This is a genomic window from Streptomyces sp. NPDC026500 (genome assembly GCF_055567635.1).
On record NZ_JBVHQB010000023.1, the window covers coordinates 1 to 57188 of the forward strand.

At 70.6% G+C, this 57188-nt stretch carries 51 protein-coding genes and 2 riboswitches (1 of these 53 running past the window's edge); of the genes, 12 read left to right on the forward strand and 39 right to left on the reverse strand.

Features of this window, described 5'->3' with window-relative positions; all coding sequences use genetic code 11:
• The 3 genes from ACZ4N5_RS33135 to ACZ4N5_RS33145 all read right to left on the reverse strand — a co-directional run.
• The coding region (locus ACZ4N5_RS33135; RefSeq protein ID WP_467760719.1) for a thiamine pyrophosphate-binding protein at positions 1-227 on the reverse strand (227 nt) is incomplete at its 3' end.
• A 232-nt stretch (positions 228-459) separates the two neighbouring features.
• A complete protein-coding gene (locus ACZ4N5_RS33140) occupies positions 460-3744 on the reverse strand; it encodes a putative bifunctional diguanylate cyclase/phosphodiesterase (protein WP_467760720.1) in 3285 nt (1094 codons plus the stop codon).
• Positions 3745-3963: 219 nt separating this feature from the next.
• Positions 3964-4905 (reverse strand): 2-hydroxyacid dehydrogenase, encoded by a 942-nt coding sequence (locus tag ACZ4N5_RS33145; RefSeq protein ID WP_467760721.1) that lies wholly within the window; start codon positions 4903-4905, stop codon positions 3964-3966.
• A gap of 76 nt (positions 4906-4981) precedes the next feature.
• Here ACZ4N5_RS33145 and ACZ4N5_RS33150 point away from each other — a divergent pair, with 76 nt between their 5' ends.
• Positions 4982-5986 carry an aldo/keto reductase gene (locus ACZ4N5_RS33150; protein ID WP_467760722.1) on the forward strand — a complete coding sequence of 335 codons (1005 nt, stop codon included), beginning with the start codon at positions 4982-4984 and terminating at the stop codon, positions 5984-5986.
• A gap of 103 nt (positions 5987-6089) precedes the next feature.
• Entirely contained in the window at positions 6090-7259 is a 1170-nt protein-coding gene (locus ACZ4N5_RS33155) for a PQQ-dependent sugar dehydrogenase (RefSeq protein WP_467760723.1), read from the forward strand.
• Positions 7260-7272: 13 nt separating this feature from the next.
• Here ACZ4N5_RS33155 and ACZ4N5_RS33160 read toward each other — a convergent pair whose 3' ends face one another.
• The 16 genes from ACZ4N5_RS33160 to ACZ4N5_RS33235 all read right to left on the reverse strand — a co-directional run bounded on the left by ACZ4N5_RS33160 (position 7273) and on the right by ACZ4N5_RS33235 (position 26872).
• Complete coding sequence (locus ACZ4N5_RS33160; protein ID WP_467760833.1) at positions 7273-7788, reverse strand: DUF6191 domain-containing protein; 516 nt, start codon at positions 7786-7788, stop codon at positions 7273-7275.
• A 47-nt stretch (positions 7789-7835) separates the two neighbouring features.
• A complete protein-coding gene (locus tag ACZ4N5_RS33165) occupies positions 7836-10892 on the reverse strand; it encodes a helix-turn-helix transcriptional regulator (protein WP_467760724.1) in 3057 nt (1018 codons plus the stop codon).
• A gap of 164 nt (positions 10893-11056) precedes the next feature.
• On the reverse strand, positions 11057-11254 hold the full coding sequence (locus tag ACZ4N5_RS33170) for a hypothetical protein (protein WP_467760725.1): 198 nt from the start codon (positions 11252-11254) through the stop codon (positions 11057-11059).
• A 175-nt stretch (positions 11255-11429) separates the two neighbouring features.
• Positions 11430-12059: a hypothetical protein gene (locus ACZ4N5_RS33175; RefSeq protein WP_467760726.1), complete on the reverse strand. Its 630-nt coding sequence runs from the start codon at positions 12057-12059 to the stop codon at positions 11430-11432.
• A 35-nt stretch (positions 12060-12094) separates the two neighbouring features.
• Positions 12095-12670: a GNAT family N-acetyltransferase gene (locus ACZ4N5_RS33180; protein WP_467760727.1), complete on the reverse strand. Its 576-nt coding sequence runs from the start codon at positions 12668-12670 to the stop codon at positions 12095-12097.
• A complete protein-coding gene (locus ACZ4N5_RS33185; RefSeq protein WP_467760728.1) occupies positions 12648-14948 on the reverse strand; it encodes an MMPL family transporter in 2301 nt (766 codons plus the stop codon). Before ACZ4N5_RS33185 ends, ACZ4N5_RS33180 begins: the two co-directional genes overlap by 23 nt.
• A 184-nt stretch (positions 14949-15132) precedes the next feature.
• Positions 15133-15372 carry a hypothetical protein gene (locus tag ACZ4N5_RS33190; protein WP_467760834.1) on the reverse strand — a complete coding sequence of 80 codons (240 nt, stop codon included), beginning with the start codon at positions 15370-15372 and terminating at the stop codon, positions 15133-15135.
• 423 nt (positions 15373-15795) lie between these two features.
• Complete coding sequence (gene gatB / locus ACZ4N5_RS33195) at positions 15796-17310, reverse strand: Asp-tRNA(Asn)/Glu-tRNA(Gln) amidotransferase subunit GatB (RefSeq protein WP_467760729.1); 1515 nt, start codon at positions 17308-17310, stop codon at positions 15796-15798.
• A gap of 16 nt (positions 17311-17326) precedes the next feature.
• Positions 17327-17557: a hypothetical protein gene (locus ACZ4N5_RS33200; protein ID WP_389086236.1), complete on the reverse strand. Its 231-nt coding sequence runs from the start codon at positions 17555-17557 to the stop codon at positions 17327-17329.
• 8 nt (positions 17558-17565) lie between these two features.
• Positions 17566-19071, reverse strand: coding sequence for an Asp-tRNA(Asn)/Glu-tRNA(Gln) amidotransferase subunit GatA (gatA, locus tag ACZ4N5_RS33205; protein WP_467760730.1), 1506 nt, complete (start codon positions 19069-19071; stop codon positions 17566-17568).
• Between the two features lie 5 nt (positions 19072-19076).
• Complete coding sequence (gatC, locus tag ACZ4N5_RS33210) at positions 19077-19373, reverse strand: Asp-tRNA(Asn)/Glu-tRNA(Gln) amidotransferase subunit GatC (RefSeq protein WP_261705575.1); 297 nt, start codon at positions 19371-19373, stop codon at positions 19077-19079.
• Positions 19374-19805: 432 nt separating this feature from the next.
• Positions 19806-22046 (reverse strand): putative bifunctional diguanylate cyclase/phosphodiesterase, encoded by a 2241-nt coding sequence (locus ACZ4N5_RS33215; protein ID WP_467760731.1) that lies wholly within the window; start codon positions 22044-22046, stop codon positions 19806-19808.
• Positions 22047-22306: 260 nt separating this feature from the next.
• Positions 22307-24502 carry an NAD-dependent DNA ligase LigA gene (gene ligA, locus ACZ4N5_RS33220; protein WP_467760732.1) on the reverse strand — a complete coding sequence of 732 codons (2196 nt, stop codon included), beginning with the start codon at positions 24500-24502 and terminating at the stop codon, positions 22307-22309.
• A gap of 15 nt (positions 24503-24517) precedes the next feature.
• Entirely contained in the window at positions 24518-25525 is a 1008-nt protein-coding gene (locus ACZ4N5_RS33225; protein ID WP_467760733.1) for a methionine synthase, read from the reverse strand.
• Positions 25526-25555: 30 nt separating this feature from the next.
• On the reverse strand, positions 25556-26254 hold the full coding sequence (locus ACZ4N5_RS33230; RefSeq protein WP_467760734.1) for an SDR family oxidoreductase: 699 nt from the start codon (positions 26252-26254) through the stop codon (positions 25556-25558).
• Positions 26255-26332: 78 nt separating this feature from the next.
• Positions 26333-26872, reverse strand: a complete 540-nt coding sequence (locus ACZ4N5_RS33235; protein ID WP_467760735.1) for an LOG family protein — start codon at positions 26870-26872, stop codon at positions 26333-26335.
• A gap of 50 nt (positions 26873-26922) precedes the next feature.
• Here ACZ4N5_RS33235 and ACZ4N5_RS33240 point away from each other — a divergent pair, with 50 nt between their 5' ends.
• Both ACZ4N5_RS33240 and ACZ4N5_RS33245 read left to right on the forward strand, forming a co-directional pair.
• Positions 26923-27246 carry a DUF427 domain-containing protein gene (locus ACZ4N5_RS33240; protein ID WP_467760736.1) on the forward strand — a complete coding sequence of 108 codons (324 nt, stop codon included), beginning with the start codon at positions 26923-26925 and terminating at the stop codon, positions 27244-27246.
• 74 nt (positions 27247-27320) lie between these two features.
• On the forward strand, positions 27321-28106 hold the full coding sequence (locus ACZ4N5_RS33245) for an alpha/beta fold hydrolase (protein ID WP_467760737.1): 786 nt from the start codon (positions 27321-27323) through the stop codon (positions 28104-28106).
• Positions 28107-28144: 38 nt separating this feature from the next.
• Here ACZ4N5_RS33245 and mnmA read toward each other — a convergent pair whose 3' ends face one another.
• Positions 28145-29266 carry a tRNA 2-thiouridine(34) synthase MnmA gene (gene mnmA, locus ACZ4N5_RS33250; RefSeq protein ID WP_467760738.1) on the reverse strand — a complete coding sequence of 374 codons (1122 nt, stop codon included), beginning with the start codon at positions 29264-29266 and terminating at the stop codon, positions 28145-28147.
• Positions 29267-29326: 60 nt separating this feature from the next.
• On the opposite strand from mnmA, the gene ACZ4N5_RS33255 reads away from it, so the two are divergent.
• Positions 29327-30031 carry an N-acetylmuramoyl-L-alanine amidase gene (locus ACZ4N5_RS33255; RefSeq protein WP_467760739.1) on the forward strand — a complete coding sequence of 235 codons (705 nt, stop codon included), beginning with the start codon at positions 29327-29329 and terminating at the stop codon, positions 30029-30031.
• 326 nt (positions 30032-30357) lie between these two features.
• On the opposite strand, the gene ACZ4N5_RS33260 is transcribed toward ACZ4N5_RS33255, so the two are convergent.
• The 3 genes from ACZ4N5_RS33260 to ACZ4N5_RS33270 all read right to left on the reverse strand — a co-directional run bounded on the left by ACZ4N5_RS33260 (position 30358) and on the right by ACZ4N5_RS33270 (position 32351).
• Positions 30358-31527 (reverse strand): cysteine desulfurase family protein, encoded by a 1170-nt coding sequence (locus ACZ4N5_RS33260; protein WP_467760740.1) that lies wholly within the window; start codon positions 31525-31527, stop codon positions 30358-30360.
• Positions 31528-31721: 194 nt separating this feature from the next.
• Positions 31722-31934 carry a DUF4190 domain-containing protein gene (locus ACZ4N5_RS33265; RefSeq protein WP_355852469.1) on the reverse strand — a complete coding sequence of 71 codons (213 nt, stop codon included), beginning with the start codon at positions 31932-31934 and terminating at the stop codon, positions 31722-31724.
• A gap of 249 nt (positions 31935-32183) precedes the next feature.
• Entirely contained in the window at positions 32184-32351 is a 168-nt protein-coding gene (locus ACZ4N5_RS33270) for a hypothetical protein (protein ID WP_467760741.1), read from the reverse strand.
• 185 nt (positions 32352-32536) lie between these two features.
• On the opposite strand from ACZ4N5_RS33270, the gene ACZ4N5_RS33275 reads away from it, so the two are divergent.
• Positions 32537-33163, forward strand: coding sequence for a TetR family transcriptional regulator (locus ACZ4N5_RS33275; RefSeq protein WP_467760742.1), 627 nt, complete (start codon positions 32537-32539; stop codon positions 33161-33163).
• A gap of 286 nt (positions 33164-33449) precedes the next feature.
• On the opposite strand, the gene ACZ4N5_RS33280 is transcribed toward ACZ4N5_RS33275, so the two are convergent.
• Both ACZ4N5_RS33280 and ACZ4N5_RS33285 read right to left on the reverse strand, forming a co-directional pair.
• Positions 33450-33839: a hypothetical protein gene (locus ACZ4N5_RS33280; RefSeq protein ID WP_467760743.1), complete on the reverse strand. Its 390-nt coding sequence runs from the start codon at positions 33837-33839 to the stop codon at positions 33450-33452.
• A 135-nt stretch (positions 33840-33974) separates the two neighbouring features.
• Positions 33975-34937: a helix-turn-helix transcriptional regulator gene (locus tag ACZ4N5_RS33285; RefSeq protein WP_467760744.1), complete on the reverse strand. Its 963-nt coding sequence runs from the start codon at positions 34935-34937 to the stop codon at positions 33975-33977.
• Between the two features lie 103 nt (positions 34938-35040).
• Between ACZ4N5_RS33285 and ACZ4N5_RS33290 the strand changes: the two genes are divergently transcribed.
• Complete coding sequence (locus ACZ4N5_RS33290; protein ID WP_467760745.1) at positions 35041-35631, forward strand: TIGR03086 family metal-binding protein; 591 nt, start codon at positions 35041-35043, stop codon at positions 35629-35631.
• A 373-nt stretch (positions 35632-36004) separates the two neighbouring features.
• Here ACZ4N5_RS33290 and ACZ4N5_RS33295 read toward each other — a convergent pair whose 3' ends face one another.
• A complete protein-coding gene (locus ACZ4N5_RS33295; protein WP_467760746.1) occupies positions 36005-36865 on the reverse strand; it encodes a thioesterase family protein in 861 nt (286 codons plus the stop codon).
• A 159-nt stretch (positions 36866-37024) separates the two neighbouring features.
• Here ACZ4N5_RS33295 and ACZ4N5_RS33300 point away from each other — a divergent pair, with 159 nt between their 5' ends.
• On the forward strand, positions 37025-38356 hold the full coding sequence (locus ACZ4N5_RS33300) for an alpha/beta hydrolase (RefSeq protein WP_467760747.1): 1332 nt from the start codon (positions 37025-37027) through the stop codon (positions 38354-38356).
• Here ACZ4N5_RS33300 and ACZ4N5_RS33305 read toward each other — a convergent pair.
• The 10 genes from ACZ4N5_RS33305 to ACZ4N5_RS33350 form a co-directional block, all read right to left on the reverse strand.
• Complete coding sequence (locus tag ACZ4N5_RS33305; protein ID WP_467760748.1) at positions 38256-38921, reverse strand: trimeric intracellular cation channel family protein; 666 nt, start codon at positions 38919-38921, stop codon at positions 38256-38258. The two genes, ACZ4N5_RS33300 and ACZ4N5_RS33305, sit on opposite strands and share 101 nt — an antisense overlap.
• Positions 38922-38968: 47 nt before the next feature.
• Entirely contained in the window at positions 38969-40360 is a 1392-nt protein-coding gene (locus ACZ4N5_RS33310) for a M1 family metallopeptidase (protein ID WP_467760749.1), read from the reverse strand.
• A gap of 106 nt (positions 40361-40466) precedes the next feature.
• On the reverse strand, positions 40467-41726 hold the full coding sequence (locus tag ACZ4N5_RS33315; RefSeq protein WP_467760750.1) for an ABC transporter ATP-binding protein: 1260 nt from the start codon (positions 41724-41726) through the stop codon (positions 40467-40469).
• The gene (locus ACZ4N5_RS33320; RefSeq protein WP_467760751.1) at positions 41723-42820 is read right to left on the reverse strand and encodes an ABC transporter ATP-binding protein; all 1098 of its coding nucleotides are present in this window, start codon (positions 42818-42820) and stop codon (positions 41723-41725) included. The genes ACZ4N5_RS33315 and ACZ4N5_RS33320 overlap by 4 nt, the downstream gene beginning before the upstream one ends.
• Positions 42817-43824, reverse strand: a complete 1008-nt coding sequence (locus ACZ4N5_RS33325; protein ID WP_467760752.1) for an ABC transporter permease — start codon at positions 43822-43824, stop codon at positions 42817-42819. Before ACZ4N5_RS33325 ends, ACZ4N5_RS33320 begins: the two co-directional genes overlap by 4 nt.
• A gap of 72 nt (positions 43825-43896) precedes the next feature.
• Complete coding sequence (locus ACZ4N5_RS33330) at positions 43897-45648, reverse strand: ABC transporter substrate-binding protein (RefSeq protein ID WP_467760753.1); 1752 nt, start codon at positions 45646-45648, stop codon at positions 43897-43899.
• A 59-nt stretch (positions 45649-45707) separates the two neighbouring features.
• On the reverse strand, positions 45708-46706 hold the full coding sequence (locus ACZ4N5_RS33335) for an ABC transporter permease (RefSeq protein ID WP_467760754.1): 999 nt from the start codon (positions 46704-46706) through the stop codon (positions 45708-45710).
• A 475-nt stretch (positions 46707-47181) separates the two neighbouring features.
• Entirely contained in the window at positions 47182-47982 is an 801-nt protein-coding gene (locus ACZ4N5_RS33340; protein ID WP_467760755.1) for an enhanced serine sensitivity protein SseB C-terminal domain-containing protein, read from the reverse strand.
• A gap of 228 nt (positions 47983-48210) precedes the next feature.
• On the reverse strand, positions 48211-48987 hold the full coding sequence (locus tag ACZ4N5_RS33345; RefSeq protein WP_467760756.1) for an enhanced serine sensitivity protein SseB: 777 nt from the start codon (positions 48985-48987) through the stop codon (positions 48211-48213).
• Between the two features lie 63 nt (positions 48988-49050).
• Positions 49051-49719 (reverse strand): AAA family ATPase, encoded by a 669-nt coding sequence (locus ACZ4N5_RS33350; RefSeq protein ID WP_467760757.1) that lies wholly within the window; start codon positions 49717-49719, stop codon positions 49051-49053.
• Between the two features lie 204 nt (positions 49720-49923).
• Positions 49924-50020: riboswitch (glycine riboswitch) on the forward strand.
• Positions 50021-50133, forward strand: a riboswitch (glycine riboswitch).
• Between the two features lie 34 nt (positions 50134-50167).
• Between ACZ4N5_RS33350 and gcvT the strand changes: the two genes are divergently transcribed.
• From gcvT to ACZ4N5_RS33370, 4 genes are all read left to right on the forward strand, one after another.
• Positions 50168-51286, forward strand: coding sequence for a glycine cleavage system aminomethyltransferase GcvT (gene gcvT / locus ACZ4N5_RS33355; RefSeq protein ID WP_467760758.1), 1119 nt, complete (start codon positions 50168-50170; stop codon positions 51284-51286).
• Between the two features lie 181 nt (positions 51287-51467).
• Positions 51468-51845: a glycine cleavage system protein GcvH gene (gene gcvH, locus ACZ4N5_RS33360; protein ID WP_467760759.1), complete on the forward strand. Its 378-nt coding sequence runs from the start codon at positions 51468-51470 to the stop codon at positions 51843-51845.
• A gap of 11 nt (positions 51846-51856) precedes the next feature.
• The gene (glyA, locus tag ACZ4N5_RS33365) at positions 51857-53119 is read left to right on the forward strand and encodes a serine hydroxymethyltransferase (RefSeq protein WP_453280749.1); all 1263 of its coding nucleotides are present in this window, start codon (positions 51857-51859) and stop codon (positions 53117-53119) included.
• Positions 53120-53281: 162 nt separating this feature from the next.
• On the forward strand, positions 53282-54649 hold the full coding sequence (locus ACZ4N5_RS33370; protein WP_467760760.1) for an L-serine ammonia-lyase: 1368 nt from the start codon (positions 53282-53284) through the stop codon (positions 54647-54649).
• Between the two features lie 216 nt (positions 54650-54865).
• Here ACZ4N5_RS33370 and ACZ4N5_RS33375 read toward each other — a convergent pair whose 3' ends face one another.
• From ACZ4N5_RS33375 to ACZ4N5_RS33385, 3 genes are all read right to left on the reverse strand, one after another.
• On the reverse strand, positions 54866-55066 hold the full coding sequence (locus tag ACZ4N5_RS33375) for an acyl-CoA carboxylase epsilon subunit (protein ID WP_467760761.1): 201 nt from the start codon (positions 55064-55066) through the stop codon (positions 54866-54868).
• 20 nt (positions 55067-55086) lie between these two features.
• Entirely contained in the window at positions 55087-56628 is a 1542-nt protein-coding gene (locus tag ACZ4N5_RS33380; protein WP_467760762.1) for an acyl-CoA carboxylase subunit beta, read from the reverse strand.
• A gap of 221 nt (positions 56629-56849) precedes the next feature.
• Positions 56850-57188 carry the 3' portion of an NAD(P)H-dependent oxidoreductase gene (locus tag ACZ4N5_RS33385; RefSeq protein WP_467760763.1) on the reverse strand. It continues 216 nt past the right edge of the window, so only the last 339 of its 555 coding nucleotides appear in the window; the start codon falls outside the window, past its right edge — the gene reads right to left on this strand; the stop codon is at positions 56850-56852.

Sequence of the window (57188 nt, forward strand, 5' to 3'; positions counted from 1 at the left end):
CCCTGCTCGTGGCGCACGAGCACATGACGCACCCGGCGGGAGTCCATCAACGGGTCGTAGGCCGGGAGGATCGCACCACCGGGAATACCGAATACGGTCTCGGCCCCCACCTCCTCGAGCGAGCGGATGAGGGACTGCGCACCCGTGACGTGCTCGGGGGCGGACTGCTGTCCTCCGGAACGGGGCCGCGGCTGCGGATGGTGGGCCCCGGTGGCCTGCTCGGTCATCGGCATTCTCTTCTCGATGCTGAGGGTTTTTGCGTCTTTTGTGCGATGTACGACTGGTGCCTGTGCAACAAAAAACCCCTCGTGCCGTGAGGCAAGCGAGGGGAGCGCGCCGGGTGCGGTCGCTGGGTGTTCCGGACATTTCCGGTGACCACCTAGCTTCAGCCGACGCGCTTTCCAAGTACGAGAATTCGGGTGCGCATGGCATTGACCCTCCCCCGGCACGCACCGACTGTCAAGTGGGTGGGACGGGAGTCTCATTATGTGAGCGGAGGGCCGTTCCACCCCCCAGAACAACGGGCACTCCACTCGTATACACCCCGGCGCCGCCGCCGGCGAACACCGGCTCGGCCGGTCCGTTGGGCACCGGATAGTGGCCGGAAGAAAGCGCTCTGCGCAGCCGGTACTCGTCCAGTGGCCCGGAGAACGCCATGCCCTGTCCATGGGTGCAGCCCATCGCGCGCAGGGCGACGACCTGCTCCGGAAGGTCCACCCCGTCGGCCACGGACTGCAGCCCCAGATCGGTGGCGATCCGCAGCAGCCCACTGGTGATCTTGTGCAGCCGGGCGGACTCGACGACTCCCTCGACAAGACTCCTGTCGAGTCGCAGTACGTCGACGGGGAGCCGCCTCAGCGCCGTGATCGCCGCGTAGCCGCTGCCGAAGCCGTCCAGGGCGATCCGCACACCCAGACGCCTGAGCGCGTTCAGCCGGCGCTCCAGCTCGTCCAGGGGGACCCGCGGATCGGCGTCGGACAGCTCGATGATCAGGCCGCCCGAGGCGAGCCCGTGCCGGGTGAGCAGGGACTCCACGGAGCCCAGCGGCATCGAGCGGTCCAGCAGGCGCCGGGCGGTCATCCGGACCGCGACCGGCACCGCGACGCCCGCGGCGGTGCGCTCGGCCGCCTGCTCGACGGCCTCGTCGAGCATCCAGCGGCCCAGCTCCGCGGTCCGTTCGCCGTCCTCGGCGACGCGCAGGAACTCGGCGGGCGTGAAGAGCACCCCCTGGGAGGAACGCCAGCGCGCCTGTGCGGTGACCGACGCGATCCGGCCGTTCTCCAGCGACACCACGGGCTGGTGCAGCAGGGCGAACTCACCGTCCTGGAGGGCGGAGCGCAGCCGGGTCGCCAGCTCCGCCTTGCGGACCACGTCCTGCTGCATCTGGGGCGCGTACAGCTCGACGCGGCCCTTTCCGGCCGCCTTCGCGCGGTACATGGCGAGGTCGGCGTTGCGCAGCAGCTCCCCGGCGCCCAGGCCGGGTTCGGCGAAGCCGACGCCGATGGAGGCGGCGACCCGGACATCGTTGCCGTCGATACAGTAGGGCTGGGAGAGCCTGATCCGCAGACGGTCGGCGAGCTCCAGTATCTGCTGCTCACGGGCGGTGCGGTCGCGGCCTCCGTCACCGACGATGAGGGCCGCGAACTCGTCCCCGCCGAGCCGGGCGGCGGTGTCGCCGTGCCGGACGGAGTCCTGGAGCCTGCGGGCGGCCTGGACGAGCAGCTCGTCGCCCGCCTGGTGTCCGATCGTGTCGTTGACGGCCTTGAAGCCGTCGAGGTCGATGAAGAGGACCGCGGTGCCCCGGTCGGAGGAGCGGCGCCCGGACAGTGCCTGCTGGACCCGCCGGGTGAACAGCGCGCGGTTGGGCAGGTCGGTGAGCGGGTCGTGCTCGGCGTTGTGCTGCAACTGCGCCTGGAGCCGCACGCGTTCGGTCACATCACGGCTGTTGAAGATGAGGCCGCCGTGGTGCCGGTTGACGGTGGACTCCACGTTGAGCCAGCCGCCGTCGCCGGACCGGAACCGGCACTCGATGCGAGTGGTGGGTTCCTCGGCATGGCTGGCCGCGAGGAAGCGCCGTACTTCGTGGACCACGCAGCCGAGGTCCTCGGGGTGGATGAGCGAGGCGAGCTCGGAGCCGACGAGCTCCTCGGCGTCGCGGCCGTAGACCCCGGCGGCGGCCGGGCTGACGTATCTCAGGATGCCGTTCGGTGCGGCGATCATGATGACGTCGCTGGAGCCCTGCACCAGGGAGCGGAAGTGGTTCTCCTTCTGGGCCAGCTCCTGGGTGAGGGTGATGTTGTCGAGCAGCATGATGCCCTGGCGCACGACGAGGGCGAGCACGACGAGGCCGGCGGTGACGAGCACCACGCGGTCCACATTGCGTCCGTTCAGAATGTTGTAGAGGATCCCCAACGTGCAGACGGCGGCGGCCAGATAGGGCGTCAGCGCGGCCAGCGATCCGGTGATCGGACGCGTCGCCGGGTAGCGGCCCTGTCCGGGGCCCTGCGGGTTCGCGTGCGCGTGTCCGCCCCGCTGTCGCTCGTACCGGCGCTCCGGCTCCCCGTGCTGTCCTTGGGGTTCGTCGGCCCCGGGGCCCTCCGGCGAGGCCCCAGCCGATCCGTACGGCGTGTGGCTTCCGGGGGGCCCGTGCTGTCCTTCCCGGCGCTGTCCCGGGATGCGCTCGTGCACCACGCGCGCGTGCTCCTCCGAGCCTTGCCCGTCCGGGCCGTACTCGTCGAGGTCGTGCTCGTCGGTGTCCCGCCCGTCGGTGTCGTGCCCGTGCCGGGTGACGACCCAGGGGGCGTACGCGAGGAGCAGCGAGCCGGCGAACCAGCCCGCGTCGAGGAGCTGACCCGAGTGGTAGCTGTTGTGCAGGAGGGGCGAGGTGAACAGTGCGTCGCACATCACCGTCAGGGCGAGCGCCCCGATCGCGGTGTTCACCGCCGACCTGTTCACCGACGAGCGCCTGAAGTGGAGCGCGAGAACCATGCTGACCAGCGCGATGTCCAGCAGCGGGTACGCGAGCGACAGGGCGGTGTGCGCGACGCTCGGCCCGTCGAACTTCGCGGCCTGGGCCAGCGCCAGACTCCAGGACAGAGTGAGCAGCGATCCGCCGATGAGCCAGGCGTCCAGCGCGAGACACACCCAGCCCGCCTTGGTGACGGGCCGCTTGGCCAGCACCAGCAGCCCGACGATCGCGGGCGGCGCGAAGCAGAGGAAGAAGAGATCGGCGTAACTCGGGGTGGGAACGGGACGGTCGAGGACGACCTCGTACCACCCCCAGACCAGGTTCCCGAGCGAGGCCATGGCCGAGGAGAGCGCGAACAGCAGCCACGCGGGTCGAAAACGACTCCGACGGCTACGGGCGTAGAGGAAGCAGGAGACCGCCGCGGTGCCGGCCGCGACGCTCAGCCCGAAGTCGCCCATGACCAACGCGAGACTCGTGGAGCCCCAGCCGAGCGCGGAACCGACGGCGTATCCCGCGCACACCAGGGCCAGCACGAGTTGCGAGAACAGGCCCGTCCCGCCGTCGAAGACCGTCCGACGGGTCAGCAGCGCCCCTGGGGAGCTCACCGGGCCCACCCGGTCCGTGCCCCGGGGTCCCGCTGGTCCCGATGTGCCGGGTGCGCGTGCCTCCGGCGGCAGCCGTGCCTGCGGTGGTGATGGCCGCCGTGGCCGCGGCTGTGCGTGGCCGCGCGCCAGGGTCGTCGGCGGCGGCCCCGCCGCGTCGGATCGTTGGTCCATAGGCCGTGCATCGCCCGTCGCCCCCCTCGCAGTCTCAATGTCCGTCCCCGGCGCCGAACGGTGCGCGGCGCAGCCCCTGTCGGGACGATACACCAGTCTCGTCACTCAGGGACATAGTTCCTCTACGCTCCGTAACGACCAGGGGCTATGTCGGCACTGCCCGCATTCGGGGAACTGCGGAGGGTGCCCGGAGTGGACTCGGAGCGAACGGGACGTTGCTCAGGTGCCGGTGGTGAGGACCACGTTGCGCAGCGGCTCCCGGTTCACGAAAAGGGTCAGCTGATCCGCCAGCAGCCGCTTGGCGCGCGGCCAGAACGCCGAGGTGGGCCCGCCGACATGGGGGCTGATGAGCACACCGGGCGCATGCCACAACGGGTGCCCCGGGGGCAGCGGTTCGGGGTCGGTGACGTCGAGGGCCGCGGTGATGCGCCCGCGCTCCAGCTCGGTGAGCAGCGCCGAGGTGTCGACGACGGGGCCGCGGGCCACGTTCACCAGGAGCGCGCCGTCCCTCATCCGGGACAGGAAGTCGGCGTTCACCAGGCCACGAGTGGCGTCCGTGAGAGGTGTGGACAGCACGACGATGTCGGATTCGGGGAGCAGGGAGGGCAGTTCGGTGAGGGGGCGCACGGGACCGCGCTCCGTGGCACGGGCGGAGCGTGCGACGCGCGCAACCCGCGCGAGCTCGAACGGCGCGAGCCTGTCCTCGATGGCGGACCCGATCGACCCGTACCCCACGATCAGGACGGACTTGTCGGCCAGCGAGGAACGGAAGCCCGAGCGCCACTCCTCCTTGTCCTGGCCCCGCACGAAGTCGGGGATGCCGCGCAGCGAGGCGAGGATCAGGGCGAGGGTGAGCTCGGCCGTGCTCGCCTCGTGCACCCCGCGGGCGTTGCACAGCACCACGCCGGGCGGAAGGGACTTGAGGCTCGGCAGGACGTGGTCGACGCCGGCGGAGAGTGTCTGCACGACCCGGACCGACGTCATTTCGGACATGGGCCGCTGCGAGACGGCGTGCGGCTTCATGTAGGGCACGACATAGAACACACAGTCGGCCGGATCCGCGGGAAACTCCTGGCCGCCGTCCCAGAAGCGGTAGTCGGGGCCCTCGGGGAGTCCGTCGATCTCGTCGGCGTGAAAGGGAAGCCAGACATCGGAAGTCATGGTCAGGAGGTTATGCCAGGCGCCCATGCGCGCAGAGGTTAGGTTGGGGGGCCAACCGAGGGAGGATCACGGCCAGGTGGAGCGCAGAACGATCGGGGCCGCGGCGCTCGATGTGGGGGCGGTCGGGCTCGGATGCATGCCGATGAGCTGGGCCTACACCGGGTCGCAACAGCGCGGCGAGGAGTCGCTGCGCGCGGTGAACGCGGCACTCGACCAGGGTTCGACCCTTCTCGACACGGCCGACATGTACGGCCCCTTCACCAATGAACTGCTCGTCGGGCGGGTGCTCAAGGAGCGGCGCTCCGAGGCCTTCGTGTCGACCAAGGTCGGTCTGCTGGTGGGCGATCAGCACATCGTGGCCAACGGCCGCCCCGGCTATGTGAAGCGGGCGTGCGACGCGTCGCTGCGCCGCCTCCAGACGGACGTGATCGATCTCTATCAACTGCACCGCGCGGACCCGGAAGTGCCGGTCGAGGAGACCTGGGGCGCGATGGCCGAGCTCGTCTCGGCCGGAAAGGTGCGCTCGCTCGGGCTGTGCGCGGTGGGTGCCCGGTCCGCCCGCCGAGCGGGGGCACGTTTGCACGACGGAACGATCCGGCAGCTGGAACGGGTGCAGCAGGTCTTCCCGGTGAGTACCGTGCAGGCCGAGCTGTCCGTGTGGTCGACGGAGGCGCTGGACGCGCTGCTGCCGTGGTGTGCGGCGCGCGGGGTCGGGTTCCTCGCCGCGATGCCGCTCGGCAACGGCTTCCTGACCGGCACGCTGACCCCCGGCGAGGGCTTCGAGCCCGACGACGTGCGGGCCCGCCATCCGCGCTTCACCGCCGAGATGATGGCCGCGAACCAGCCCATCGTGGTCGGTCTGCGACGCGTCGCGCGGCGGCACGGCGGCGGCCCTCCGGTCACGCCCGCGCAGGTGGCGCTGGCGTGGGTCCTGGCGCAGGGTCCGCACGTGGTCCCCGTTCCGGGAGCCAAGCGTGAGCGCTGGGTGACCGAGAACGCGGGGGCGGCCGGGCTGCGGCTGACCGCGGAGGATCTCGCCGAGGTGGCGGGGCTTCCGGGGGCGCTGGGATCCTGGGACTGAGCGGCGTTTCCGGATCCCGGTGCGGATTGCCCGTCCGTGATCGGGAACCCCTGGAACGCGAGCGGTGTATGAACAGGAGGACCGCCGCGTCGAAGGGACACTGATGGTGCAAGTTCGAGCAGTGACAGTCGTGTTGGCCACGGCCACGCTTCTGGGGACCGCCGGCTGCTCCTCCGGCGGAGGGGGCTCGGCGGGTCCGAGCACGCTCCCGGGCATCCGGAGTACGGCGCCGCACTCGCCGTCCTCCCCGAGCGCCGCCCCCGAGGCGACACCGCCCGCGAAGGGCTCGGTGAAGGTCCTGCGCACCGTGACCGAGGATCTCGACACTCCCTGGGGCCTCGCGCCGCTGCCCGGGGGCGGTCTGCTGGTGTCCTCGCGGGACAAGGGGACGATCACCCGGATCGACGAGAAGACCGGGAAGAAGACCGTCCTGGGTGAGATCCCCGGGGTGGCCCCGGCCGGCGAGGGCGGCCTCCTGGGCATCGCGCTCTCCCCCGACTACGCCTCCGACCACGAGATCTACGCGTACCTGACCACGGCCTCCGACAACCGCATCGTCCGCGTGCTGTACGACGAGCGGAAGCCGTCCGACGAACAGCTGGGCGCGCCGGACACGATCTTCAAGGGCATCCCCAAGGGCGTGATCCACAACGGCGGACGGATCGCGTTCGGTCCGGACAGGATGCTGTACGCGGGCGCGGGCGAGACGGGTGACCGGGGCCTGGCCCAGGACAAGAAGTCGCTCGGCGGGAAGATCCTCCGGATGACGCCGGAGGGTGAGCCCGCGCCGGGCAATCCGTTCCCCGACTCGGTCGTGTACTCGTACGGGCACCGCAATGTCCAGGGCCTCGCCTGGGACGACAAACAGCGGCTGTGGGCCTCGGAATTCGGCCAGGACACCTGGGACGAGCTGAACCAGATCAAGCCGGGCGACAACTACGGCTGGCCGGTGGTGGAAGGCATCGGCGACAACACTAAGTACCACAACCCGATCGTCCAGTGGCACACCGACGAGGCCTCCCCGAGCGGGATCGCCTACGCCGGGGGTTCCATATGGATGGCGGCCCTCAAGGGCCAACGCCTGTGGCGCATCCCGTTGAACGGCACCAAGGCGTCCGCGGCACCCGAGGCCTTCCTGAAGGGCACGTACGGCCGCCTCCGCACGGTCGTCTCCGCCGGCGGCGACAAACTCTGGCTGACCACGAGCGAGACCGACGGCCGCGGCACCCCCGTGAAGGGCGACGACCGGCTTCTGGAGCTGGAGGTGAAGTAGGAGGGCGGGAGGGCTACGGGGCCCGCGTGGAACCGGGGGCGGATGAGGGCCCCTGCCGAGACTCCGGACCAGGCTCGGTTACGGACTCGGGCTCGGGCTCCGGGTCCGGCTCGGGCTCCGGCTCCGGGTCCGACACGGGGTCGAGTTCCGAGTCCGGCTCAGACACGGGGTCGAGTTCCGAGTCCGGCTCAGACACGGGGTCGAGTTCCGAGTCCGGCTCAGACACGGGATCGCCCTCCGCGTCCGGTTCCGGCCCCGATACGGGGTCGAGCTCCGGGTCCAGTTCCGATACGGGATCGCGCTCCGGGTCCGGCTCAGACACCGGATCGCGCTCCGGGTCCGGCTGAAGCTCCGGCCGGTCCGCCGGCCGATGCTCCTGCCCCGGCACCCGTACGACCACCTTGCCCGAGGTGAGGTCTATCGGGCCGCGGCCCGGGTCGCCGTCGTTGAGGTCGACGCGGGTCAGTTCCAGCCGCTTGCGTTCGTCGTCGGTGTGCTTGCGCCCTGGTGCGAAGAGCTCCTCGAACATGTTGAACACGGCGCCTCCCTCGGCCCGGATCCCTCGCAGCGTAGCCCTCAGCCGACCGCTCGGGCGGCCGGGGTCTCCGGGGGGAACAGCCGCAGCCTGTGGGCCAGTGCCGCCGCCTCCCCCCGTCCTGAGACGTCCAGCTTGGCCAGAATGTTCGAGACGTGGACGCTGGCCGTCTTCGGGGAGATGAAGAGTTCCTCGGCGATCTGGCGGTTGCTGCGGCCGACCGCGACAAGGCGCAGGACGTCGCGCTCGCGGCTGGTGAGGCCGAGTGCGGCCGCGGGGTCGGCGGGAGGAGCCGTCCGGGACCGTTCGGGGGCGTGCTCCAGGGTGAGGCGGGCGCGCTGGGCGAGCAGGGCGACGGCGTCGGCGAGCGGGCGGGCGCCGAGGTGGTCGGCGGTGGCGCGGGCCAGCCGGAGGAGTTCCGTGGCGCGGGCGCGCTCGTCGTCGTCCGCGCCCGTGAGCAGCAGGGCCTCGGCGAGGCGGAGGCGGACCCGGGCGAGGTCGTAGGGGCGTTCCAGGGGTTCGAGGGCCCCGACCACCTCGGACCACTGGTCCGGGGTGCTCACGCCGTCGGCCCGCCGGATTTCGGCGCGGACCCATTCGGCGTGGGCGTGCCAGACGGGGGCTCCGGTGGGCAGGGTCCTCGCGACCGTACGGATGCGTTCCAGGGTCGGGGCGCGGCCGGGTTCGGCGACGGGCAGACCGCGGGCGTCGGCCTCCGCGGTGATGGCGGCCAGCAGCAGCGGCCAGGCATAGCGCTGGGTCCCGGGCGGGAAGCCCGCGTCCAGGGCCTGCTCCAGGGCGGCGCGGGCGTCGAGGAAGCGGCCCTCGCCGGCGGCGATGCCGATGGTGGCGCACAGCAGCGGCAGGGAATGCTGGGGCATCGGGTCGTGGGTGCCGAAGTGGCCGCGGGCAGCGGCCAGTTGGCGTCCCGCCTCGATGAGGTCACCACGGGCCAGGGCGACGGGCGCGAGACGGGACGCGCCCACGCCGGAGGCCTTGCCGCCGAGTCCGATGGCCAGGGCGTTGCGCGCGGCTTCGGCGGCCTCGTCCCACCGGCCGAGTGCGTACAGCGATTCGGAGAGGTTGCCCCAGACCCAGGCCTGGGTGTCCAACAGGCCGTTCCGACAGGCGAGTTCGATGCCCTCGGTCAGGATCGTGACGGCCTCGCGGGAGCGGCCGACCGATTCCAGATGGGAGGGCAGGTTGATGTGCAGACGGCCCACGACATAGGCGGCGCCCTGCCGGTTCGCCCGCTCCCTGACCCGGTACATCTCCGCGAGCCCGGCCTCGATGTCCCCCGCGTCGACCATCAGGCCGCCGAGGGTGAGCCGGGCGTTCAGCTCCGTGTCCCGGGCACCCACCATGTGCGCGTACTCCACGGCGCGTTCGGCCGCGGACAGGGCGCCGTGGCCGGGTTGGTGCACCATGCACCAGGCGGCGACCATGGACAGGACCTCGGCGTGCACCTCGGAGGGCGGCAGGCCGCGCACCAGGTCCTGGGCGGTTGCGAGTTCCTTCCAGCCGTCGCCGCGGACCTGTGCCTGGACGAGCCGCGAGCGCTGGATCCAGAACCACGCGGCGCGCAGCGGGTCGCCTTCGTCCTCCAGGAGGTGCAGTGCCCGCTTGGTCGTCTTCAGGGCACGCTCGCGCTCCCCGCACAGTCGTCCGGCGACGGCGGCCTCGGCCATCAGGTCGAGGTAGCGCAGGGGTGTGGTCGCGGGATCGCAGCCGCAGGGTGGATAGGCCTCCACGTAGTCGATGGGGCGCAGTTCGGCCCGTACGGCGTCGGGGACCACCTCCCACAGTTCCATCGCCCGCTCCAGGAGGCGCAGTTGCTCGGAGTGGGCGTGCCGGCGGCGGGCTTCGACCGAGGCGTCGAGAACGGCGGGCAGGGCCTTGGCCGCGTCATGGGCGTGGTACCAGTAGCTGGCCAGGCGGGTGACGCGCTCGTCGGCCGGTACGAGTGCCGGGTCGGCCTCCAGGGCCTCGGCGTAGCGGCGGTTGAAGCGGGAGCGCTCGCCGGGCAGCAGGTCGTCGCTGACGGCCTCGCGGACCAGGGAGTGGCGGAAGCGGTAGCCGTCGCCGCCGGGCGAGGCGATCAGGATGTTGGCGCCGACGCAGGCGCGCAGGGCCTCGATGAGGTCGTCCTCGGCGAGCTGTGCCACGGCGGCGAGCAGCGGGTACTCGACGGTGCTGCCGCCCTCGGCGACGATCCGGGCGACCCGCTGGGCGCTCTCCGGCAGTCCTTCGACGCGGACGAGGAGCAGGTCGCGCAGGGTGTCCGTGAGCCCCGTACGGCAGCCTTCGTGGGCGGCCACGGCGAGTTCCTCGACGAAGAACGCGTTGCCGTCGGAGCGGGCGAAGATCTCGTCGGCCTGGGCGGTGTCGGGTTCGCGGGCGAGGATTCCGGCGATCTGACGGCCGACCTCGGCCCGGCTGAAGCGGCCCAGCTCGATGCGGCGGACCGTGCGGAGGCGGTCGAGCTCGGCAAGCAGGGGGCGCAGCGGGTGGCGGCGGTGGATGTCGTCGGCGCGGTAGGTGGCGATCACGACGAGGCGGCCGCTGCGCAGCGTGCGGAAGAGGTAGGCGAGCAGATGGCGGGTGGAGGCGTCGGCCCAGTGCAGGTCTTCGAGGACGACGACGACCGTGCGGTCCGCGGCGACCCGCTCCAGGAGGCGGGCGGTGAGCTCGAAGAGGCGGGCCATGCCGTCCTCCTCGTACTGCCGTCCCCGGGTCGTCTGCGCGAGCTCGGGGAGCAGTCGGGCGAGTTCCTCCTCCTGTCCGGCGGCCGCGGCGGCGAGCTCGTCGGGCAGGTTGCGGCGCAGGGCGCGCAGGGCGGTGGAGAACGGTGCGAAGGGAAGGCCGTCCGCGCCGATCTCGACACAGCCGCCGCAGGCGACGACGGCGCCCTCGCGGGCGGCGGCGGTGGCGAACTCCTCCAGGAAACGGGTCTTCCCGACGCCGGCCTCGCCGCCGAGCAGCAACGCCTGCGGCTCGCCCGCGGCGGCGCGGGCGAGCGCATCGTTCAACACCCCCAGTTCGTCGGCTCGTCCGACGAACACCGGGCTGACGGACCTGGTCTCCACGGGCCCGAGCATGGCACAGGGGTCCGACGGGGCGGCAGCGGTTATCGGGACGGCGAGCAGTGCCCCGCCCGTCGGCCGGCCGTCCGGCGGGAGACGGCCGGCCGCCGTACGGCCGTCTCCCCGCACACCCTGCGGACGGCCGGGTGCCCCGTGTCTGTCCACGGGCGCCCCGGCGCTCATACGACGCGGGCGGACCGGTACCGGCGGGGACGGTCGCTATGGGACTGCCCCTCCGTGTCGTCGTGTGCGGACCGGTGGGTGGCCGCGCGGCGGGCGGCCCGGCGGCCGCTCGCGGCCTCCTTGGCGAGCCGGTAGGTCTGGGCCCTGCGGATCAGTTCCGCGGACCGGATCTGCTGAAGCTCGTACTCGAACATCTCGTACCCCTGGTGAAGAGTCGGTTTCGGCCTCGCTCGCTGGCGATGCCTCAACCCTCGTCTCCCAGGGGGGTGCGCCACATCGGGAGAGTTCCGCATCTTGGGAACGCGAAGGGCCTTAGGGCGGCGGTCAGATGCTTACGCCGGCCCTAAGGCCCCTCAGAGTTGTCGGGTTTCAGCTGGTGGAGGGCAGTCCGAGGATGATGTCGGAGTACTTGGCGACCGCGAGCACCAGTCCGACGACGCCGAGCGAGACGCCCGCCCAGGCGACGGACTTGATCCAGGCGGCCTGCGGCTTGCCGGGGGCACCGAACGCGGGCCGGACCAGCACGACGACGCCGACGATCAGCGCGGCCAGCGCGAAGAGGCCGCCGATCAGCGCGGTGGTCGCCCAGGCGTCGCCGTAGACCTCCTTGACCTGCGTGGCGACGCTCGCGGTCGACGAGGTCCGGAGCTGGCCGACCAGGGTCTCGCGGGCGGCGGCCACGGTGGTGACCCAGCTGCCGGTCAGCGACACCACACCGAGTCCGGCGGACACCACGGCGGCGGCACCCTGGCCGACACCGGCGTCCTTTACCGCGTCGGCGGAGTCGTCGCCGTCCACGAGGTCCTCGTCGGCCTCGTCCTGGTCCTCGGAGTCGTCCTGGCCCTCGACGTCGGTCGCGGTCCCGGCGGCCGCGGCCCCGGTCGCGTTGTCCGTGGACGCCTCGGCCTTGTCGGTCTCGGCGACGTCCACCGTCTGCTCTTCGCGCTTCGCCTCGGTACCGGTCTCGGCCCCGGCTTCGTCAACTGTCTTGGTTCCCATGAAGCGCACCGTACGGACGCTGTCTGAGAAGTTCCTTAATGCTCTCTGTGAGCGGCGTCCGAGCGTGCGGCACGCCACTCGGACGCGAGCAAGGACCACACCTCGAGGTCGTGCCGGACCCCGCGATGGGGGTGCTTCTCCCGGAGCACGCCGTCCCGGCTCATGCCGAGCCGCCGGGCCACGTTCAGGCTCGGGACGTTGCCCGCCGCGGCGACCCACTCCACGCGGTGGATCCCGCGCTCCTCGACCGCCCAGTCGATGAGGATCCTCATCGCCCGGGTGACCAGACCGCGCCCGGAGGCGGCGGGTTCCAGCCAGCAGCCGACCTCGCAGTTGCCCTGTTCCGCGTCGAAGTTCAGGAAGAGCACCCCGCCCACGAGCTTCCCCTCCAGCCACAGGCCGTGCAGGGACCCGGTACCGGCGGCGCGCATGTCGGCGTACCTCTGGAGCTGCGCCCGCGCGGACGGCACGTCCGTGGACTTGGCCCCGAAGGGGATGAACTGCCCGATGAACTCGCGTCCCCGGTCCAGGTGCGCCAGGAACTCCTCGGCGTGCCACGGCTCCAGGGGCCGCAGTTCCGCTCCGTCGTCACCCAGGGATATCGCGTACATCCCGCTCCCGCTCCTTCGTCAGCACGTCCGTCGCCTCGGCGTCCTCCGCCGCGCGGCCCAGTACGTCGGCCGCCTCGGCGTCCGTGGCCTCGGCCAGCCTCTCATGCGCGGCACGGCACTCGGGGGGCTCGATGCTGATGCGCGGCAGCCTCCGGTCGAGCCATCGGGGCAGCCACCAGTTGGCGTCGCCGAGCAGGTGCATGAGGGCGGGAACGAGGAGCGTCCGCAGGATGAAGGCGTCCAGGGCGACGGCGGCGGCGAGGGCGATGCCGAACATCGCGATGACGCGGTCGCCGCTGAGCACGAAGGCGAGGAAGACCGAGATCATGATGACGGCGGCGGAGTTGATCACCCGGCTGGTCTCGGCGAGGCCGACCCGGACGGCGCGCCGGTTGTCACCGGTCTCCAGCCATTCCTCGTACATCCGGCTGACCAGGAAGACCTGGTAGTCCATGGAGAGCCCGAAGAGCACCGACACCATGATCACGGGCAGGAACGGCTCGATGGGACCGGCGGCGCCGAGGCCGAGCAGTTCGCTCCCCCAGCCCCACTGGAAGATCGTGACGACGACTCCGAAGGCGGCGGCGACGGCGGCGATGTTCATGACCGCGGCCTTGAGCGGGATGCCGATCGAACGGAACGCGAGCAGCAGCAGGACACAGCCGAGGCTGATCACGACGCCGACGAAGAGCGGGAGCTTGCCGACGATGACGTCCGCGAAGTCGTCGTAGCTCGCCGTCACACCGCCGACCTGGACATCGAGTGCGGTGCCCGACTCGGCGCGCGGCAGGACGTCGGTACGCAGCCTGTCGACGAGGTCGCTGGTCTTCTGGGACTGCGGCGCGGAGGTGGGGACGACGGTGAGGAAGGCGGTGTCACCGGCGCTGTTGTACGTCACCGGGGTCGCCGAGGCGACACCCTCGGTGGCCCGCAGCGTGGCGTCCAGATTGTCCAGGGCGAGCCTGTCCTCGGCGCCGCGGACGTTGGTGACAAGGGTCAGGGGCCCGTTCACGCCGGGACCGAAGCCCTTTCCGATGAGGTCGTACGCCTGCCGGGTCGTCGTCGCCTTCGGGTCGTTGCCCTGGTCGGAGGTGCCCAGGTGGAGCGAGAACGTGGGCAGGGCGAGCAGGGCCATCACGACGACGGCCACGGCACCGAGCAGCTTGGGGTGGCGTTCCACGAAGGCGGACCAGCGGGCCGCGAACCCGGTGGCCATTTCCGGCTCGGGCCCGTGCTCCTCCAGTCGCCGCCGTTCACGGCGGCTGAGTGCGCGTGGACCGATGAAGGAGAGCAGTGCGGGCAACAGGGTCACGGAGGCCGCGACGGTGAGGACGACGGTCAGGGAGGCGGCGATCGCGACGCCGTTGAGGAAGCTGAGCCTCAGGATGAGCATGCCGAGCAGGGCGATGCAGACGGTGGCGCCGGCGAAGACGACCGCGCGTCCGGTGGTGGCGACGGCGTTCTCCGCCGCCTCCGCCACCGGCAGACCGCGTTTGAGGCCCCGCCGGTGTCTGGTCACGATGAACAGCGCGTAGTCGATACCGACGCCGAGGCCCACCAGCATGCCGAGCATGGGGGCGAAGTCGGCGACGGTCATGGCGTGCCCGAGGAGCACGATGCCGAAGTACGCCGTTCCCACGCCGACCAGGGCGGTGGCGATGGGCAGCATCGAGGCGGCGAGCGAGCCGAAGGCGAGGAAGAGGACCACTGCGGCGACGGCCACGCCGACGATCTCGGCCAGGTGCCCGCCGGACGGTTTGGTGAGGGCGATGGCCGTGCCGCCCAGCTCGACGTCGAGTCCCTTGGCCTCGGCGGCCTTCGCGGCGCCGACGACGGCCTGGACCTCGCCCTTGTCGAGGTTCTCGGCGCGGTCGGCGAAGGTGATGGTCGCGTACGCCGTCCGGCCGTCCGAGCTGATTCGGCCGTCCGAGTCGGTCCGGCCCGATCCCTGGTGCGCGTACGGGCTGTCGACGGAGGCCACTCCGGGGAGCTTCTCGATCTTGTCCAGGGCCCGGGTCATCGACTGTTCGACGTCGGGGGAGCGCACGGTGCCCGAGCCGGTGTGCCATACGACGGTGTCGCTGTCGCCGCCGAGGCCCGGGAAACCGGTGTTCAGGAGCTGGGTGGCGTGGCCCGATTCGGTGCCGGGGACCTCGTAGTCGTTCGAGTACGCGGAACCCGTCACGGCAGCGGCGGCAGTCACACCGCCGAAGGCCAGAAGCCAGAGCAGAACGGCGACGAGGCGATGCTTGACACACCAACGTGCGAGGGCTGCCACGAACGAGCTCCCAGGGGGGATTTGTGGATCTTTATCGGGAACTGCCCGCAAAGAACGCATGACTAATGCGCCATCACTCTTACAGCCGGAAATGATCCTTTGTCGCATTCGTGGGCTTACTCACAGGACTGCGACTCATGTCACAGGACATTCCCGGTGGCTCTGTCGCCCCGCCCGTCATCGCTCAGTCGAGCTGGTCACCCACAGCCATGACCATCACACCGACGATCATCAGCCACAGTGCTCGCCGGGTGCGGCCCTTGGCCCCGAGCACCGACGCGCCCGCGCACAGGACGGCCCCCGAGGCGTAGGAGAGGGGTATGAGGGCGGTCGCGGAGCCGCTGGAGCGCATCGCCGACGCGGCCAGCCCTGCGACGGTCAGCAGGACTCCCGTCCCGGCCGCGGTCCAGCGGGCCCGGCGCACATCCGGGTCATGATCCTCATGGTCGGGATCCTCCGCGTCCTGAACCTCGCCGTCCGGACCCTCCGAGTGCCGGTCCTCGTCGCCCGGACCCTCCGGGTTCCGACTCTCGCGGTCGCTCGTCCCGCCGCCCTGAACCTCTTGGTCATGATCCCCGCGGTCGGGCGTCTCGCGGGCGGGCGTCCCGCGGTCCTGCTCCTCTTTGTCCTGCTCCTCTTTGTCCTGAACCTGCGGGGCCTGAACCTCCGGGTCCTGGACCCTGCCGTCACGCGTCTCGCGGTCGTGCGTCTTGTGTTCGTGCGTCTCGGAGTCGGTGCTTCCACTCATGGCGCGCGAGCGTAGCGCGTTGACCTGAGCACGCCGACACAGACCCCAGGGGGTGCATCGGTCGCGATGCACCCCCTGGGATGTGGGAAAACCCGGATCTCAGCCTTCGCTGACGCCCAGCTTCTCCAGGATGAGCTCCTTGACGCGAGCCGCGTCGGCCTGGCCGCGGGTGGCCTTCATGACCGCGCCGACGAGCGCGCCGACGGCCTGGACCTTGCCGCCACGGATCTTGTCGGCGATGCCCGGGTTCCCGGCGATGGCCTCGTCGACGGCGGCGGTCAGCGCGCCCTCGTCCGAGACGACCTTCACGCCGCGCTTGTCGACGACCTCGTCCGGGGTGCCCTCGCCGGCGAGGACGCCTTCGATGACCTGACGGGCGAGCTTGTCGTTCAGATCGCCGGAGGTGACCAGCTCGGCCACCCGGGCGACCTGCGCCGGGGTGATCGGCAGGTCCTCCAGGGCCTTGCCCGACTCGTTGGCACTGCGCGCCAGCTCACCCATCCACCACTTGCGGGCGGAGGCGGAGTCGGCACCGGCCTCGATCGTCGCGACGATCGAGTCGATGGCACCGGCGTTGAGCATCGACTGCATGTCGTGGGCGTTCACTCCCCACTCCTCGCGCAGCCGGTTGCGGCGGGCCAGCGGCTGCTCGGGCAGTCCGGCACGCAGCTCCTCGACCCAGTCACGGGACGGGGCGACGGGGACGAGGTCGGGCTCCGGGAAGTACCGGTAGTCCTCGGCCTCCTCCTTCACGCGGCCCGAGGTCGTGGACCCGGTGTCCTCGTGGAAGTGGCGGGTCTCCTGGATGATCGTGCCGCCCGAGTTCAGCACCGCGGCGTGGCGCTGGATCTCGAAGCGGGCGGCACGCTCGACGGAACGCAGGGAGTTGACGTTCTTCGTCTCGGAGCGCGTGCCGAACTTCTCGCGGCCGTGCGGGCGCAGCGAGAGGTTCACGTCGCAGCGCATCTGGCCCTGCTCCATACGGGCCTCGGATACACCGAGCGCCTTGATGAGCTCGCGCAGCTCGGCGACGTACGCCTTGGCGACCTCGGGGGCCCGCTCGCCCGCGCCCTCGATCGGCTTGGTGACGATCTCGATGAGCGGGATGCCTGCCCGGTTGTAGTCGAGCAGCGAGTGCGACGCGCCGTGGATACGGCCGGTGGCGCCGCCGACGTGCAGCGACTTGCCGGTGTCCTCCTCCATGTGGGCGCGCTCGATCTGCACGCGGAAGACCTCGCCGTCCTCCAGCTGGACGTCCAGATAGCCGTTGAAGGCGATCGGCTCGTCGTACTGGGAGGTCTGGAAGTTCTTCGGCATGTCCGGATAGAAGTAGTTCTTCCGGGCGAAGCGGCACCACTCGGCGATCTCGCAGTGCAGCGCGAGGCCGATCTTGATGGCGGACTCGACACCGGTCGCGTTGACGACCGGGAGAGCGCCGGGCATGCCGAGGCAGGTCGGGCAGGTCTGCGAGTTGGGCTCGGCGCCCAGCTCGGTCGAACAGCCGCAGAACATCTTCGTCTTGGTGCCGAGTTCGACATGGACTTCGAGGCCCATGACGGGGTCGTACGTAGCGAGTGCGTCCTCGTACGACACCAGGTCGGTCGTGGTGGTCACGGTGAAAACTTCCCTCTCAGCCCAGCAGGACGTCGTCGTCGCCCAGGCGCTTGAGCTCCCGGTAGAGGATGGCGAGGCCTGTGACGATGGCGGCGGCGGACACGGCCGCGTCGATGAGGCGCAGCGTGTCGTGTTCTTGGCGGGCCTTCTTGACCTGCTTCGCGACACCGAAGGCACCGAACGCCGTGCCGGCGATGGACAGATACGTGCCGGACTTGGACTTCTTGAAGCCCTTGGCCTTGGACATTGCCTTGCTCACAGCGACGGAGCCTCCTCAAGCAGCGGGTGCCCCCACTTTTCCACGAAGGCGGCCTCGACGGCGGCGCCGACCTTGTAAAGACGGTCGTCCTTCAGCGCCGGGGCGATGATCTGCAGACCGACCGGGAGGTTGTCCTCCGGCGCCAGACCGCAGGGCAGCGACATGGCGGAGTTGCCGGCCAGGTTGGTCGGGATGGTGCACAGGTCCGCGAGGTACATCGCCATCGGGTCGTCGGCGCGCTCGCCGATCGGGAAGGCGGTGGTGGGCGTGGTCGGGGAGACGATCACGTCCACCTGCTCGAACGCCTTCTCGAAGTCGCGCGTGATGAGCGTACGGACCTTCTGGGCGCTGCCGTAGTACGCGTCGTAGTAGCCGGAGCTGAGCGCGTACGTGCCGAGCATGATGCGGCGCTTGACCTCGGGGCCGAAGCCGGCCTCACGGGTGAGGGCGGTGACCTCCTCGGCGGAGTGCGTGCCGTCGTCGCCCGTACGGAGGCCGTAGCGCAGGCCGTCGAAGCGGGCGAGGTTGCTCGAACACTCGGACGGCGCGATCAGGTAGTACGCGGAGAGCGCCAGGTCGAAGGACGGGCAGTCCAGCTCGACGATCTCGGCACCGAGCTCCTTGAGCACGGCGACTGCCTCGTCGAAGCGCTGCACGACACCGGCCTGGTAGCCCTCGCCGCGGAACTGCTTGACGACACCGACGCGCATGCCCGTCACGCTGCCGTTGCGGGCGGCCTCGACGACCGGCGGGACCGGGGCGTCGATGGAGGTCGAGTCGAGCGGGTCGTGCCCGGCGATGACCTCGTGCAGAAGGGCCGCGTCGAGGACCGTACGGGCGCAGGGGCCGCCCTGGTCGAGGGAGCTGGAGAACGCCACCATGCCGAAGCGGGAGACCGCGCCGTACGTCGGCTTGACGCCGACCGTGCCGGTGACGGCGGCCGGCTGGCGGATCGAACCGCCGGTGTCGGTGCCGATCGCGAGGGGCGCCTGGTAGGAGGCGAGGGCCGCGGAGGAGCCGCCGCCCGAGCCGCCGGGGATCCGGGTGAGGTCCCAGGGGTTTCCGGTCGGCCCGTACGCGCTGTTCTCGGTGGAGGACCCCATGGCGAACTCGTCCATGTTGGTCTTGCCGAGGATGACGACGTCGGCGGCCTTCAGCCGCTTGGTGAGGGTCGCGTCGTACGGCGGGATCCAGCCTTCGAGGATCTTCGAGCCGACGGTGGTCGGGATCCCCTCGGTGGTGAAGATGTCCTTGAGCGCGAGGGGTACACCGGCGAGCGGGCCGAGCTTCTCGCCGGCCTCCCGCTTGGCGTCCACGGCACGGGCCTGGGCGAGGGCGCCCTCGCGGTCGACGTGCAGGAAGGCGTGCACCTTCTCGTCGACGGCCTCGATCCGGGCGAGGTGGGCCTCGGTGACCTCGACGGCGGTGAGCTCGCCGGCCGCGATCTTCCCGGCGATCTCGGCCGCGGTGAGCTTGATGATGTTGACGTTGGTGTCCGTCATGGTGATTAGTCCTCCCCCAGGATCTGCGGCACCTTGAAACGCCGCTGCTCCTGGGCCGGGGCGCCGGAGAGCGCCTGCTCGGGGGTGAGCGACGGACGGACCTCGTCCACGCGCATGACGTTCGTCAGCGGCAGCGGATGAGAGGTCGGCGGTACGTCTTGGTCGGCGACCTCGCTGACGCGGGCGACCGCGCCGATGATGTCGTCGAGCTGGCCGGCGAAGTGGTCGAGCTCTTCGCCCTTCAGCTCCAGACGCGCCAGCCGTGCGAGGTGGGCGACCTCCTCGCGCGTGATGCCAGGCATGCAGCGATCCTCTGGGGTGAGTGTGTGTGGTTTGGCCCAATCCTATGGGGCCGGGCGCCGTGCCCGCGCCCGGGTTTGCTCCCGGCGCCTTCCGGAACACGGGCTGCGGGACGGTTCGCGCCGCAAAGGGGCGCGGTCAACCGGGTGACCGACCACGGACGGGGACCGTGAGCGGGGCGGGACCGACGGCGGAACGGGCGCCCGGACGGACGGGCCCGTCGACAGGCGGGGACCAGGGGCCGGGCGGGGCCAACGGTGGGCGGGGCCGGCGACGGGTGCGGCCCGCGGGCGGGCCGGCGACCCACGGCGGGGCCGACACCGACGGCGGTTCGGCCCCTCGGGAGAGCTGGGCCCGTCGGGTGAGGGTCATGGGTGGTGCGTGAGCGGGAGACATTCGGCCGGAGGCCGGTATGACACCCCCGGAAAGGGGGACTACTCCGCCGCGGGCAACGCGGCGCGCGGCCGCTGCCATCCCCGGGACCCCCGGGCGAGCAGCCACGCCGTGGCCTCGTCGGGTGGCATCGCCGCGGCCACCAGCCATCCCTGGACGGCGTCGCAGCCGAGGTCCCGCAGCCGCTCCCAGGTCTCGTCGTCCTCGACGCCCTCCGCCACGACGAGGAGACCCAGCGAATGCGCGAGATCGACGGTGCAGCGCACGATCTCGGCGTCCTCGGTGTCCACGGCGAGCCGCGCGACGAACGAACGGTCGATCTTCAGCTCGCTGACCGGAAGCCGGCGCAGATGGACCAGAGAGGAGTAACCGGTGCCGAAGTCGTCCAGCGACATCTTCACGCCGTGCCCGGTGAGGGCCGCCAGGGTGTCGGCGGCACGCTGCGGGTCCTCCAGGAGCACGTGCTCCGTTATCTCCAGTTGGAGCGCTCCCGCCGGGACTCCGTGCCGGGCGAGGCGGGCGGCGACGGCGCCGGCGAACCCCGGTGTGTGGACGTCGCGCGGCGACACGTTCACCGCGACCGGCACGTAGAGGCCCTGGGCCCGCCAGCGCGCGACCTGTCCGAGGGCCGTCTCCAGGACGTACTCGGTGAGGTGGGGCATCAGCCCCGACGACTCGGCGATGGCGATGAACTCGTCCGGCGGTACCTTGCCGCGCTCGGGATGCACCCAGCGCACCAGTGCCTCGAGTCCGGCCACCTGCCCGTCGAAGCGGACCTTGGGCTGGTAGTGCAGTTCGACGTCACCGGTGTCCAGGGCCCGGCGCAGATCGCCCAGCAGGCCCAGCCGGTCGGGGGTGTTGGAGTCCCGCTTGGACTCGTAGACCTCCACGCCCGTGCGGTCCCGCTTCGCCTGGTACATCGCGATGTCCGCACGGCGCAGCAGCCCCTCCGCGTCGAGCGCGTGGTCGGGGAAGACGGCGAGCCCGGCGCTGGCCTCCAGGACGAGGGTGAGTCCGTCGAGGTCGAGCGGCGAGCCGAGGGCGGCGACCAGATTGCGGGCGACCCGCGTGGCCGACGTGGTGGAGTCCGCGACCGGCAGTAAGACGGCGAACTCGTCACCGCCGAGCCGCGCGGCCTCCGCTCCGCGCGGCAGTGCGAGCCGCAGCCTGTCGGCTATCTGGAGGAGCAGCCGGTCGCCTGCGAGATGCCCCAGGGTGTCGTTCACCGAACGGAACCGGTCCAGGTCGATCAGCATGAGGGCGGAGCGTGCGCCGATGCGCTCGGCGTCGTCCAGCGCCGTCCAGGTGCGCTCCAGCAGCCACTGACGGTTGGGCAGCCCGGTGAGTGGGTCGCGCAGTTGCTCCTCGGCCCGTGCGCGGGCTATCCACAGGGTGGAGTCGAGGGCGATCAGCGGGATCGAGAACAGCGGCAGCAGCATCGGCTGGGCCAGCGCGACGACGCAGATCAGCGGCGCGATGCCGAGCAGGGCCACGGCGACGAGTCCCTGTCTGACCAGGGCCGTACGGGCGACGGTGGGCAGGCCGCCGCCGCGCGGTGCGTTCAGGTACCAGAGCAGGGCGCGGGTGACGGCGAGGTAGGCGCCCGCGACCAGCACCACCTGAGGGGCGGCGTAGAACGTCCACGCCAAGGGGTCCCAGGGCGTCTCGACGCTCGGGAACCGTCCGAACGACGCGAGGACCAGGGCGCCGGCGCCGATGCCGAGGATGTCGACCGCGCCGTGCAGGACGCCTTGGCGCCAGCGGTTTCGGCGGGCCGTGCCGACCAGGACGACGACGGTCAGGCTGACCATGCCGGCGGGAACCCAGCCGTAGAGCAGCAGGACGGCGAGGGTGAGTGCCGCGCCGGAGCCGGTGCCGCCCCACCAGCGGGCACGGCCGAGGGCGACCAGGTGGCCGACGATGATGCCGGTCAGCAACGCCAGCGACCAGCCGACGGCGCCGCACGGGAAGAGCGCGTGGTGACCGGTGAACGCCCGGTAGAAGCCCGCGCCCAGGACGAACACGGCGGTGGCCACGACCGCCGACGGCAGTGCGGGCCAGGACATATGGCGTTCGGGGTCATGGCCGGGCAGGCCGGTGCCGCGCTCTGCGGTGAGACGGCCGACGCCGGGGCCCACGGGAGCGGCGAGCGGTGCCGCGCGCAGCCCGCTCGGGGCGGGGCGCTCCGAAGGCCGTCCCGTCCGCAGGCCTGCCAGCCACGCGCCGGTCATCCGGCGCAGGCGCAGCCGTGAGTCGGGAGCGGCGCTCTCGGTCGGTTCCATTCCCGTCCCTCTCACTGCCGGCGGTGCCCACGCCACGCGGTCCGTTGCCGGCGACAACTGCCAACGGTGCCGCGTCGGAAAACCCTTCCCCTGGCTCGTGCGGAGCAGGGGATGCGCCGGCCGCAGCCGGGCACGGCAGGCGCACACCTCAACAGTAGGCCGCAGAAGGCTTCCACGGGCAGCGGTCGACGACGGTTGCCCGAATGCGACCCAGTCACCCGCATGGAACCGATATGCGCCGAACGGGTGGTCTTCAACCGCTATTCCTCGACCGGAAGCGCGACTTCCGCCGCCGCGTCCGGTCCTTGTCCGAGCAGGACCGCGAAGCCCTCCTCGTTCAGGACCGGAACCTTCAACTGCATCGCCTTGTCGTACTTCGAGCCAGGATTGTCGCCCACCACAACGAAGGATGTCTTCTTCGAAACAGAACCGGTCACTTTTGCTCCACGGCTCTGGAGTTCCTCCTTCGCCCCGTCCCGCGTGTGGTGTTCGAGCGTGCCCGTGACCACGACAGTGAGTCCTTCGAGCGGGCGGGGGCCTTCGTCCTCCCCCGCGCCCTCGTCCTCCATCCGGACACCGGCGGCCTTCCACTTGCGGATGATCTCGCGGTGCCAGTCCTCGGCGAACCACTCCTTGAGCGAGGCGGCGATGATCGACCCGACGCCCTCGGTGGTGGCGAGCTCCTCCTCGGTGGCCTCCTCGATCCGGTCCACGGAACGGAACTCCCGGGCCAGCGCCTCGGCCGCGACCGGCCCGACGTGACGGATCGACAGGCCGGTGAGAATGCGCGCGAGCGGGCGCTCCTTGGCTGCGGCGATGTTCTCCAGCATGGCAAGCGCGTTCTTCTTGGGCTCGCCCTGCTGGTTGGCGAAGACCGTGGCGATCTTCTCCTCGCCGGTCTTCGGGTCGCGCTTGGGCAGCCCGCTGTCCTGGTCGAGAACGTACGCCTTGATGGGCAGCAGCCGCTCGATGGTGAGGTCGAAGAGGTCGCTCTCGTCCTTCAACGGCGGCTCGGACGGCTCCAGCGGCTTGGTGAGGGCCGCCGCGGCGACGTACCCGAAGTGCTCGATGTCCAGCGCCTTGCGGCCCGCGAGATAGAAGAGCCGCTCGCGCAACTGGGCAGGGCAGGCCCGCGCGTTCGGGCAGCGCAGGTCGACGTCGCCCTCCTTCATGGGCCGCAGCGCCGTACCGCACTCGGGGCACTCGGCCGGCATCACGAACTCCCGCTCGCTGCCGTCCCGCAGGTCGGCGACCGGTCCGAGGATCTCCGGGATCACGTCACCGGCCTTGCGCAGCACCACCGTGTCCCCGATGAGGACGCCCTTGGACTTCACCACGTCCTGGTTGTGCAGGGTGGCGAACTCGACCTCGGAGCCCGCGACCGTGACCGGTTCGACCTGCGCGTACGGCGTGACCCGGCCCGTACGGCCCACGCCGACGCGGATGTTGACGAGCTTGGTGTTGACCTCCTCGGGCGCGTACTTCCAGGCGATCGCCCAGCGCGGTGCGCGCGCGGTGGAGCCGAGCCGGCCCTGGAGGGGGATCTCGTCGAGCTTGACGACCACCCCGTCGATCTCGTGCTCCACGGAGTGGCGGTTCTCCCCGTAGTACGCGATGAACTCCCGTACGCCGTCCAGGTCGTCGACCACCTTGGCGTACCGCGTGGTCGGCAGTCCCCAGGTGTGCAGCAGGCCGTAGGCCTCGGAGAGACGGCCGAGGCCCTCGAAGCCCTCCAGGGCACCGATGCCGTGGACGACCATGTGGAGCGGCAGGGTCGCGGTGACCTTGGGATCCTTCTGGCGCAGCGAACCGGCGGCAGAGTTCCGGGGGTTGGAGTACGGCTTCTGCCCGGCCGCCACCCGACGTGCGTTGAGGTCCTCGAACGCCTCCATCGGGAAGTAGACCTCGCCGCGGATCTCGACGAGCCCAGGGACGTGATCGCCCTTCAGCCGGTGCGGGATCTCCGCGATCGTCATGACGTTGGGCGTGATGTCCTCGCCGGTCCGGCCGGTGCCCCGGGTGGCCGCGCGGGTGAGCCTGCCGTCCTCGTACGTCAGGTTCACCGCGAGGCCGTCGACCTTGAGCTCGCACAGGAAGTGGTAGCCGGACGAGCCCACGTCCTTGGCCACACGGCCGGCCCACGCGGCGAGCCCCGCGTCGTCGAAGACGTTGTCGAGGGAGAGCATGCGCTCGCGGTGCTCGACCTCGTCCAGGTCGGTCTCGTACTCGACGGCGACCTTCTGGGTCGGCGAGTCCGGTGTGCGCAGCTCGGGGTGCTCGTCCTCCAGCGCCTCCAGGGAGCGCAGGAGGGTGTCGAACTCCGCGTCGCTGATGACGGGGGCGTCCTTCACGTAGTACCGGAAGCGGTGCTCCTCGATCTGCTCAGCGAGCTGCGCGTGCTTCTCCCGTGCCTCGGCGGGTACCGATGTGGGCTCTGCGTGCTTTTCGCCGGCCACCGTTGTGTCCTCCCGTTACTCTGGGTTGTCCGCGAGGGATCTCGCCGCCCGGACGCAGTGGGCCAGCGCCTTGCGCGCGAAGTCGGGGGAAGCCCCCGCGAGTCCGCACGACGGAGTGAGCGTGACCGCCTCCGCGAGAAGACCCGGCCGCAGCCCCAGCCTGCGCCACAGCGTCCTGACACCCATGACGCTACCGGCAGGGTCCGACAATGGGACGTCCACGCCGGGGATGACACCGGCGAAGAGCCGGGTACCGCCTTCGACCGCTTCCCCGATCGCGTCGTCGTCACGCTCGGTGAGGAGCGAGAAGTCGAAGGAGATGGCCGAGACGCCCGCCCGGCGCAACAGGGCGAAGGGGACGTCGGGCGCGCAGGAGTGGACCACGACGGGCCCGTCGCCGTGCACCCCGACGACGTCCCGGAGCCTGGCCTCGGCGACCTGACGGTCCACGGCGCGGTTGGTGCGGTAGCCGCTGGCGGTCGGAACCTGGCCGCGGAGCACGGCGACGAGGGAGGGTTCGTCGAGCTGCAGAACGATCTGGGCTCCGGGGATCCGCCGGCGCACGTCCTCCAGGTGGAGGCGCAGTCCCTCGGCGAGCGATCCCGCGAGGTCGCGGCAGGCGCCCGGGTCGGAGAGGGCGGACTCGCCGTTCCTCAGCTCCAGCGCGGCGGCCAGGGTCCAGGGACCGACTGCCTGCACCTTCAACGGGCCCTCGTACCCCTGGGTGAACTCCTCCAGGGCGTCGAGGTCCTCCCCCAGCCACGACCGGGCCCGCTTGGTGTCCCGGCCCGGCCGGTCCCCGAAACGCCAGCCGCTGGGCTCCACGCGCGCGTACAGCTCGACGAGCATCCCCGCGGTCCGGCCGATCATGTCCGCCCCGGGCCCCCGTGCGGGCAGTTCGGCCAGGAACGGGAAGTCGTCGAGGGAACCGATGACGGTCTTCGCGGCCTCCCGCGCGTCACCGCCCGGCATGGACCCGACCCCGGTGGCGGAACCGAACCTGAACTCGCTGTTTTCGCTCACCACGGAAGCGTACGTAATCCCGGGGGGAGGTCAGCCGCCCGGCCGCACCGTCAGGTCGTTGACCTCGGCGTCCCGGGGCAGGTCGAGCGCCATCAGGATCGTCGTCGCCACCGACTCGGGGTCGATCCACCTGGCGGCGTCGTACTCCTTGCCCTCCTGCTGGTGGACCTTGGCCTGCATGGGACTGGCGGTACGGCCGGGGTAGACGGAGGTCACCCGGACCCCGTTCCCGTGCTCCTCGTGCCGCAGGGAGTCGGCGAGGGCCTTCAGTCCGTGCTTGGAAGCGGCGTAGGCGGACCAGTCGGCGTGGGCGCTCAGGCCGGCGCCGGAGTTCACGAAGACCACGTGTCCCTGGGCGACGCGGAGCTGGGGCAGGAAGTGGCGGGTCAGCTCGGCGGGGGCGATCAGGTTGACGTTGAGCTGATGGCGCCAGGACTTCGGGGTCAGCTCGCCGACCGGCCCGAGGTCGACCACGCCCGCGATGTGCAGCAGGGAGTCGACGCGGCCGGGAAGCGTCTGGTGCGAGAACGCCCAGGAGAGCTTGTCGGGGTCCGCCAGATCGCCGACCAGGGTCTTCGCCCCGGGGAACGCGGCGGCCAGTTCCTTCGCCCGGCCGGCGTCCCGCGCGTGGAGCACGACTTCGTCCCCGCGCGCGTGCAGACGGCGGGCGACGGCCGCGCCGATGCCGGAACCGGCCCCGGTGATCACATGTGTAGCCATGGACGCCATGCTCGCATCACCGGGTACCGGCCCCGAACCGGGTGCCGACGCGTCACCGGACACCGGCGCTCGCGGGGCGCCGACGCCTCACAGGGTGCCGACGCTCTCCTCCAGGTAGGCCAGCGCCCCCACCGGCTCCTCGGCGAAGAACACCAGGTCGGTGAGTGGGCGCGGCAGGAAGCCCTCGGCGTCCATCCGGCGGAACTGCTCCTTGAGGCCGTCGTAGAAGCCGGCCGTGTTGAGCAGGACCACCGGCTTCTCGGTCTTCCCGTGCTTCTTCAGCTCCAGGATCTCGGTCGCCTCGTCGAGGGTCCCGGTGCCGCCGACCATGACGACCACCGCGTCGGCCTTCGCCAGGAGCAGTGCCTTGCGCTCGGCCAGGTCTCGGGCGACGACCATCTCGTCGGCGTCCGTGCGGGCCTTGGCGGCCAGGAAGTCCACGGAGACACCCACCAGCCGCCCGCCCGCCTGCTGCACTCCGTCGGCGACCACCTTCATCAGCCCGACGTCGGAGCCGCCCCACACCAGGGTGTGGCCGCCCTTGCCGAGGAGTTCGGCGAACTCCCGCGCGGGGCGCGTGTAACGGTCGTCGAGGTCGGCGGCGGACAGGAAGACGCAGATGTTCATGTCCTCACCGTACGCGGGAACGATTCGGGGCTCGCGAGCGCTTTCCCGGTATGGCTGAAGGACACACGATCACCATCGAGCAAAGCGCACAGCACGTCCGCGTCGTGCACGGCGGCCAGGTCCTGGCGGAGAGCGACCGCCCCCTGGTGCTGCGCGAGACCGGCTGTCCGGTGCGTTATTACCTCCCGCCCGAGGACGTCCGCCTGGACCTGCTGACGCCCTCCGACACCCACACGTACTGCCCCTTCAAGGGCACCGCGTCCTACTGGTCGCGCCCCGACGCGGCCGATCTCGTATGGACCTATCCCGACCCCAAGCCCGACGTCTCCGAGATCAAGGACCATCTCTGCTTCTACGAGGTGGACGTGTCCTGAGATCCGGGCGGACCCGGGCCGACGCGGGCGTGGTGACGCGATGAGTTCCCGGTCGCCCGGCAGTCTCTACAGACATGGACAAGAAGACCATCTCGCGCGACGGGACCCCCATCGCGTACGAACGCTACGGTGACGGCCCGACGGTCGTCCTGGTCGGCGGCGCCATGTGTACGGGTGCCACGCTGGCGCCCCTGGCCGAGGCCCTCTCGAACCGCTTCGGCGCCATCACCTACGACCGGCGGGGCCGCGGCGACAGCGGCGACACCGCGCCCTTCGCGGTGGCCCGGGAGGTCGAGGACATCGCGGCGCTGATCGAGGCCTCCGGGGGCAGCGCGGCGCTCTACGGCATCTCGTCGGGCGGCGCGCTGGCCCTGGCGGCGACGGCGAGCGGACTGCCCGTCCGCGAAGTCGCCGTCTACGAGACGCCGTTCGCCGTCGACGAGGGGGCCGGCAAGGAGCGCGCCGAGTACACGGAGCGGCTGACCGAGCTGCTCGGCCAGGACCGGCGCGGGGACGCGGTCGAACTGTTCCTGACCCTGGTCGGCACGCCTCCGGAGATGATCGCCGGAGTGCGCATGTCGCACGCCTGGCCCGGCATGGAGGCCATCGCGCCGACCCTGGCGTACGACGACGCCGCGATGGGCGGCGGCCGGGTGCCCCGCGAGCGGCTGGCCGCGCTTTCCGTGCCAGTGCTGTCGATCGCCGGCGACGCGAGCCCCGCGTGGATGCGCGAGGCGGCGCGGACCGTCGCGGACGCGGCGTCGAACGGGTCGTACCGCACGCTGGCGGGGCAGACCCACATGGTGGATCCGCAGGTGCTCGCGCCGGTGCTGGCGGAGTTCTTCACGACGAACGGTTAGCCGCGGGACGGTGGAGGGGCCCGATCGCGGTCGGACGGCTAGACGTCCGCCGTCGCGCGCGTGGTCGTCGCGATCGTCGCCGACCCCACGACGCGGGTGCCCTCGTACAGGACGATCGCCTGGCCGGGGGCCACGCCGCGGACCGGCTCGGTGAAGCGGACGTCCAGGGAACCGTCGACCAGTTCGGCGCTCACCTCGGTCTCGCCGCCGTGGGCGCGGAGCTGGGCGGTGTAGGTGCCGGGGCCCGTCGGGGCCGCACCGCACCAGCGGGGCTTGACGGCGGTCAGCGCGGACACGTCCAGGGAGGCGGCCGGGCCGACCGTCACCGTGTTGTTCACCGGCGAGATGTCGAGGACGTAGCGCGGCTTGCCGTCGGCGGCCGGGGTGCCGATGCGCAGCCCCTTGCGCTGGCCGATGGTGAAGCCGTACGCGCCTTCGTGGGTGCCGAGCCTGGCTCCGGACTCGTCGACGATGTCGCCCTCGGACTTGCCGAGCCGGCCCGCGAGGAAGCCCTGGGTGTCGCCGTCGGCGATGAAGCAGATGTCGTGCGAGTCCGGCTTCTTGGCGACGGCCAGGCCCCGGCGCTCGGCCTCGGCGCGGATCTCGTCCTTGGTGGTGACCGTGTCGCCGAGCGGGAACAGCGCGTGGGCGAGCTGGCGGTCGTCGAGGACACCGAGGACGTACGACTGGTCCTTGGCCATGTCGGAGGCGCGGTGCAGCTCGCGCGTGCCGTCCTCGCGGACGATCACCTGCGCGTAGTGGCCGGTGGCGACCGCGTCGAAGCCGAGCGCGAGCGCCTTGTCGAGCAGGGCGGCGAACTTGATCTTCTCGTTGCAGCGCAGGCACGGGTTCGGGGTGCGGCCGGCCTCGTACTCGGCGATGAAGTCCTCGACCACGTCCTCACGGAAGCGCTCGGCGAGGTCCCAGACGTAGAAGGGGATGCCGATGACGTCGGCCGCGCGGCGGGCGTCGCGCGAGTCCTCGATGGTGCAGCAGCCGCGCGCGCCGGTCCGGAACGATTGCGGGTTCGCCGAGAGGGCGAGATGCACGCCCGTCACGTCGTGCCCGGCCTCGGCGGCACGGGCGGCGGCTACGGCGGAGTCCACTCCGCCGGACATGGCGGCGAGGACGCGGAGGGGGCGCTGCGAGGTGTCAGTCATAACCCCTCCAGAGTACGGGGCCGCGGGAACCGGAGCCCGCGAGTATCCGTTGAAGATCGCATGGGGGCGAAAAAGGGGAAGCCGGGGAAGCCACGGAGCGGTGGTGCCGGGGCGGGATCCAAGGACGCGGACCAGCCGGTCGGGCGCCGGGTGCTGCTCATCGGCGGCGCGCTGGCCACCCTGAGCGTGGCCGGGCTCGCCCGGGAGAAGCTGTCGCACCTGTGGTGGCGGCTGCCGGGTGTGGAGAAGGCGCGGGTCGCGGGGGCGGTGGACTTCCGGGGCGCGCAGTGGGTGGCGGCCTCGGCGGCGAACTGGCGGCGGGCCGACCGTCCCGACGACTACGCGATAGACCGGGTGGTCATCCATGTCACCCAGGGCGGCTTCGCGAGCGCGGTGAGGGTCTTCCAGGACCCGCGGCACCGAGCGGCCGCGCACTACGTCGTCCGCAAGGACGGTCATATCACCCAGATGATCCGCGAGCTGGACGTGGCGTTCCACGCGGGCAACCGCGAGTACAACGAACGCAGTGTCGGCATCGAGCACGAGGGTTTCGTCGACCGCGCCTCGTCGTTCACGGACGCGATGTACGAGGCCTCGGCACGGCTGACGGCGGGGATATGCGGGCGGTACGGCATACCCGTGGACCGCGAGCACATCATCGGGCACGTCGAGGTCCCCGGCACGGACCACACGGACCCCGGACGGTACTGGGACTGGGACCGTTACATACGGCTCGTACGGCGGGCGCGCACAACCCGCGCGTAGGTCTGGGAGAGCGCTTTCGCAGCGTGGTCACAGGCAGCGACGCCGGGGGCCCGGGGCACCACATCGGGATGCTGTGAGGCGTGCCCGGGAAGCGCATGTCCGTTGCGTCCCGTGCCGCCGCCGTGACCAGTGGGCCATCAACTCCCCCTTCCCCTCAGGTGAGTTGATCCTGAATTCAAGTCATCGGATTTCACAGCGAAGAAGGTGTTCTCCTAAGTCGGCCTCATTCGTCGCACAGTCCGTGGGGCGAGAGTCCACCGCCATGACGCACTCCACGCAGCCCGCCTCCGGCGCGGGCAAGGGCACGGCGAGGGGGCGCGGCGGTGTCAGGTGAGGCCCGCCATGCGGGCCCGCTCCACCGCCGGGCCGATCGCCCGCGTCACCGCCGCGACGTCCGCCTCCGTGGAGGTGTGGCCGAGCGAGAAGCGCAGGGTGCCCCTGGCGAGGTCCGGGTCGGTGCCGGTGGCGAGGAGGACATGGCTCGGCTGGGCCACGCCCGCCGTACACGCCGAGCCGGTGGAGCACTCGATGCCCTGCGCGTCGAGCAGCAGGAGCAGCGAGTCGCCCTCGCAGCCCGGGAACGTGAAGTGCGCGTTGGCGGGCAGTCGACCGCCGGGCGCCGGGTCGCCGCCGAGGATCGCGTCGGGCACGGCCTTGACGACGGCGTCGGTCAGGTCGTCGCGCAGCGCGCCGATCTCGCGGGCGAACCACTCGCGCCGCTCGGCGGCCAGCCGGCCGGCGACCGCGAAGGACGCGATCGCGGGCACGTCGAGCGTGCCGGAGCGGACATGGCGCTCCTGACCGCCGCCGTGCAGCACGGGTACGGGGGTGTACTCGCGGCCCAGGAGCAACGCGCCGATCCCGTACGGGCCGCCGATCTTGTGGCCGGACACCGTCATCGCGGCGAGGCCGGAGGCGGCGAAGTCGACGGGGATCTGACCGAAGGCCTGGACCGCGTCGGCGTGCAGCGGGATACCGAACTCGGCGGCGACGTGCGCCAGTTCACGGACCGGCATGACGGTGCCGATCTCGTTGTTGGCCCACATGACCGTGACGAGGGCGACATCGTCCGGGTTGCGGACGATGGCCTCGCGCAGGGCGTCGGGGTGGACGCGGCCATACGCGTCGACGGGCAGGTACTCGACCGTGGCGCCCTCGTGCTCGCCGAGCCAGTGGACCGCGTCGAGGACGGCGTGGTGCTCGACGGGGCTCGCGAGAACGCGGGTACGGGCCGGATCGGCGTCTCTGCGGGACCAGTACAGGCCCTTCACCGCGAGGTTGTCGGCCTCGGTGCCGCCGGAGGTGAAGACCACCTCGCTGGGGCGGGCGCCGAGGGCGTCCGCCAGTGTTTCGCGGGCTTCCTCGACCGTCCGCCGGGCACGGCGGCCGGCGGCGTGGAGGGAGGAGGCGTTGCCCGTGACGCTCAGTTGGGCGGTCAGGGCCTCTACTGCCTCGGGAAGCATGGGGGTGGTCGCGGCGTGGTCGAGGTAAGCCATGGTGGGCTCGATTCTACGGGCCCGCTCTCCCCTCGCCTCGGCCCCCACCGGCGTGGCCGCCAGCCCCGGCTCGCGCAAGGAGTCGTGGCCTGCTCCCCGGAGCCGCGCCCGGACCCTTGTGCGGCACGTTCGGCACGTGCGGCGCGTGCGGCGCCGACGCGGACCGCACCGGAGCCCCGGCCGTCGCGACCGCCTCAGAAGCTCCAGGACACCGTGCTGTCGAACTGCATGAAGGCGACCAGGACGACCAGGTCGGCCACACCCAGACCGAGGCCGAGGAAGGCGCGGCCCCGGCGGGCCGTGCCGCGCCAGAGGGCGACGGAGGCGAGGACGATGGCGATGGGGCCCAGGAAGACGTTCAGCACCAGGAGCCCGAGAAGGCCGAGGATGAAGGCGGCCACGGCCATGCCGTCCGCGTCCTGGACGGCGGTCCGGCGCGTGACACGGGCGGCCTCGGTGGTGCCGGCGGCGCGGGCGGCCTCGGCCGTGCGATCGAGGCCAGAGGTACGGGTCGCGTCAGAGGTACGGGCAGCGCTGGTGGTGCGGGTCGTGCCGGTGGTGCGCGTGGTGAGTTCCATGACGTGAGTCAGCTCCCAACGGTCAGTCGGTGTAGGTGTGGGACCAACGGCCGGTCGGCAAAGGTGCGGGACCAACGGTCAGTTGGCGGAGGGGTGACGTCGGCGGGCGCTGCGCTCGCGCAGCGCGAAGACGACCAGCCAGACGCCTATGACGGCCGCGGCGACGAGGCTGACGGACAGCGGGGCGTGCGCCACGGAGCCCATGACGACGCCGAGCAGCAGGAGTGCGGCGACGAGGAACAGCATGAGATGCCTCTCGAAGAAGTCTCGAAGTCCTGTCCCGGAACGTCCGGGACCTCAACGGTGAGGCCCCGATGTTTCCGGGACTTGACGGCTCAGTGAACGGTTGTAGTAACACTTGTTCACTGACTCTTGAGTCTAGCGCGCTCCACGGCTTTTAAATTCCAGAGAACAGTTGTTAACTGCATGGCATGAGTCACACTCTCGGCATCCGCCAGGCGCAGAAGCAGAAGACCCGACAGGCGCTGCTGGACGCGGCGTTGGGGCTTCTGGAGGAGCAGAGCCTGAGCAGCCTGGGGCTGCGCGAGGTCACCCGCGCCATCGGAGTCGCTCCGACCGCCTTCTACCGGCATTTCCGATCGACGGCGGATCTCGGCGTGGCGCTGGTCGAGGAGGCGCTCGGCAGTCTGCACCCGATGATCGAGGACACGGTGTCCGCGGCCGGCGACAGCGACGAACGCATCACCCGGGCCGTGGAACTGATCGCCCACCACGTCGGGACGCACCCGGCGCACGTCCGGTTCATCGCGCGCGAGCGGCACGGCGGGGTCCAGCCGGTGCGGGACGCGATCCGCGAGCAACTGGCCCGGTTCGCCGACGAGGTCAAGGACGCGCTGGCCGAGCACCCCGAGTCCGCGGGGTGGAGCGACGACGATCTGCTGATGCTCGCGGGGCTGTATGTCGACCACATGCTGATGGCCGCCTCGGCGTTCCTGGAGGCGCTGGACGGCTCCGAGGCGGAGCGCGAGCGGGTGGCCCGGGTGGCGAGCCGCCAGATGCGGCTGATCAGCATCGGCCGCCGCCACTGGCTCGGCTGACGGCCCCGGCTGACGACCCCGGCGGACGACACGGGAGGGCGACGGTCGCCGCCGGCACAGGAGGCGCCCCGCCGGCACCCGGGCGCACCACGCCGGGCACCTGCCCTCGTACGCCGCCGGGCGACCGGCGACCGGCGACCGGCGAGGGGCAACCCGCCATGCCCTGCCCAGGTCACTCCTCCGGTCCCGAGGTGCGTCACTCCGCTCCCCGCCCAGGCAGCCCTACCGCCGCCGGACCGCCGGATCGCCGTACCGCCGTACGTACGAAGGCGGCTTCTCCGATACGTCAGCCCTGCGCAGCCGACTGCCCCTGGCCCTGGCTCTGGCCCTGGCTCTGGCCCTGGCCCATCTGGCCACCGCCGGGGCCTCCTCCGCAGCCGCCCTGGCCGCCGCCCATGCCGCCGCCGGGGGCGCCGCTCGGCATGCCCGACGGGTTGCCGGAGGGGGCCTTCCCGGTGGGCATGCCCGAGGGGGCACCCGAGCGCGAGGGCATGCCCGAGGGCGCACCGCTGGGGCGTCCGGAGGCGCCGCCCGGCATCCCGGAGGGGCGGGTGCAGTTCTGTCCGCCGGAGGTCCTGCTGGTCGAGGACGATGCATCGCCGGAGCCGCAGGCCGCCAGCAGCGGCGAGAGCGCGAGGACGGCGACGAAGGGAACGAGTCGGGCACGACGGTTCATGGGGCAACTCCCAGTCAAGTCACGTGGGCCGGTTGACGAAAGCCGGACGAGCGGGAGCCAGAGCACCAGATCCACGTAGGGCCGCGCTGTGCCGAAGCTGTGCCTTGCTGTGCGACGCGCGCTCGGCGCCGGGGCTCAACCCCCCTCGTACACCGCGCTGATGGCGGCGGCCGTCGCGGCCAGTTCCTCCCGCGCCTCGGCCGGTGCGAGGACCTCCAGCGCATCCCCGAAGGCCAGCAGCGTGCGGGACTCCCGCACCGAGCCGAGGGAGAGACGCGCGGTCACCCACTCGCTCGTGCCGTCGTCCTCGGGCAGCTCCGCGAGGGAGGCGGCGTTGAGGCGTACGAACATGTCGAGGCGGGAACGCCGTACCCGAACCGTGACGTCGAGACCCCCCGGCCGCTCCTCGACCTGGCGGCGCAGCACCTCCCAGACGGCGGCGAGTTCGACGCCCGGACGGCGCCGCACCGGGTCCGGCAGAAGGGTGGCCCCGCGGACCCGGTCGGCGCGGAACAGCCGTGGGCCGCCGCGCCGGTCGGCGACGAGGTACCAGACACCGGCCTTGGAGACGAGTCCGTACGGGTCGACGGTGTAGGTGCGCGGTTCGGTGTCGCCGCCGTGCCGGTAGCGCAGCCGCAGCCGGCGGTCGGTGAACACGGCGTCCTGCAACACGTCCAGATCGACGGCCCGTTGGGGCCCGCCCTTCCAGCGGGTGGCGTCGACGAGGACGCGTCGGCTGGTGACCTCGGCGGCCGGCCGGAAGGGTGCGGGCAGCGCGGCCATCACCTTGCGCAGCGCGGAGCCGAGCGCCGCGTCGAGGCCGAGGGCGGCGTGGGCGCCCTGCGCGGCCAGGATGAACAGCGAGCGGGACTCGTCCGCGGTCAGTCCCGTGACGTCCGTACGGAATCCGGCGAGCAGCTCGATGCCGCCGTGCCGCCCGCGTTCGGCGTAGACCGGGACGCCGGAGGCGGACAACGCCTCGATGTCCCGGTAGATGGTGCGCACCGACACCTCCAGCCGGTCGGCGAGTTCGTGCGCCGGGACGCGTCCGCGGGTCTGGAGCAGCAAGAGGATCGAGAGCAGGCGGTCGGACTTCACGGACCCAGGATCGCGCCCGCCGGAGGCCGTCCGCAAATGTTGACGGAAACTGTCAAGTTATGCGTCGAGAGTGAGGGCACACCGACACACGGAAGAGGTAGTCATGAACGCCATGGACCCCCGCCCCCTGTACAGCCGCGCCGCCGAGCAGATCGCGTCGCTGATCGGGACCGTCCGGCCGGAGCAGTTGGACGGTGCCACGCCGTGCACCGAGTTCGACGTACGCCTGTTGCTGTCGCACATGGTCGGCGGCACCCGGCGGATCGCCGTGATCGGGGCGGGCGGCGACGGACTCGCGGTGCGGCCGTTCGCCGACGGGGTGCCGGACGACGGCTGGAGCTCCGCCTACGACGAGGTCCGGGCGGCGGTCCTCGCGGGATGGGCGGACGACGCCCGGCTGGAGGCGCCGGTGCGGGTGCCCTGGGGCGAGGCTCCCGGGCGCATCGCCCTCGCCGGGTACGTCATGGAGGCCGTCACGCACACCTGGGACCTCTCCGAGGCGCTTGGCCGGCCGCTCGAACTCGATCCGGAACTGGCCGAGTTCGCGCTCGCGATCGCCGGCCGCGTACTGCCCGACGAGGGGCGCGAGGACCCCGAGCTGCCCTTCGGCCCGGTGGTACCGGTCCCCGAGGGCGCCGACGCCTACGAGCGGCTGGCGGCCTGGACGGGCCGCCGCCCACTGGTGACCGCCTGACGGCCCGAGACGTCGCTGCGGAGCGCAGGCCGGGGCACCCGGACGGTGCCCCCGATGCCCGCGACCGGGACACCGGCAGCGGGCACCGCAGGCACCGCGGCGGTGGTACGGACCACGGGTGCCACCGACGACGTGGCGCCGGCACGGGCCGGCGATGCCGCCGAAGACCGGACCAGGACACGAGGGCCCCGAGTCGCCCCTTGGACGCGGCGGCGCCGATCCCCCCGAAGGTGCCGGCGCCCGCCTGCGGACGGCGGCCCCGACCGGCCGTCGTCCGCAGGTGAAAGGTCCGTCGGTTCCGCGACGGAGGTGTGACGGGGTCACGGGCGGCCGCGGGGGCAGCCGGGGACCGACGGAGGACGCCGGGCGCGGGTCAGCGGAGGCGGGCGCGGGCGAGTTGCCGGGACTGGGCGACCAGGCGGTCCGCGCTGTCCCAGACCTCCGCGTCCTCCTCCAGGAAGCCCCCGGCGAGGTTGCGGGTGGTGATCGACACCCGCAGCGGGCCGGGCGCCGGGCGGCACCGCACGTGCACGGTCAGCTCGACGGTCGGCACCCAGCCGGACAGGCCTATCTCGAAGGCCGTCGGCGGCAGCGCGTCCACCGCGAGGAGCAGGGAGAGCGGGTCCGGGTCCCGGCCGTCGGCGAGTCCGAACCACGACCGCATCTCGCCCTTGCCGGAGGGCGCGCCGAGCGCCCAGCCCAGGGTCGCGGGGTCGAGCTTGAGGAACAGCCGGTCGGTGATCGCCGAGCTGCCGGGGATGGGGGCGGGCGCGTCCTGCGGACCGAAGCACTGGTCCATGGGCGGGATCTCGGGCGGCCGCGCGGTCGTCCGGACGTCGTCGGGCAGGGTGTCGAGATCGCCGTACGAGGCGAGCACGCGGATCCGCTCGGTCTCGCGGCCCTCGTTGTCGTACTGGAAGAGGGACGCCTGTCCGGTCGACAGCGTCCGGCCGGTGCGTACGACGTCCGTGCGGATGACCGCGGGGCCCGGCTGGGACGCGGTCAGATAGTGCGCGGAGATCGTGAACGGGTCGGAGTGCGGGAGGGCGTCGGCGAGCGCGCGGCCGAGGACGGCCAGCAGGTAGCCGCCGTTGACGGCGCTGATGATCGTCCACCCGGCGGAGAGGTCGACGTCGTAGACGCCGGCCTCGCGCGGGGTGACGGCGGTGTCCCGGTCGAACTCACTGTCGCCGATCGTGGCCCGTACGGCCTGTACCGAAGCTGCTTCTGGCATACGTGAACGGTACAACAGGAAATTACTAAGCGGTAGCTTTCATCGTTTCGGGCGTATGAACCCCTGCCATCCAGCCATTCAGGTGAGGATTCGGCAATTTCTTGTTAAGTGTCCGCAATCACCCGTGACCAATCGGTCCGGGTTCTCCTCTGAAGGGACATGAGCCTCACCGGGACACCCTTCCTCATGACCTCGTTCGTGCTGTGCGCCGTCGCCCTCCTGTTGCCCCTGGCCCTGTGGTCCCGGATGCCCGGACCGGCGCCGGTACGCGGCGCGGCACGCCTCCTGATGCTGTTGTTCGCCCAGGGGACGGCGATCAGCCTGGTGTTCGTCCTCGTGAACAACGCCAACAACCTGTACGACAACTGGGCCGACCTCCTCGGCACCGGCAACCACGTCCAGCAGGCCGCCGACCTCGGCGTGGACGGCACCGGAGGGATCTCGCTGAAGAGCCTGCCCAGGATGCGGCAGACCTTCCGGCCTGCCGACGGGCATCGCATGCGGCAGGCCGGCGGGGTGCTGGCCACCGACCTGAGGGGGCGGGTGTCGGGGGTGAACGCGGAGGTCTACGTCTGGCTGCCGCCGCAGTACAACGAACCCGCCTACCGGCACCGGAAGTTCCCCGTCGTGGAACTGTTCTCGGGATATCCGGGCTCCGCGAAGGCGTGGTTCGGATCGGCCAGGGTTCACGAGCAGCTGCGGCCGATGATGCTCGACGGACGCATCGCGCCGTTCATCCTGGTCGCGCCGCGCACCACCCTGCTGGCCCGCGCGGACACGGGCTGCGCGAACATCCCGGGAACGGTGAACGCGGACAGCTGGCTCAGCATCGACGTGCCGAGGATGGTCATGGACAACTTCCGCGCCGAGTCCGCCCCGAACGGCTGGGCCACCGCCGGATACTCGGCCGGGGCGCACTGCGCCACCAAGCTGGCCGTCGCTCACCCCGACCGCTACCGGGCCGCGGTGAGCATGTCGGGCTACAACGACCCCAAGGGCGAACGCAGTTCACTCGCCGGGCAGAACCCGGAACTGCGCCGGCGGAACAATCCCTATCTCATGCTGCGCGCCGACCGCGTCCCGCCCCGGATCGCGCTCTACTTCTCCGGCGAGTCCGGTGACGGCTACCAGGCGGGCGCGGCGATCCAGGCGATCGCGAAGCCGCCGACGAGCGTGGACGTGATGCTGCTGCCGCGCAGCGCGGGCGGCCACGACATGGGGCTGTGGCGGCCGCAGCTGCCGGAGGTCTTCCGCTGGCTGACCGAGCAGCTCGACGCCGGGACGCGAGACAAGGCGGGCGCTGCGGGCACACCCGGCTCCGGCGGAACTCCCGGAACCGACGGCACGGGCAGCCCCGGGGACGCCGGCGGCACGGTCGGCGCCGACCGGGTCAGGAGTTCTCTTCCTCACGCACCGTCGAGCGGCGGTTCCACGCGCGCGGAGCTCGCCAGTGGTACCGCATCGCGAAAAGACGCAGCACGAAGGCCGTGACGATGGCGAGGCCGCTGGTGAACGGGGTGAGCGCGCCGTAGCGGATGCAGAGCACCACCATCGTGGCGCCGACGATCGCCGGGACCGCGTAGAGGTCACGGTCCCAGCGCAGCAGGGAGGGGACTTCGTTGGCGAGGACGTCCCGCAGCACACCGCCGCCCACGGCGGTCGCGAGGCCGAGGGCGGCGGAGGCGGTCAGGCCGAGCCCGTAGTCGTACGCCTTCACCGTGCCGGTGACACAGAACAGTCCGAGCCCGGCCGCGTCGAAGACGTTCACGCCGACCTGGATGCGCTCCACCTGCGGGTGCAGGAAGAACACGAGCAGGGCGGCGACGAGCGGTGTGGTGAAGTACCCCAGGTCGGTGAAGGCCGCCGGGGGTACCGCACCGATGATCACGTCGCGCAGCAGCCCTCCGCCCAGCGCGGTTATCTCCGCGAGGACGGCGATACCGAAGACGTCGAAGTTCTTGCGGACGGCCAGCAGAGCGCCGGAGATCGCGAAGACGAAGATGCCGATCAGGTCGAGCGTGTGCTGGACGGAGGGGCTGAAGAGTTGCTGAAGCACCCCCACATTCTCACCTGTCGCGGGGAGTGCACCTTACAAAGGAAGGCTCAGACGGCAGGCTTGCCTGTGGTGAACAGCCAGGTCTGGAAGAGGTCGTCGAGCTGCCGGCCGGAGATCCGCTCCGCGAGGGCGATGAAGTCGGCGGTACTGGCGTTGCCGTACCGGTGCAGCTTCGTCCACGTGGGCAGCAGCTTGAAGAAGGCGGTGTCGCCGATGCGCTCGCGCAGCATCTGGAGCGTCATCGCGCCCCGCTGGTAGACCGCCGAGGCGAACATCGTGTCCCGCTGCGGATCGGCGACCTTGATCTGCCAGAAGGAGGAGTCCGCGGGCCGCTGGTCGTACCCGGCGACGAACGAGTCGTGCGCGGAGCGGATGCCCTTGTGCTCGGACCACAGCCACTGGGCGTAGGTCGCGAAGCCCTCGTTCAGCCAGACGTCCTTCCAGTGCGCCACCGAGACGGAGTCGCCGAACCACTGGTGGGCCAGCTCGTGCACGATGGTCGACTCCGAGCGCACGGCCGAGTACGCGGGCTTGGACTGCACCTCCAGCGAGAAGCCCGCCTCGGGCATGTCGTCGACGATCGCGCCGGTCTCCTCGAACGGGTACGGACCGAAGACCTGCGACCAGTAGTCGGTCGCCTCGGCGGTGACGCCGTACACGTCGACGCTGTTGCTGTTCGCGAGCACCGGGTCGATGGCGACGTAGATCGGTGTCCCGGCGGGGGTCCTGCCGGTCTTCACGTCGAACTTCCCGATGGTCGCCGTCGCGAGATAGGTGGCCATCGGCCTGCTCTCACGCCAGTGCGTGACCGTCTCGGCGCCCTGGTCGCGGGTCGATATCAGCCGTCCGTTGGAGACCGCCGTCAGGCCCTTGGGCGCCTTGATACGGATGTCGTAGGTCGCCTTGTCGGACGGGTGGTCGCTGGAGGGGAACCAGGTGGAGGCGGCGTTGGGCTCGCAGGCGACGAAGACGCCGTCGGCGGTCTTCATCCACCCGTAGTCGGAGCCGAACACGATCGGGCCGTTGAGGGCTTCGGGGATTCCGCCGTACGTGACGGTCACCGTGAACGTCCTGCCCTTGGGCAGCGGGCCGCGCGGGGTGATGTGGATCTCGTCGCCCTCCCGCGTGAAGTGGGCCGCTCTGCCGTTCACTTCGACCCTCGTGACGTCCAGCTTCTGGAGGTCGAGGTCGAAGGCGGAGAGGTTCTGGGTGGCGCGGGCGGTGAGGGTCGTACGACCGTCGAGGCGGTCGGTGTCCGGGTTGTACGCCACGTCGAGGGCGTAGTGGCGGGCGTCGAAGCCGCCGTTGCCCAGTTGGGGGAAGTAGGCGTCACCGATGCCGTCGGCGCCCGGGGTGGGGGCGGAGGAGGCGGCGACGAGAAGGAAAGAGGCCATCGCGGTCGCGAGAGCCCCTAAACGTGCCGAACGGGAGAGTGCCATCAGCGTCCCTTTCGTACGTGTGCCGATCATTTCCGATCAGACGGACACGCAGGACTCTGCACTCTCCCGTTCGAGCATGTTCATGACTTTGCCAAGTCGTCACGGCCTACTTGCCGGTTGACTCCTGACGATCGGCTTCCGCGGCCCCGGAGTCCGACGCGGAGCCGGCCTCCTCGGCGGGGGCGGCGACCTCGGCCGGAGCCTTGTCCGACACCTCGGCGGAGTCCGCGGCGGAGACCAGCTGCACCGCTTCGCGCGCGGCCGACAGCAGGACGACGTCCTGCGGCGCCTGGTCCACGGCGTTCTCCGGGTGGTGGCAGGCGACCTGCTGGCCGGGCTTCAGCTCGATGAGCGGCGGCTCGGTGGTCTTGCAGATCTGCGTGGCCTTCCAGCACCGGGTGTGGAAGCGGCAGCCGCTCGGCGGCGCGATCGGCGAGGGAACGTCTCCCTTGAGCAGGATGCGCTCGCTCTTGGTGCCGCGGCGCTTGGGGTCCGGCACCGGCACGGCCGACATCAGGGCCTTGGTGTACGGGTGCATCGGCGCCTCGTACAGCGAGGTGCGGTCCGCGAGCTCGACGATCTTGCCGAGGTACATCACCGCGATGCGGTCCGAGACATGGCGCACGACCGAGAGGTCGTGGGCGATGATCACGTACGTGAGACCGAGCTCGGACTGCAGGTCGTCCATCAGGTTCACGACCTGCGCCTGGATCGACACGTCGAGCGCCGAGACCGGCTCGTCCGCCACGACCAGCTTCGGCTTCAGGGCGAGCGCGCGGGCGATGCCGATGCGCTGGCGCTGACCGCCGGAGAACTCGTGCGGGTAGCGGTTGTAGTGCTCGGGGCTCAGACCCACCAGCTCCAGGAGCCGCTGGACCTCCTTCTTCACACCGCCCTCGGGCTCCACGCCCTGGAGCCGGAACGGCGCCGAGACGATCGAACCGATGGTGTGACGGGGGTTCAGCGACCCGTACGGGTCCTGGAAGATCATCTGGATGTCGCGGCGCAGCGGTCGCATCTTCGAGGCGCTGAGCCGGGTGATGTCCTGGCCCTCGAACTCGATGCTGCCACCGGTCGGGTCCTGGAGACGGGTGATGACCCGGCCCATGGTCGACTTGCCGCAGCCGGACTCGCCGACGACGCCGAGCGTCTCGCCCTTGCGGACCTCGAAGTCGATGCCGTCGACCGCCTTGACCGCGCCGACCTGACGCTGGAGAACGCCCTTCCTGATGGGGAAGTGCTTCTGCAGCCCCTGGACCCGGAGCAGGACCTCGCGGTTCTCCGAGGACTTCGCGCGGTGCTCGGGAGCCGCCGCCTGCTGCGGGATCACCGCGCCCCCGCCGTCCGTCTTGTTCGTCTCACTCACAGCTTCGGCGCAATCTCTTCGGTCCAGATCCGCGTGCGGTCCTCCTGCGAGAGGTGGCAGGCGGTGTAGTGGCCGCTGCCGATCAGCTGCAGTTCGGGACGCACGGTGCGGGTGACATCGCCCTTGGGCAGGTCCGCGTACGGGCAGCGCGGGTGGAAGGCGCAGCCCGAGGGGACGTTGATGAGGCTCGGCGGCTGGCCCTTGACCGGGATGAGCCGGTCGGACGTCTCACGGTCGATACGCGGCATCGAGCCGAGCAGACCCCAGGTGTAGGGATGCTGCGGCTGCTCGAAGACCCGCTCGACGGAGCCGCGCTCGACGCACCGGCCGCCGTACATCACCAGTACCTCGTCGGCGATCTCGGCCACCACACCCAGGTCGTGGGTGATGAGGACGACCGCGGAGCCGAACTCCTTCTGCAGGTCGCGGATGAGGTCGAGGATCTGCGCCTGGACGGTGACGTCCAGGGCGGTCGTCGGCTCGTCCGCGATGAGCAGCTCGGGGTTGTTGACGAGCGCCATGGCGATCATCGCGCGCTGCCGCATACCGCCCGAGAACTCGTGCGGGTAGCTGTCGGCGCGCTTGGCCGGCTCGGGAATGCCGACACGGTCGAGCATCTCGATGGCCCGCTTGCGGGCGGTCTTCTTGTCGATTTTGTGGTGCGTGCGGTACGCCTCCACGATCTGGTTGCCGATCGTGTAGTACGGATGCATCGCCGACAGCGGGTCCTGGAAGATCATCGCCATCTCGCGGCCGCGGAGCTTGCGCACCTCGTCCGGGTCGGCGTTCACCAGTTCCTTGCCGTCCAGCCAGATCTCGCCCGACATCTGGACGTTCTTGCCGCGCGCGCCGAGCCGGTGCAGGCCCATGACCGCCAGCGAGGTGACGGACTTGCCGGAGCCCGACTCACCCACGATGCAGAGGGTCTTGCCCTTCTCCACCGAGAAGGAGAGCCCGTCGACGGACTTGACCAGACCGTCGTCGGTCGGGAAGTGCACCTTGAGGTCGCGCACTTCGAGGAAGGAGGTCGGAGCGTTCGAGGGCGAGGAGACGGGCTCGCCGACCGCGGCGCCGGTCTTGGACAGTTCGGTCATGAGAGCCTCACCCGCGGGTCGGCGGCCGCGTACAACATGTCAACCAGAAGATTTGCTACGACGACGAAGAACGCGGCGAGAAGAGTCACGCCGAGGATTTGCGGCAGGTCGTTGTCGGTGATGCCGTCCACCGCGTACGCGCCGATGCCGTGCAGAGAGAACACGCTCTCGGTGATCACGGCACCGCCGAGCAGCAGACCGAGGTCCATGCCGAAGACGGTGATGATCGGGGTGAGCGCGGCGCGCAGTCCGTGCCGGACCACGACCTTGCTCTCGCGCAGGCCCTTGGCACGGGCCGTGCGGATGAAGTCCTCGTTCATCGTCTCCAGCATGCCCGAGCGGGTGAGCCGCGCGTAGATGGCGGAGTACAGGAGCGCGAGAGAACACCAGGCGGGGAAGAGGGTGTTGGCCCACTGGATGGGGTTCTCGGTGAACGGGACGTAAGTGCGGCCGAAGATCGGCCACTTGTAGGTGAAGAGCAGCAGCGCCAGGTTGCCCGTGAAGAACATGGGCAGCGAGACACCGGCGAGCGCGACGCCCATGAAGGTGCGGTCGAAGAACGAGCGCGGCTTGAGCGCGGAGATCACGCCGACGGCCACACCGGACACCAGCCACAGCACCGCGGCACCCGCGGCGAGCGAAAGGGTCACCGGAAGGCGGGAGGTGAGCTCCGGCCAGACGGCCTGGTGGGTCTTGAAGGAGTACCCGAAGCACGGTGCGTCGCAGTGCGCCGTGGTGGGACCCAGGTCATAGGTCGCGCCGCTGACGATCCCCTTGATGAAGTGCCAGTACTGGACGTAGACGGGCTGGTCCAGACCGAGGTTGTGCTTGACCGCGAGGATGTCGGCCTTCGTCGGGCTCTTCCCGATGTACTGCTGCGCGAGCTGGTCGGCGGTCTGGCCGACCAGTCTGGGCAGCAGGAAGAAGATGGCGAAGGTGACCGCGGAGACGACCAGGAGCAGGATCACTGCCGCTGCCGTCCGACGGAGGATGTACGAGATCACGGGGATCGGCGCTGGTGCCCGCGGGCCGCTAAGCCCGCGGGCACCAATGCCTTCACCTGCCTTCCGGGGCTGCTACTTCTTCGTGGTGCCGATGTTGAGGTAGTCGTACTGACCGCTGAAGGCCGCCGTGGAGACCAGGTTGGTCGCGTACTGCGGTCGGGCCAGCAGAACCTTGAAGTAGGTCAGCGGCACGAGGACGGCGTCGTCCATGGTCTTCTTGTCGATCTCGGTGTACAGGCTGTTGCGCGCGGCGTTGTCCTGCGTACCGATCGCCTTCTCGAGGAGGGCGTTGACGTCCTTGTTGTCGTACTGCGACAGGTTGGTGTTACCCGAGGCGCCGATCGCGCTGCCGTTCAGGATCTGCTGCAGGAAGCCGTAGCCGGAGGGCCAGTCGGCACCCCACTGCATCATGATCAGGCCGATGTTCTGCTTCTCGGTGAACTTCGGGACACCCGCGTAGTCGGTGAAGTACTTGCCCGACGGGTACTGCTTCAGGGTGGCGTTGATGCCGGCCTTCTTCAGCGAGGCGATGATCGCGGTGGCCGCGTCGATCTCCTGCGGGCGGTCGCTGCGCGCCGAGATGTTGGTGCTGATCGTCGACTTGCCACAGGCCTTGAGCTGGTCCTTGGCCTTGGCCGCGTCACCCGTGTTGCCGGCGGACGCGTAGACGTCCGACTTGGCGTAGCCCGGGATGTCCGGCGGGAGAACCGTGGAGGCGATGTCGCCACGGATCGGGCCGCCCTCGGCGGTCTGCACCGAGACCTTGTCGATCGCGAACTGCACGGCCTTGCGGCACGCGACGTTGTCGAACGGCTTCACCTTGGTGTTGATCGCCATGTAGACGAGACGGCCACCGTAGGTGTTGTCGGTGTTGGCCTTCTTGTCGGCGGAGGTGAGCAGCTGCGCCTGGGTCGCGGCCTGGACACCGGCACCACCGAGGTCGATCGCGTCGCCCGCGAGGACGTCCTTGTCGATCGTCTCGGCGTTGACCTTCAGGTTGACAACGATCTTGTCCGGGTACTGCTTGCGCAGCGGGTCCGTCTTCGCGTCCCAGTTCTCGTTGCGCACGAGGACGGCCTGCTTGCCGTCGGAGTAGCTCTGGAACTTGTACGAGCCCGAGGACACGATGTTCTTGACGTAGTCGACGCCGTTGTCCTTGGCCTGCGGGACCGGAGCCGTCTGCGGCGAGGCGACCAGGTAGTCGAACTCCTGGAACGCGGTCTTCAGGTGGAAGACGACGGTCGTGTCGTCAGGGGTCGCGATCGAGTCGAGGCCCTTGCCGCTCTTGTCCTTGTAGGGACCCTTGTACTTGTCGCCGCCCACGAGGAACTGCTGGAAGTAGTTCGGGCCGAGAGAGAGTACGTCACGCGCGAAGTTCGAGCGCTCCACCGCGTACTTGACGTCCTTGGACGTGATCGGCGTGCCGTCCTGGTACTTCAGGCCGGTACGCAGCTTGTACGTCCAGGTCTTGCCGCCGTCGCTCGGGACACCAGCGCTGGCCGCGAGGTCCGGGACAAGGGTGTTGCCCTTCTCGCCGGCGCCGGGCTGGAACGTCATCAGCGGGCGGGCGTACAGCCGGCTGAGGTTGTACATGTACGCGTAGTACGTGTTGCCCGGGTCGAAGGAGTCCGGGACATCGGAGTACTCGTACGTAACCGTGCCCCCCTTCTTCGTGGAGGCGTTGACGACGTCCTTGGTCGCTGCGTTGGCCCCAGCTGATTTGGTGGTGTCGTCGTTCTTGTTGTCATCGGCCTTGCTGCAGCCTGCAACGAGCAGACTCGCGGAGCCGATGGCCGCTATAGCGGCCAGCGCTGACCTTCGCATGATGGGCGGGTTCCCCTCCATTGTCGGAAACTTGATGGTCTCTCGGCGTGCGTCAGGCATCAGCGACTGCGCGGGTCGAGAGCGTCGCGGAGACCGTCGCCGAGCAGGTTGAACGCGAGGACGGTCACGAAGATGGCGAGGCCGGGCACGATCATGAACTGCGGGTCGACCTGGTAGTAGGTGACCGCTTCCCTGAGCATGCCGCCCCACGAAGCCTGCGGGGGCTGGATGCCGACCCCGAGGAAGCTCAGGGACGCCTCGAAGAGGATGTTGGTCGGGATGAGCAGCGTCGAGTAGACGATGATCGGGCCGACCAGGTTGGGCAGCAGCTCCCGGAAGACGATGTACGGGCCCCTGGCGCCCATACCGCGGGAGGCGTCCACGAATTCCCGCTCACGCAGGGCGAGCGTCTGGCCTCGGACGATCCGGCCCAGGTAGGGCCAGTTGAAGAAGCCGATCACGAAGATCAGGACGCTCAGGTGGAGCGGGAGCCCTTCGAGGCCGAAGGCGCCGCCCTGCAGGGTGGCGGAGATGGCGATCGCGAAGAGCAGGAGGGGGAAGGCGAGGAAGGTGTCCATCAAGCGGCTGATGATCGAGTCGACCCGCCCGCCGTAGAAGCCCGCGACGACGCCCAGGATCGCGCCGATCACGTTCGACAGGATGGTGGCGCCGAAGGCGACGACCAGCGACACCCAGGAGCCCTCCAGGACACGGGTGGCGAGGTCGCGCCCGAACTTCGGGTCGACACCGAGCGGGTGGTCCGCGCTCATGCCACCCGAACCGCCCTTGGGGAGCGAGGTGTTGGGGTCGATCAGGTCCTGGTGGAAGGCGTTCGGGTCCAGGCCCAGCATCGACTGGATGGGCCGGGCGAGGATCGCCATCAGGATGAGCAGTACGACGATGACACCGCCGGCGACCGCCACCTTGTCGCGCTTGAAGCGCGTCCAGGCGATCTGTCCCAGGGAACGGCCCTCGATCTGCCCCTTGCCGACCCCGGCAAGCACAGCCTCTGGCTGCGCTTCCGTTGCCGCCGCGGTGGTCTCGATCGGTGCGGTCACAGTGACCCGACCCCTCTCGCCGGTGGTGACCGGCCTACGCCTGCCGCTGTCTGCGGCTTGGTTCACTTGCTCGCCGGGAGGTCGACCGCAGATGGTGCGGCCCGATGACCCGGCTGATGATTCGACTTGCACTCGCTCACGGGATCGAAGACCCGTGTCTGATGGGGGAGTCTTCAGTGCCGCCACGATCAGGTGCCAGGCCTCATGGAGAAAGTATGCGCAACCGTGATGCTTGTTGAGGGATTCCGTTATCCGAACAGTGGGTAACGGGAGTCGGACGACTGCCAATTGACACGAAATGGCCCATAGAGGTCTTTACAGTCAGAGGTTGTACCAAAACGGGACAACCGGCACATACATCCGCTTCCCCGCAGGTCAGCAGCATGCGACGCACGACACAAGAAGGCCGTGTGCAGGGTCATGATGCCAGCCGAACTCGCACTGGCATCCGACAGGTCCGGGATTCGGGACGCCCTCAGTAGCCGCCGCGGGCCGGCGGATAGCCGTAGCCGCCCGCCATCGGAGCCTGCGCGGGAGCCGCGTGGGCCTCGCGGTCGTAGAACGGCCGGGCATTCGCGCGCAGCCACATGGCCACCGGGTCGAACTCGTCCGACATCGCGACGGTGGAGACGGGCAGCCCGTCCGGGACCGCGCCGATGGACTGCTGCATCATCGCCCGCACCGAGTCCACCGCGGGCGGTGAAGTGTCGTACACGTCGAGGCCGATGGCGAGATACGGCGCCCCGAGGGCGGGCTGGACCCAGGCGCGGCGCAGCGAGCGCACGGCCGGGGTCAGATGCGCGTTCTGGGTCAACAGGGCGTAGAACTGCGGGACTTCGATGCCGGGTTCGGAGAGCCGGAGCGGGCCCGCGGGCTGCCGCTCCAGGCCCGTGGCGATCCGGCGCAGATCCAGCCAGGGGATGCCGAGGCCGCCACCGGGGGCGTGCGGATTGAGCCAGAGGCCGAACTGGTCGGGGTACAGGGTGCGGGCCACGTCCAGCCCGTCCACGACCTCGTACGAGCGGTTCCAGCCGCTGGCCGAGAGTTCCTGGGCCGAGGTGACGCAGGGCGCGTACCCGAAGCCTTCCACCTGCATGTTCCCGTACTGGGCGTCCGGAGAGCCGGCCTGGCCGTGCCAGAGCAGCATCCACACCTGGCCGGACGACGGGGTCGCGAGCGCGCGAAGGAGCGCCTCGTAGGCGTCGTAACGCCCGGGTGTCACCTGGCGCAGCATGTGCTCGACCTGCCCGGCCGCGGCCGTGCCCGACGCGCTCACCCTCAACCGCCCCTTCGCGAACAATTCACGACGAACTCATCCCTATACGCCCGAGGCACCGGATACGAACGTGCGTCAACACCTCGACCAGGCCATGAAACCAGCTTATGCGGCGATCGCGCTCCGCCGGGGGAAGCAGTCGAGAGCCGGAGCCCGCCGCGCGAGGGAGCCAAGGGCCCCGCGGGACCGGGCGCACGGTTTCCCGGGCGCCCTCGGGACGGGCCGCGTTCAGTGACCGTGCTGGTAGAAGGGGCGCACCTGGGCCCGCATCCAGTCGCCGACCGGGTCCTGCGTCACATCGAGGAGAACCAGGTTCACCGGAATGTTCATCGGGACGCGGCCGAGGGCACGGCCCAGGGCGTCGAGGGGCAGGGTGCGGGCCTCGCCCTCCCACAGCGAGAGCTCGACGCCGATGAACATGACCGGATCGTCGCCCTCGATGCTGGCCAGGCAGCGGCGGGCGCTCAGGACGACGCCGGTCCCGGCGAACTCGGCCGAGGCCGCGGCGAGGAAGTCGATCGGGTCCTCCTGCCAGTCGGGCTCGAAGAGCCGCACCCGGCCCCCGCTGGCCGACCCGTCCAGCGGGGTCCGCCCGGCCCGGCACAGCTCGGCGACGGCCATCGGCGGCAGCGGTACGCCGACCACGCCGTCCGGGTTGACCGCGATGCCGACCTGCGGCGGAAGTCCGCGGGCGAACTCCACCGCGGGCGCGATCGTGTAGGGCATGTGGCCGCCGGTGACCTGGCGGAACTGCTCCTCGGAGCTGAAGACGGGGACGTACACCTGGCCCCCGAGGTCCATCGTGGGCAGATCGAGCGGACCGCTCTGCGGGCCGCCGCCGTTGGGCAGCGGCACCCACACGAAGCTGCGGCCGAGCACCTCGACGATGCGAGCGCCGGCCGAGGGCCCCGCCGGCACGCCGAGGGAGGAGGACAACACCTCCTCCAACTCGTTGCCGGGCCAACCGCCGTGCGGATGGGGGTGCGCCTGTGCCGGAAAGTCCATCTGTCTACCGCCCGCTTCGAACCGCTGTTCCAGCTGGAAAGGTTAGTGGGCCACCGCGACCGCTCAGTGGCCGAAGTCGATCCTGCGCAGCACATCCGCCGCGTCCCGGTCGATGAGCACCGCCGAACCGCACCCCTCGGGCAGGTCTCCCTTCTCGGCGGCGCGCAGCAGCCGGGCGACCGCGCCGCGATGGCGGGCGAAGGCGTAGCGCGAGACGCCCCGGCCGCGCTCGCGCTGGCCGTCCAGCGCGGTGCCCGGCGTGACGTCGAGCAGCAGCAGGTGCAGCGCGCCGCCCCGGCGCCGCGCCTCGCGGGCGAGCCAGCGGCGCACCCAGGCCTGCGTACCGCAGTCGTGCACGACTAGTCCGCCGCCCTCGCGCAGCGCGCGGCGCAGGCCGGCGTAGTGCGCGAGGCGGACCAGGGGGCGGTAGACCACGTACGGCAGCAGGCGGGCCGTCCGGCCGTCCCAGCGGTCGCGGGTGTCCTGCGAGTCGACGCGCGTGCCCCGCACGGCCCGCCGCATCAGCGTCGACTTGCCGCTGCCGGGCAGTCCGGTGACCACGACGACGTCGCGCGCCCCGAAGCGCAGACCGTGCGGGCTGTGCCCCACCCGGTCGCGAAGATCCCGGACGACGGCCGCCGGAAGCGGGCCGCGCGCCTTCCGGGCCGCTGCGCCGGGCTGCTCGGGCAGTGCGAGACCCGAGGTCGTCGCGTACGCCGTGGTCCTGTTCACCGTGACCGTCCTCCCCTTGGACGTGGAGTCCCATCCCCGTCGACTGTAAAGAGAAGGTAATGCCCGGCGCTTCCCCTTTTCATGCGCGGACTGCCACAGGCCGGTCACAGATGCGGACCGCCCCGACGGGACGGCTCCAGGTGCGGGCTGCCGGGATCGGACAGCGCGTGCAATGATGGCCGCGCCAACTGCATACCGGCCGCTTGAATCCGCGCGGGAGAGTCCTGGGTACGTGTACCCGGGCGCCGAAGGAGCAAGTCCCTCCCTTGAATCTCTCAGGCCCCGTTACCGCGCGGGCGAGGCACATCTGAAAAGCGGGCCGCTCTCCGGTGGCTCCACCCAAGGTGCAAATCAGGACCACCATTTCGTGGGGTCGTGATGAACCTCTCAGGTTCCGATGACAGATGGGGAGGAACGACCTCGCCGTCATGCCTTGGGAGCCAGACCGATGAGCAGCACCGCACCCCGTCACACCGCGCTCGATGCCCTGCATCGCTCGCTCGGCGCGACGATGACCGACTTCGCAGGCTGGGACATGCCCCTGCGCTACGGCTCGGAGCGCGACGAGCACCTCGCCGTCCGCACGAAGGCCGGCCTCTTCGACCTCTCCCACATGGGCGAGATCACCGTCACCGGCCCCGAGGCCGCGGCTCTCCTGAACCACGCGCTGGTCGGCAACATCGCCACCGTCGGCGTGGGCCGCGCCCGCTACACCATGATCTGCCAGGAGGACGGCGGCATCCTGGACGACCTGATCGTCTACCGGCTCGCCGAGCACGACTACATGGTCGTCGCGAACGCCTCCAACGCCCAGGTGGTGCTGGACGCGCTGACCGAGCGCGCCGCCGGTTTCGACGCCGTGGTGCGCGACGACCGTGACGCGTACGCGCTGATCGCCGTTCAGGGGCCCGAGTCCTCCGGCATCCTCAAGTCGGTCACGGACGCGGACCTGGACGGCCTGAAGTACTACGCCGGCCTGCCGGGCACGGTGGCCGGCGTCCCGGCCCTGATCGCCCGCACCGGCTACACCGGCGAGGACGGCTTCGAGCTGTTCGTCGCCCCCGCCGACGCCGAGAAGGTGTGGCAGGCGCTGACCGACGCGGGCACCCCGGCCGGGCTGGTCCCCTGCGGTCTGTCCTGCCGCGACACGCTGCGCCTGGAGGCCGGCATGCCGCTGTACGGGCACGAGCTGACCACCTCGCTGACCCCCTTCGACGCCGGTCTCGGCCGGGTCGTGAAGTTCGAGAAGGAGGGCGACTTCGTGGGGCGCGCGGCGCTGTCGGAGGCCGCCTCCCGTGCCGAGCAGAACCCGCCGCGGGTCCTCGTCGGCCTGATCGCCGAGGGGCGTCGCGTGCCGCGTGCCGGGTACTCGGTCGTCGCCGGCGGCCAGGTGATCGGCGAGATCACCTCCGGCGCCCCCTCCCCCACGCTGGGCAAGCCGATCGCCATGGCGTACGTCGACGCCGCGCACGCCGCGCCGGGCACCGCCGGTGTCGGTGTGGACATCCGGGGCAGCCACGAACCGTACGAGGTCGTGGCGCTGCCGTTCTACAGGCGCCAGAAATGACACTGGTCCGCACGGGCCGGAACGACACCGGTCCGCAGGGCCGGACATGACACGTATGCCCGTCGGGCGCCGGCCCTGACGGGCGCCCCGTCGGGCGTCGGACGTGACCCTGGGCACATCCGCCCGTGTCACCCACGCTTCCCTCCATCAGCACTCCACCGCGTACAGGAGAATTCAGGCCATGAGCAACCCCCAGCAGCTGCGCTACAGCAAGGAGCACGAGTGGCTGTCCGTCGCCGAGGACGGCGTCGCGACGGTCGGCATCACCGAGTTCGCGGCCAACGCGCTCGGCGATGTCGTCTACGCCCAGCTCCCGGAGGTCGGTGACACGGTGACCGCGGGCGAGTCCTGCGGTGAGCTGGAGTCGACCAAGTCGGTCAGCGACCTGTACTCCCCGGTCGACGGCGAGGTCGTCGAGGCCAACCAGGACGTGGTGGACGACCCGTCGCTGGTGAACTCCGCGCCCTTCGAGGGCGGCTGGCTGTTCAAGGTGCGCGTCGCGGACGAGCCCGAGGACCTGATGTCCGCCGACGAGTACACCGCCTTCACCGCCGGCTGAGGAGTCACCGCATGTCGCTTCTGAACACCCCCCTTCACGAGCTGGACCCGGACGTCGCGGCCGCCGTCGACGCCGAGCTGCACCGTCAGCAGTCCACCCTGGAGATGATCGCCTCGGAGAACTTCGCTCCGGTCGCGGTCATGGAGGCCCAGGGCTCGGTCCTGACCAACAAGTACGCCGAGGGCTACCCGGGCCGCCGCTACTACGGCGGCTGCGAGCACGTCGACGTGGTCGAGCAGATCGCCATCGACCGCGTCAAGGCGCTGTTCGGCGCCGAGCACGCCAACGTGCAGCCGCACTCGGGCGCCCAGGCCAACGCGGCGGCGATGTTCGCGCTGCTCAAGCCGGGCGACACGATCATGGGTCTGAACCTCGCGCACGGCGGGCACCTCACCCACGGCATGAAGATCAACTTCTCGGGCAAGCTCTACAACGTGGTCGCGTACCACGTGAGCGACGAGACCGGTCAGGTCGACATGGCCGAGGTCGAGCGCCTCGCCAAGGAGTCCCGCCCGAAGCTGATCGTGGCCGGCTGGTCGGCCTACCCGCGGCAGCTGGACTTCGCCGAGTTCCGCCGCATCGCCGACGAGGTCGGCGCGTACCTCATGGTCGACATGGCGCACTTCGCCGGCCTGGTGGCCGCCGGGCTGCACCCGAACCCGGTGCCGCACGCCCACGTCGTCACGACGACCACCCACAAGACCCTCGGCGGCCCCCGCGGTGGCGTGATCCTCTCGACGGCCGAGCTGGCCAAGAAGATCAACTCCGCGGTCTTCCCCGGTCAGCAGGGCGGTCCGCTGGAGCACGTGATCGCCGCCAAGGCCGTCTCCTTCAAGGTCGCCGCCACCGACGACTTCAAGGAGCGCCAGCAGCGCACGCTGGACGGCGCGCGCATCCTGGCCGAGCGCCTGGTCCAGGACGACGTGAAGGCCGTGGGCGTGGACGTCCTGTCCGGGGGCACGGACGTGCACCTGGTCCTGGTCGACCTGCGCAACTCCGAGCTGGACGGGCAGCAGGCCGAGGACCGCCTCCACGAGGTCGGCATCACGGTCAACCGCAACGCCATCCCGAACGACCCCCGCCCGCCGATGGTCACCTCCGGCCTGCGCATCGGCACGCCCGCCCTCGCCACCCGCGGTTTCACGGCCGAGGACTTCACCGAGGTCGCGGACATCATCGCCGAGGCGCTGAAGCCGTCCTACGACGTGGAGGGCCTGAAGGTCCGCGTGTCCGCTCTGGCCGACAAGCACCCGTTGTACCCCGGGCTGAAGTAGTTTCGTAGGCTTTCCGTCATACGTTGTATTCACCCGTACGGTTCCTTTCGTACGGGCATCCGGGGCACCGCGCACACTGGAAGAGCGCGGTGCCCCGTTCCATGCGGTCCCGCACCACCTCCGCCGGACAACGGCGTCCGGCGAAACCACCAAGGAGTTCCCGTGGCCATCTCGGTCTTCGACCTGTTCTCGATCGGCATCGGCCCGTCCAGCTCCCACACGGTGGGCCCGATGCGCGCGGCGCGGATGTTCGCGCGGCGGCTGCGCAACGAAGAGCTGCTCGCCCCCGTAACGGCGATACGCGCCGAGCTGTACGGCTCGCTGGGCGCGACCGGCCACGGTCACGGCACCCCCAAGGCGGTGCTGCTCGGCCTGGAGGGCGCCTCGCCCCGGACGGTGGACGTGGAGGGCGCCGACGAGCGGGTCGAGCAGATCAAGGCCTCGGGCCGGCTCAACCTGCTCGGCGAGCACGAGATCGACTTCTCCTTCGACGACGACCTGGTCCTGCACCGCCGCAAGGCCCTGCCGTACCACGCGAACGGCATGACGATCTTCGCGTACGACGCCTCGGGCGAGCTCGTCATGGAGAAGACGTACTACTCGGTCGGCGGCGGCTTCGTGGTCGACGAGGACGCGGTCGGCGAGGACCGCATCAAGCTCGACGACACGATCCTGAAGTACCCGTTCCGCACGGGCGACGAGCTGCTGCGGCTCACGAAGGAGACCGGCCTGTCGATCTCCGCCCTGATGCTGGAGAACGAGCGGGCCTGGCGCACCGAGGAGGAGATCCGCGAGGGGCTCCTCGGCATCTGGCGCGTGATGCAGGCGTGCGTCTCGCGCGGCATGGCCCGCGAGGGCATCCTGCCGGGCGGCCTCAGGGTCCGCCGCCGCGCCGCCCACTCGGCCCGCCAGCTGCGCGCCGAGGGCGATCCGCTGGCCCACGCCATGGAGTGGATCACCCTCTACGCGATGGCGGTCAACGAGGAGAACGCGGCGGGCGGCCGCGTGGTCACCGCCCCCACCAACGGCGCGGCGGGCATCATCCCGGCGGTGCTGCACTACTACATCAACTTCGTGCCGGGCGCCGACGAGGAAGGTGTCGTACGGTTCCTGCTCGCCGCCGGAGCCATCGGCATGCTCTTCAAGGAGAACGCCTCCATCTCGGGCGCCGAGGTCGGCTGCCAGGGCGAGGTCGGCTCGGCCTGCTCGATGGCGGCCGGCGCGCTCGCCGAGGTGCTCGGCGGCAGCCCCGAGCAGGTCGAGAACGCCGCCGAGATCGGCATGGAGCACAACCTCGGCCTGACCTGCGACCCGGTCGGCGGCCTGGTCCAGATCCCCTGCATCGAGCGCAACGGCATGGCCGCGGTGAAGGCCGTGACGGCGGCCCGGATGGCCATGCGCGGCGACGGCTCCCACATGGTCTCCCTCGACAAGGTCATCAAGACCATGAAGGAGACCGGCGCCGACATGAGCGTCAAGTACAAGGAGACCGCGCGTGGCGGGCTCGCGGTGAACATCATCGAGTGCTAGGGAAACGGGCCCTGAACAGCGCGTTCGTTTCTTTCGGCGCTGTCGGGGCCTTCCCTGCTCACGCAGCGGAGAGTCCCTGAAAAGTCGCACCGGGCGCGCCCTGTACACGGTGACGATGCTCGGGGCGATCGGCTTCCTGACTGTCGCCGTGGCCTTTGCCTACAACATGGTGCTGACGCCGTTCGGTTGCACCACGTCGAACCGAGGCGGGCGGCATCAGCGCCAGGAGACGGGGCTGCGGTAGCCGGCCGCGCGCTCGAGGCGGCGCCAGCGGGCCTGCGGGCGGCGGTTGCCATGGGCGAACCGCGGAGTGGCGGCGCGCTGCGCGGCGGTGCGGGCCGCCAGAACCGCGATCAGCGCGGCGAGTTCCTCGGGAGTGGGATCGCCTTGGATGATGCGGAGGTCCCCCTGGTCCATCTGCTGCCCCTTCGGTGCGCTCACTGGGGTGGGTTGCCGTGCTTGCGGGCGGGCAGGTCCGCGTGCTTGGTGCGGAGCATCTGCAGGGAGCGGATGAGCACCTCGCGGGTGGCGGCGGGGTCGATCACGTCATCGACCAGGCCGCGCTCGGCGGCGTAGTAGGGGTGCATCAGCTCGTCCTTGTACTGCTGCACCATCTCCACGCGCTTGGCCTCCGGATCGTCCGCGGCGGCGATCTCGCGGCGGAAGATGACGTCGGCGGCGCCCTCGGCGCCCATCACCGCGATCTCGTTGGTCGGCCAGGCGAACGCGAGGTCCGCGCCGACCGAGCGCGAGTCCATGACGATGTACGCGCCGCCGTACGCCTTGCGCAGCACCAGCGAGATCCGCGGCACGGTGGCGTTGCAGTACGCGTACAGCAGCTTGGCGCCATGGCGGATGATGCCGCCGTGCTCCTGGTCCACGCCCGGCAGGAAGCCGGGCACGTCCAGCAGGGTGACCAGCGGGATGTTGAAGGCGTCGCACAGCTGCACGAACCGCGCGGCCTTCTCCGAGGCGTGGATGTTCAGCACACCGGCCAGCGACTGCGGCTGGTTGGCGACGATGCCGACGACCTGCCCGTCCATGCGGGTGAGCGCGCAGATGACGTTGGTGGCCCAGCGCTCGTGGATCTCCATGAACTGGCCCTCGTCGGCCAGCTCCTCGATCACCTTGCGCATGTCGTAGGGGCGGTTGCCGTCGGCCGGGACCAGGTCCAGCAGCGCCTCGCAGCGGCGGTCGGCCGGGTCCTCGGTCATCTCCACCGGCGGGGTCTCGCGGTTGTTCTGCGGCAGCATCGACAACAGGAACCGGACCTCCTCCAGGCAGGTCCGCTCGTCGTCGCAGGCGAAGTGCGCCACACCGGAGACCTCGGCGTGCACGTCCGCGCCGCCCAGACCGTTCTGGGAGATCTGCTCGCCGGTGACGGCCTTGACCACGTCCGGGCCGGTGATGAACATCTGCGAGGTCTCGCGGACCATGAACACGAAGTCGGTCAGCGCCGGCGAATAGGCGGCGCCGCCCGCGCACGGGCCGAGCATCACGGAAATCTGCGGGATCACACCCGAGGCGCGGGTGTTGCGCTGGAAGATGCCGCCGTAACCGGCCAGCGCGGTGACGCCCTCCTGGATACGGGCGCCCGCGCCGTCGTTCAACGACACCAGCGGAGCACCGGCCGCGATGGCCATGTCCATGATCTTGTGGATCTTCTGGGCGTGGGCCTCGCCCAGCGCGCCGCCGAAGATCCGGAAGTCATGCGCGTACACGAACACCGTGCGGCCGTGGACGGTACCCCAGCCGGTGATCACGCCGTCGGTGTAGGGTTTCTTCGCCTCCAGGCCGAAACCGGTGGCACGGTGCCGGCGCAGCGGCTCGACCTCGTTGAACGAACCCTCGTCCAGCAGCAGCCCGATCCGCTCACGCGCGGTCAGTTTCCCCTTCGCGTGCTGCGCCTCCGTCGCCGCCGCACTCGGCCCCGCCAACACCTGCTCACGCATCGCGAGCAGCACGGCCACGGCGGACATCCTGTTCTCCCCTCACTGTGATCTGAATCCGGCCCGGGCGGCGGACACCACCAGGTCCCGGTGCCACTTGAGGATCGTCGCGGGGGCTTCCTTCGCTGAACTCTCGTCGAGTTCGGCGAAGGAAGCGGCGGTGACATGCGGGAACGCGCGGCCTGGGGCTCGGCCCCAGAATAAACACCGTGATTAATCGTGAAACTCTAAGAATTCACGAATAATCGAGGTCAGCCGACCGGCGTCTCACTGGCCGCGAGAAGCCTGCGGTATTCCTTGGCGTTCAGGACGAGATCCTCGTCCAGCGGGTCGAAGATCATGCCGTAGACGGAGTGGAAACCCTGATAGTCGAGCTGGCAGAACTCCAGCGTCTGAATGACCGGGGCGAGGTACTCCTCGAGGGTCCGCCGAGCGAGGCCGTCCGCGGCGTAGGTCTCCAGGGTGCTGCCGACCGTGACGGCCAGCCAAGCCTTCTTGCCCTGCAGCGCGGAGGCGGAACCGTCGAAGGTGAAGGCGAAACCGTGCACCAGCACCGCGTCGAACCAGGCCTTGAGCAGCGGGGTTACGCT

Bases quoted from the DNA above. Each gene is read 5' to 3' on its own strand.
- ACZ4N5_RS33140 (WP_467760720.1), bottom strand. From the start codon at position 3,744: ATGGACCAACGATCCGACGCGGCGGGGCCGCCGCCGACGACCCTGGCG.
- ACZ4N5_RS33145 (WP_467760721.1), bottom strand. From the start codon at position 4,905: ATGACTTCCGATGTCTGGCTTCCCTTTCACGCCGACGAGATCGACGGA.
- ACZ4N5_RS33155 (WP_467760723.1), top strand. From the start codon at position 6,090: ATGGTGCAAGTTCGAGCAGTGACAGTCGTGTTGGCCACGGCCACGCTT.
- ACZ4N5_RS33160 (WP_467760833.1), bottom strand. From the start codon at position 7,788: ATGTTCGAGGAGCTCTTCGCACCAGGGCGCAAGCACACCGACGACGAA.
- ACZ4N5_RS33165 (WP_467760724.1), bottom strand. From the start codon at position 10,892: ATGCTCGGGCCCGTGGAGACCAGGTCCGTCAGCCCGGTGTTCGTCGGA.
- ACZ4N5_RS33170 (WP_467760725.1), bottom strand. From the start codon at position 11,254: ATGTTCGAGTACGAGCTTCAGCAGATCCGGTCCGCGGAACTGATCCGC.
- ACZ4N5_RS33175 (WP_467760726.1), bottom strand. From the start codon at position 12,059: ATGGGAACCAAGACAGTTGACGAAGCCGGGGCCGAGACCGGTACCGAG.
- ACZ4N5_RS33180 (WP_467760727.1), bottom strand. From the start codon at position 12,670: ATGTACGCGATATCCCTGGGTGACGACGGAGCGGAACTGCGGCCCCTG.
- ACZ4N5_RS33200 (WP_389086236.1), bottom strand. From the start codon at position 17,557: ATGTCCAAGGCCAAGGGCTTCAAGAAGTCCAAGTCCGGCACGTATCTG.
- gatA (WP_467760730.1), bottom strand. From the start codon at position 19,071: ATGACGGACACCAACGTCAACATCATCAAGCTCACCGCGGCCGAGATC.
- gatC (WP_261705575.1), bottom strand. From the start codon at position 19,373: ATGCCTGGCATCACGCGCGAGGAGGTCGCCCACCTCGCACGGCTGGCG.
- ACZ4N5_RS33215 (WP_467760731.1), bottom strand. From the start codon at position 22,046: ATGGAACCGACCGAGAGCGCCGCTCCCGACTCACGGCTGCGCCTGCGC.
- ACZ4N5_RS33230 (WP_467760734.1), bottom strand. From the start codon at position 26,254: ATGGCGTCCATGGCTACACATGTGATCACCGGGGCCGGTTCCGGCATC.
- ACZ4N5_RS33235 (WP_467760735.1), bottom strand. From the start codon at position 26,872: ATGAACATCTGCGTCTTCCTGTCCGCCGCCGACCTCGACGACCGTTAC.
- ACZ4N5_RS33240 (WP_467760736.1), top strand. From the start codon at position 26,923: ATGGCTGAAGGACACACGATCACCATCGAGCAAAGCGCACAGCACGTC.
- ACZ4N5_RS33245 (WP_467760737.1), top strand. From the start codon at position 27,321: ATGGACAAGAAGACCATCTCGCGCGACGGGACCCCCATCGCGTACGAA.
- mnmA (WP_467760738.1), bottom strand. From the start codon at position 29,266: ATGACTGACACCTCGCAGCGCCCCCTCCGCGTCCTCGCCGCCATGTCC.
- ACZ4N5_RS33255 (WP_467760739.1), top strand. From the start codon at position 29,327: ATGGGGGCGAAAAAGGGGAAGCCGGGGAAGCCACGGAGCGGTGGTGCC.
- ACZ4N5_RS33260 (WP_467760740.1), bottom strand. From the start codon at position 31,527: ATGGCTTACCTCGACCACGCCGCGACCACCCCCATGCTTCCCGAGGCA.
- ACZ4N5_RS33265 (WP_355852469.1), bottom strand. From the start codon at position 31,934: ATGGCCGTGGCCGCCTTCATCCTCGGCCTTCTCGGGCTCCTGGTGCTG.
- ACZ4N5_RS33270 (WP_467760741.1), bottom strand. From the start codon at position 32,351: ATGCTGTTCCTCGTCGCCGCACTCCTGCTGCTCGGCGTCGTCATGGGC.
- ACZ4N5_RS33275 (WP_467760742.1), top strand. From the start codon at position 32,537: ATGAGTCACACTCTCGGCATCCGCCAGGCGCAGAAGCAGAAGACCCGA.
- ACZ4N5_RS33280 (WP_467760743.1), bottom strand. From the start codon at position 33,839: ATGAACCGTCGTGCCCGACTCGTTCCCTTCGTCGCCGTCCTCGCGCTC.
- ACZ4N5_RS33290 (WP_467760745.1), top strand. From the start codon at position 35,041: ATGAACGCCATGGACCCCCGCCCCCTGTACAGCCGCGCCGCCGAGCAG.
- ACZ4N5_RS33295 (WP_467760746.1), bottom strand. From the start codon at position 36,865: ATGCCAGAAGCAGCTTCGGTACAGGCCGTACGGGCCACGATCGGCGAC.
- ACZ4N5_RS33300 (WP_467760747.1), top strand. From the start codon at position 37,025: ATGAGCCTCACCGGGACACCCTTCCTCATGACCTCGTTCGTGCTGTGC.
- ACZ4N5_RS33310 (WP_467760749.1), bottom strand. From the start codon at position 40,360: ATGGCACTCTCCCGTTCGGCACGTTTAGGGGCTCTCGCGACCGCGATG.
- ACZ4N5_RS33320 (WP_467760751.1), bottom strand. From the start codon at position 42,820: ATGACCGAACTGTCCAAGACCGGCGCCGCGGTCGGCGAGCCCGTCTCC.
- ACZ4N5_RS33330 (WP_467760753.1), bottom strand. From the start codon at position 45,648: ATGCGAAGGTCAGCGCTGGCCGCTATAGCGGCCATCGGCTCCGCGAGT.
- ACZ4N5_RS33345 (WP_467760756.1), bottom strand. From the start codon at position 48,987: ATGGACTTTCCGGCACAGGCGCACCCCCATCCGCACGGCGGTTGGCCC.
- gcvT (WP_467760758.1), top strand. From the start codon at position 50,168: ATGAGCAGCACCGCACCCCGTCACACCGCGCTCGATGCCCTGCATCGC.
- gcvH (WP_467760759.1), top strand. From the start codon at position 51,468: ATGAGCAACCCCCAGCAGCTGCGCTACAGCAAGGAGCACGAGTGGCTG.
- glyA (WP_453280749.1), top strand. From the start codon at position 51,857: ATGTCGCTTCTGAACACCCCCCTTCACGAGCTGGACCCGGACGTCGCG.
- ACZ4N5_RS33375 (WP_467760761.1), bottom strand. From the start codon at position 55,066: ATGGACCAGGGGGACCTCCGCATCATCCAAGGCGATCCCACTCCCGAG.
- ACZ4N5_RS33380 (WP_467760762.1), bottom strand. From the start codon at position 56,628: ATGTCCGCCGTGGCCGTGCTGCTCGCGATGCGTGAGCAGGTGTTGGCG.